We start from the raw sequence: 51,910 nt of genomic DNA on the forward strand, positions 1-51,910 counted from the left end.
GAACGCCTGCGCCGAATTCCCGAACTCAAGAATACCATTCACCCTACCGGCCCTGGGCATTTCGGCGTGGCGGACCGAGGAATCATGGCTATGGTCAACCCGGAGCGGCTGCGCCGGATCCTGTCGAAAATGCTTGATGAGAATGAGTTTCTGAGTTCCTACGGCATCCGCTCGCTCTCCAAGTTCCACGAGCAGCATCCGTATGTCTTCCACGTGAGCGGTCAGGAGTATCGCGTGGATTACCTGCCGGCGGAGTCGAACACGGGGATGTTCGGCGGCAATTCCAACTGGCGCGGCCCGATCTGGATGCCGGTGAACGTGATGATCATCCGGGCGCTGCTGAACTTCTATCTGTACTACGGCGATAACTTCAAAATCGAGTGCCCCACGGGATCGGGGAGAATGATGAACCTCTTCGAGGTTTCCAAGGAGATCGCCGATCGGCTCAGCCAGATCTTTTTGCGCGACGAACACGGCCAACGCCCTGTGTATGGCGGCAATGAGATGTTCCAGAACGACCCGCACTGGCGCGACTACATCCTGTTCTATGAATACTTCCACGGCGACAACGGTGCCGGATTGGGTGCGAGCCATCAGACCGGTTGGACTGGGTGTGTGGCAAAACTCATCCAACTGTTCGGCTTCCTGGATGCCAAGCGGGTTCTGGAAGGGGGTAAGCAGGTTGCGTTCACAAAGGCTGCCGAAGGAAGTAACGTATGAATACCTGGCCGAAGTACCCGCTGATCTATGAGATCAATACCTGGGTGTGGTTGAGTGAGTTGAGCAGGATACACGGGAAGCCCGTGACCCTGGCCACGGTTCCCGATCAAGAATGGGATGCGCTTGCCGCGTTCCACTTTGATGCGGTCTGGTTCATGGGCGTATGGGAGCGGAGTCCTGCCGGCATCGCCATTTCGATGCGAAACGAAGGGCTGCTTGCGGATTTCCGCCGGGCTCTTCCCGATTTTGCGCCAGAGGACAATGTCGGTTCACCTTATTGCGTGCGGCGCTACGTCGTGGATGCCCATCTGGGAGGCCCGGAGGGGCTTGCCGCTGCCAGAGAGAAGCTGGCCAAGAGGGGGGTGCGACTGATCCTGGATTTCGTCCCGAATCACGTGGCGCCGGATCATCCCTGGGTCATGGAGCATCCGGGTTATTTCATCCAGGGCAACAGTGATGATCTGGCACAGAAGCCGGGAGAATTTTTCGAGGCCGGCGGCAAGGTCCTGGCGCTGGGGAGAGATCCGTTCTTTGCGCCCTGGCCTGATGTGGTGCAGTTCAACGGCTTTCATCCGGGATTGCGCCAGGCGATCATCGAGACTGTGGGATCGATTGCCGGGCAATGCGACGGCATGCGCTGCGATATGGCGATGCTGCTTATGACGCCCATCTTCGAGCGCACCTGGGGCTCCCGCGCCGGGCCGCGTCCTGAGAAAGAATACTGGTCGGAGGTGATCCAAGGGGTGCGACAGCGTTACCCCGATGTCCTCTTCATGGCTGAAGCTTACTGGGACAAGGAATGGGAGCTTCAGCAACAAGGCTTCGACTATTGCTACGACAAACGTCTTTATGACCGCCTTGAGCATGGTTCGGCCGAGAGCGTGCGCCTGCATCTCTGTGCTGATCTGCCCTACCAGGAGAAGCTCGTTCGCTTCATCGAGAACCACGATGAACCGCGCGCCGCTGCGACGTTTACTGAACAGAAGGCGCAGGCGGCTGCGGTGACGTTTGCAACGCTACCCGGTGCCAGACTGTTTCACGAAGGGCAATTCGAGGGACGCCGCGTGAGACTCCCGGTGTTCCTGCGCCGCCGTCCCGATGAAACTCCGGACCAGAATCTTCAGCAGTTCTACCACTCTCTTCTTGAAACCCTTCGCAGCAAAGGCTTCAGGGACGGGGAGTGGAGACTGTGTGAGCGGATCGGTTGGCCGGACAATGACAGTTTTTCGAACGTGGTCGCCTGGTGCTGGCAGAAAGAGGCTGATCGCCACCTGATCGTCATCAATCTTTCAGCGAGCCGTTCCCAGGCGCAAGTTAGGCTGCCATGGGGTGATCTTGCGGGCTGTTTCTGGCGGTTGACTGATCTGCTACAGAAAACGGTGTTTGATCGGGCGGGTGATGAACTTCAAACATCGGGTCTGCACGTGGATCTGGAGCCGTGGGGTTGTCACGTTCTTCACTGCGAGAGCCGTTGATCAAACAGGATTCAGGTAACGGTGATAACGATAGGAGGTTTTGAGGGAATGGTATGAGCTGATTGGCAGTCACCTAAAACGGAGGTAAACATGGTTTCTCTTAAGAGTATTCGGTTGTTTTGTATCTTTTTCAGCACGTTCATGCTTGCGGGCTGTGGGGAATTAGCCATTCACGATGTGAATAGTCTATTATTCCCCGGTTTTTATAGGTCTGAAGTCGTCGGTTTTGTGGCGGGATTAGGCACGACCTTTGCCGCCCTGCCGGATTTGATCGGGATGCTCAGGCGGAGATCAAGCAAAGGCATAAATCCGAGGATGGCTGCCATTATGGGCACTTTCCAAATCCTGTGGGTTTACTACGGCTTGCTGATTCTTTCAAGGCCCGTGATTCTTTGGAATACCATCGCGGTGATAACCAATTTCTTCGTGGTGGGCGCCTATTTTTACTTTGCCCGCAGAGAAAATATGGGCCAAAGTGAATCAAGTTAGCGAATAAGATTGGATTGCGCGAGCGAAGCGGTGCCACAATTTGAACCGGTTGTTGGGCCAGCCCGGTTCCGTGGAGCCTTATTTTCAACTAACGGTAGAAATGGGGAGCCTGAAAGACGCAAAAGAATCAATCTGCTTGTGGTTCTGGTCTATTGAAAGCTAACAAACGGATAAAGTCCATTCATGGAATTACAACAATCTGCATTCATCCGTGCAGGAGGCATTGGTAATATGACTCACCCCTTTTTTTTGCGGACAGAGATCAGGGTAGCAGGACTTGTCCTTCTCATCCTTTTCATAACAGGGTGTGAAAGTCTTCAGCCCAGGTGGACGGTGCGCACCACGTCGACACTGTTTTCTTCTCCATCGGATCTGGCAAGCCTGGAACAGGAAGCGGTGGCACTGTTCACGCCCTTGGCACCGGCGCCCCTCCTTCGGGGGGATGAAGCAGGATTGGGCCTTTACCTTGCTGAATCCATCAAGAAAGTCGCCCCAGCTTGGAAGATTATAGACGAACAGCAAACGATCGGTCTGATCAACCGTCACGGCCTGAGAGAAGAATATACGCGCTTGCGCCAGGGTGCTGATCAGAGCCATATACTGGATCGAGAGCTGCTTCAAAAAATCGGAAAGAGTATCGGAGCACGGTACGTGCTTCAGCCCCGGGTGGCATATATTTCACAAACCATGACGAACCGTTTGGAAGCGCCGGTCGCGCCATTCCTGATCTTGCAGACTCGTTCTGCCGTCATGAGACTTTCCCTGCAACTGTGGGACACCGTGAGCGGCGAACCCATTTGGTCCTCTGCGGCTGAATCTGCCGTGCTAAACGAAACAGCGAGCCTGGATCCCATGTTTATTAAAGATGCTGCACGAGCCGCGTTCGGTAGTATGTTAACCGACTTGTTGACCAGAAAAACATCGTCGAAATATACTCGTCTGGATCAATTTCTGGACAATTTGACCCACGAGAAGAACGAATGAGATATGTAGGACGGGAGTGTATGGGGATCGGCTAGCATGGGGCGCGCATTGCGTGGTTTCTGCTGACGCATAACACGACCGCCACTCGATAGATGCGGAAGTCTCAAGCAACGGTTGAGGAGACGCCATGACACACGCTGGAAAGAAAATTCTTCTTGCCATGGTCTGGGTCACGGCGCTTTCGGTCCCTTCTCATGGGAAGGCGTTCTGCGATCTTGAATCGATGACATTCCAATCGAAGGTGTTTCAGGCTGGCCCCGTGACACTTGCGCAGGGTGAGTATCGCGCATCCGCCGCGCCAGAGTCTGCGTCCGAAGTGGTGGTGAAGCTTACCGATAAACGAGCCTTCGGAATGCTGAACGGCAAATCAGTGGGTGCAATCATGGTGGTAACGACCCTGGACGGAACGGGTACGTTCTATGAGCTGGCATTGTTAATTGAAAGCGCTCAAGGCTGGACGAATACTGACACAGTTCTTCTGGGTGACCGAGTCAAGGTGCATTCGGTGGCAATCGAACGTGACCGCGTTGCAGTTGCGATGACGACGCACGGCCCGCAAGATCCGATGTGCTGCCCGACGCTGGAGATAATAAAACACTTTGCCGTTCAGAATGACCGGCTAGTCGCACCTAGCCCGAATATTTCATAAATTGGCTTATAAAATATTCGGGCTAGACAGGGGGCAGGTTATGCAGACCTTGGTCCCATGCAGCTTTGCAAGCTTTTTAAAAAGAAACCTAAATTTACTCGTATCTAGTATAGTCTCGTAAATGCCGCTACATTAGCTCGTGCCTGTTTTTGCTATGTAGCCTGAATATTTCATAAATTGGCACGTGCCCTCACTTGTCTTTTGATTAATAAGAAAGATTTTGCTCAGTCGGATGTATGAATCACTACACCCCTCTTTCTCAAAACTTCCCTATTAATCAAAATCCTGCGTGATCATCACGCGAATTTATGAAATATTCGGGGTAGCGTGGCGTCCTTTTATCATATATGCAATGTGGATGCGGATTCATGTTCCGTTTGATGGAGGGAGGTATCGATTTCATTGAGTCAAGGCATTTGTGTGACGCTCCACTGGCATGATCGTATAGTGAGATCAAGATCATAGTGTGAGTGTACTTCCAATTAATTCGGATGCGCTATCTGGAGTTCAAGATATATGATTGTTCATATTTATTCGCTCTGCTGGAATGAGGAAAGAATGCTTCCTTATTACTTTCGGCACTATGACGCCATTGCCGATCGCTTTTTCATTTTTGACGACGCTTCTACGGATGCGTCCCTTGATATTTTAGGCAAGCAACCAAAGGTTGAAATCGACCGCTTTCACAAGCAATCTAATTCATTAGTGGCAAGCGCTACTGTCTTTAATGACAATATTTGGAAACGAAGCCGCAACAAAGCAGACTGGGTAATCCTTTGTAGTATGGATGAGCACCTTTATCATGCTAATTTACTCCGCTATCTCAAACAGTGCCAGGATGCTGGAATCACCGCTATTCCAGCAGAGGGTTATCAGATGGTTTCAGATTCCTTCCCGGACGCTGCCGGACGATTATGCGATCTGATTACTCGCGGCATGCGCTATAAGAAGATGGATAAACTTTGCATATTTAATCCTGATGCCATCGAAGAGACTAATTTTATTCCAGGTCGACATAGAGCCAGTCCAACCGGCCGGGTGGTGCTTCCTGAAAAAAGAGATCTCAAGTTACTCCACTACAAATATCTTGGACTTGATTATCTTGTTACACGCTATGCGGAACTCCGCACAGGATTGAGTCAGGTAGACATCGAAAAAAAGTGGGGGCATCAGTACCTTTTAGATAAGGAAAAAATTGAAAAAGAATTCCTGGCTGTTCAGGAGGCTTCTTCTGAAATACCGCTTTCAACAGTATCGTCCCAAGTAAAAGCGATGGGAAGAATTGAATTTCAACTCCGCAAATTCCTGGAAAGATATACAGAGCTTCGGCGTATTCTTAAAAAATCGAGCAAATAGAAATGAGCAAGCTTTTACTTATGTACAGTAATCTACGGCCTTCTCAGGAGCATATCGAGCGGTTAAAAGCGCTGCGCGAAGATATGGAAGTGGTTGTTGCTGATTCAGAAGAGATTGCCGTTCGCCATGCTGCCGATACTGAGATCATCCTGGGGCACCGTTATTTGCGCCAAACACTTCCTCATGTGCGATGCCTGAAATGGATTCAAAGTACTGCGGCCGGACCGCATCATTTGCTATCTTCTGACTTACGCAGGGTTAATCCCATACTAACCCGTTGTACTGCTTTCTCGGATATCGTTGCATGGCATGCCTTTACACTGGCGCTAACCATGGTGCGACGTATCCCCGAGGCGATTAAGGCCCAGCAACAAGGCATATGGGCGCATTCGCCTTTCAATATGCTGCCAATTCCTCAAACCGCTATGGTTTTCGGTGTGGGTTGTATCGGAAGAGAATTGGCCAGGATTCTCCGTAGAAATGGATTAACAGTCCTTGGTGTGACGAGAAAGTATTCTCCTGAAGCAAAGGCTGTCTGCGATGAATTATTTTGCGCCAATAACAACTGGCGTGAACATTTACGTCGTGCGGATCTCTGCTTTATTACGCTGCCATTGACCAAAGATACCCACCATCTTTTTGATGAAACTATTTTGCGAGCACTTCCCCAGCATGCTGTACTGATTAACATTGGCCGAGGTGGAGTGGTTGATACCGATGCGCTGGTTAGCATACTGCGGGAAGGGCGTCTGGGAGGTGCTGCACTTGATGTCATTGACCCTATTCCTTCTTCTTCGGCCGACCCAATCTGGGCTACACCCCACCTGCTTATTACGCCCAAGGTGGCAGTATTTCATCCGGAATACCAAAAGAAACTGGAAGCATTTATTGAAAATCAGGTTAGAAGCTATTTGAAAGGCGAAGCACTGCTGGATATGATTACTCTGGATGATTTGGCTGGAGGGGGCTGAGGATGAGTTACGGAAATGATTTTGTATTGACACTTTTTACCAATGATAGTGAATTGGCTAGCCGCGCTGATGCGGCAGGAATCAACCGCATTGGCCTTGATCTTGAAATGCTGGGTAAAGCTGAACGGCAGCAGCATTTGAATACCTGGATTTCTGATCATAAGGAAGAGCAGCTACTCGCTTTGCGGCAGACCCTGAAGAAAGCTAAACTTTTTGTGCGAACCAACCCACCCCATCCCGGCTTGCGTGATGAAATCGATCGTTACATTGAGGTTGGCGCAGAAGTGCTCATGCTCCCAATGTTCCGTACCGCTGAAGAAGCCGCAGATTTCATTAGCTATGTTGATGGTCGAGCAGAAGTTTCGCTACTGATCGAAACAGCCGCCGCCGCCGTGCGTATTGATGATATTGTGCGGCTTAAAGGAATTGATGAGATTCATATTGGACTGAACGATTTGCATCTTGATCTTGGTTTGAAGAGTCACTTCGAACTCCTGCGCTACCAATTTATGAATACCCTTTCAGACATCGTTCATAGCGCAGGTTTTCCTTTTGGTTTTGGTGGCATTGGTCGGGTAAAAGATGATCGCCTGCCTATTCCATCTGACCTCATCTACGCCCAATATCCACGTTTGAGGGCTGACCGGGCGCTCGTATCCAGAGTTTTTACCTCTCCAGACTATACTTGTCTTGATCTAACCCGAGAAGTTGCGGCTTTCCGCAACCGTATGGATGAGTGGTATGAACGCCCGCAGCAGGACCTGATGGAAGCATGGGACAAGCTTTGGGTAGCGGCAAGTACTATTCAAACTAATAAAAAATTAGGCAAAAAATTTTAATTGAGAGGTGACGTTGCTGATCGAGATGTTTCATGCAGGAAATAGCCTATACTGTGGCATTTTTCAAGCCCATAATAATCCGCGAAATTCTTCTGAAAAATGAAAAGACTCCGGACTGATTCCGGAGTGAATTTTCTACACTTAACACAATAAAGTCTATAAAAACACCATATTATGAAAATAGGAATTGTCCTGGCTTACCACAATTTTGTGAACAAATTCATATTGCCATGTTTAAATTCTATAGTTGATCACATTAAGTGTGAAAAATTCGTCTGTGTATTCGATAACGAATCCAGCCATAAAGACAATTTTAAAGTTGCAGATTTTTGTAATGCCAGAAATGACTTTCGCTATATTCGGATAGATGATCAAAATAAAAATGGTGGCTTGACGGGTGCCTGGAATAAAGGAGTCGATTTATGTATTCAAAACGACTGCGAAATTATTTTTATCATGAATGATGATATTTTAATTAATGAAACATGGGAGCACTTTGTTTCGTCCCTCATTGCTGATGATGTTATTTATGGACCTATCACAAATAATCCTGGTCATGCCTGGGTTAACAAGAGCAGGCGTTGGACATTCAATCATCTTTTTCATCAAAGTGAGAAAAAACAATATTCTCATGACGGCAGAAGTAGAAATGAAAATCCAATAAAAGTCGGGTTTGTTAATGGTTTTTGCTTTGGGTGTACGGCAAAAACATTTATCAACAATAGATATGACGATAAACATTACTTCAATCCAGCGTTTCCTTTTGAAGGGAATGAAACCGAATTTCAAATAAGGTTATTTAACCTAAAGCCAACTAACGACAATCAACAGAATAAGAGAATTTTAAATTCATTATCCGCTCATGACAGGGCAATAGTTGTCCCAAGATGTTATGTTGATCATTATAAAAATCACGCCTGGAGAACACAGGGAGGTGGCAGGTATGCCAAGGAGCAATTTACTTGATATTCAGCAGCGTGCTGTGACGCCATACCGGATTTTCAATTTTTCTGGAAATTGTATATTTTGAGTATAACGATGACGTGTTCTTGCAATAGCAATCACTTACTTGGTTATTTTGGTAAATTCACACCTTTCTTTAATAAGCGGGGATGTATTGGGATTGCCGATCCCATTGGCAATCAGTGCGACCACCCGTTCATCATTGGTATAGCCCACATGGGCTTCCAGCGGATTAGCAAGACCCTGAACATCAAACGCATTAATGATTTTGGCCACATTGATAGTGACATTGGTGATGCTCGGGCATAATCTGGAATCGAGATATTTCTCACTGAAACCCCTGGATATTCCATAACTTAATAGATCATTGGGATCACTAAAGGCGATAATGGATGTTTCACTAAGCATGCGCTGATTGTAATGCGCGCCTTCAGGTTCGCAATACGCTGCTTCCTGCCCAACCACCTCGGGAAGCTCTCTGCCTAATTGCAGTACCGGGAGCTGATTAGATAACATGAAAACAGGGATGTGTTTGTTTCGGAGTACTTCCATTGCTTTGGTAGAGGCTGCGGTCTTAAGTTTCTGCTGGTCTTCTGGTAGTAAACTAAAATACTTTTCCGGGTTTTCCAACATATCGGCAATACGCTGGAAACCATCAATCGTGATACGACTACCTAGGCTATGTGAGATAACAACATAATCATCATGGCTTAATTTGTCGATGTGCTCATCGCCCAAGCCTTGGCACACATGTTTTCCATCCTTAGGGAGATCCTGCCAATATTGTGTTGCCATCCAACAGAATGACTGGCCAAATGCCGCCAGGATAAGTTGCCTGCTTTTTCCTAAATAAATAATGGGATCTGGCGTGGTGTCATTGCTGAATTTTTTTAGCGCGCTGTTAATTCTGGCTCTCCGGAACTCGTGTTCTCCAGAATTATCGAAAGCTAGCAATGCTTTTTCTGGTCGGGAAATTTCCGACCAGGTGAGTTCGTAAAAGGTAAGTTTCTTACTCGCATCTTCATTCAGCAGGCGCGTTATGCGCAAATTACCAAGGCTTTGGTCGGGAAACAATGGAGCGGCCAAAGTGATATTCTTGGAATCTCCCGAACGACTGTTCAAGTTTAATGCCTTAGCTAATTTTTCCAAAAATTCAGTGGAATAACCTGGAATATGATCGCCTACACCATGTACCATCAGGACTTTGGTCTCTCCCTCTTTTTTGCCCAGCCCTGGTTCAATCCCTGCAAAAGGTTTACCTTGCACTTGACATATTCGGGTATCTTCACTTTCAGCTTTTTCCAGGAGGGCTTGCGTCACCCCTTTACTGATGCTGGCGCAACCTGATAAAAAAATGGCGATTGAGAGAAAGATAATTAACCCTATAATCTTTATGCTTGAATGGTAAGCGTTTATCATCATGGTTTTATGAGTTAAGCGGTGATTTCTGGACTCAGTGCGTTGCTGGAGCGCCATTTCTAAACTCCTCTCGAATACGACGTGAAAAATCCGCGGTATCATCAGCTGTCTGCGCGCGGGCATTGATATGAGACTTCTGTTGTAATTCAGAAAAAGATAAATCGCCGGCATCCAAGCGACCGTATTCATATAACAGTTCCGGTACATAACCACTTGTCAGAATTTTCCAGCTAAATGGCGGATGCGTCGGATTGACGCGAGTGTTCAGCCATATGCTCGTCGTGCAGTTGGTCGTCAGGGTGTTGTAAAACTCGGGTTGGGTCTTTAGTGCATTGATTTTGCGCATATACTCAAGGAACAACCGGCGACCATTCTCGATCGATCCGGAGATCCTGTAAATATAAACATCCTCCGGTGGATCATGACGATAGTTGGTGCGCAACCGTATTATGTCGCGTTCATCGGCCACTACGTAGATAAGTTCATATTGCCGGAAGAAACCCTTGATGGAGGAATAATCCTCGCCTTTCTCCTTGCGTGTTTCGATGGAAATGGCGAGGTTGCCGCCACCCGTAAAGGCGAAGCTCAAGAATATATGTGCAATGGCTGGCCCCATCCAATAGGAAGCGACCATATCTACTGCCTCCAGTTCGCGCAAGTCGAAGTGTTTGTCGTAGTAGGCGGGCGTGTAATCAGTTTCACTGCGGTAATCGAAGTTGCGAATGTTGTGCACGGTAATCAAGTTGCCTTCGATCGTAGCGTACGGCAGCACCGCGACGTCCATTTGCCAGTCTCGCTCATTGGATGGTTCAATGCTGAGCCACCATACTAATAGCACTGTGAATAGCGCGAAGTAACCGGCAATAGCTTGCCAGCGCCAACGGCGAGAGCCCAATGCAATCAACGCTGCGAGCGATACACCCGCAAATGCTGCGGCCAGAATATTGCGCACCATATCGCTGGATGGCCCTGAAAAAATGAGGGCGAGCACACCCCATCCGCCAGCCGTTATCGTCAGCAAACTGAGCAACACTAGGCCCGCAATGTGGGTAAATCGAATCCGCGGGCTCTTCATGAGGAGAAGCCTGCCGGCCTGATATTGCTTCCAAGGTCGCCGCTGCAAGCAGAGTGGAAGCAACATGACAAGTTTGTTCGTTGAGTGAAGACCACGTTCATATCTGAGCCTCCCTTATTGCAACATATCGTCGCCACTGGAATGATCAGGCGCCGAAAAGCGCTAGTGCTGCCGCCATAGTGTTCCCACAACGTCAGCGACTCGGCTCAGCGTGACCCGTTATTTTACCGTGTAACCCCGGCCTTCAAAGCAGGTAGCATAGGCACGTTGAAAGTGTTGTTGCTGCTGTGCTATAGCCTGCTGCTGTTGAGTTGCTGCCTGTTCATTACTCACTTGCTTGTGGCGTTGCCTTGCGCCGCCTAGCAGCGTTCCTCCTGCTGCGCCAATCGCGGCACCTTTTCCAGCGTCACCCGCAATCGCGCCAATCGCGGCGCCACCCAGCGCTCCGCGAGCAGCGCCGCCTACCCGTTCACCACCAACGCTTTGTTGTGCTGGCAGCGTGGCTTGCATTGGATCATAGCCCGACTGCTCCTTAGCCCAGGCATAGCACTCGGCCTCATCCTTCTGCTGTTGTTCTATTGACTGCTCCTTTGCAGGATAAACAGTCAGTTGCGCACTCGCCGGGGCGCTGACAAGGGCTGCAAACATCATGAGTGATAGGATGGATTTCGGAATCATTTTCCTTGCCTCTTGTATATATTCAAAAATACCTGAAGCCTGGTTACTCTGAGCGTCTTTGTCTTACTCCACCAATGGAATCAATTCCGCAAGCTCGTACCGTACGATGGCTCGAACCTTGTTCTCGATCTGAATGTAACGCGCCACTTTTGTGCCAGGAAGAACTTTGCTGAGTTTGGGCACATATAACCGTTTTAAATTAGCTTCGGCCATTTCGATGGCAATGGCTTCATCAATCAATTGGGTCGCTGTTTCATTTAACATCGCACCTTTATTGAAGGCTGTGGCATAGTCATTAATCACCTTATTCAGGCGCTGATCAATCTGCTGGAGGTCCTTCTGGTAGGCGTCGTAGACAGGCCAGAACGCCTTTGCTTCCGCTTCGGTCAGGTTCATATTGCTGGCAACCAGCAATTTTTTATCCGCGATGATTTTCTGACGTAAGATTTCCATATTGCTGGTTGCATTGCCTTCTTCTTCAGCGTAGGTGGGCAGCGTTAGCGTTGCAGCAAAAATCAATAAAGCAAGACACAGTATGTTCACCCAATATTGCCTTTTCATGTTTTTCTCCCCATCAGAAATGAAAGCCAGTGGTCCGATTGCCGAAATGTTTTCTTAATACCATGATCATTGTTTCTTATCTTCATCACCATCGCAATACGTGTAAACACCTAGCCCGAATATTTCATAAATTGGCACGTGCCCTCACTTGTCTTTTGATTAATAAGAAAGATTTTGCTCAGTCGGGTGTATGAGTCACTACACTCCTCTTTCTCAAAACTTCCCTATTAATCAAAATCCTGCGTGATCATCACGCGAATTTATGAAATATTCGGGCTAGCCGGGCTATTTCATCAGGCTGATCTATAATGTGATGCAAAGGCTGATATATACTCATCGTACTTCACGTTATTTCAACGGATTGCCAAAAATCGGCAAATATATCTGGTTTGGGTTCTGGGAATATAATGTCGAGTTTGGATAAAGACTTGTGGGTGCCATGAAAACCTTGCTGTCTCTCTATACATTTTTCAGTAAGATGGATAAACGAGGTGCAATTCATCAAAATTGATACAATGTATAGTGATTTATAATTTGTATACTTTCAAATATCAAATTGAGAAATGTTCATAGGCATAAAAACTTTTGATATGTCAGTCAAATTCATGTCCATTTTTTTATCCTCATATTTTCTAATGAAAAATCTGATTTTAATAATTCTTGGATAGACTTAGCTTTTAGCAGCATTGGGCTAAGTAGCATATTATTATCCCTGATTGCATTGATTACATTAATACAAGTCAAAATAGTTACTTTAGTTGAGAGGTCAAAAATGGAGTACTGCTCTAAGAATTCGCGCAAAAGTTCCGTCCGTGGGTTTACCCTGCTTGAGTTACTGGTGGTGATGGTCATCATAGGTTTGCTGGCTGCCTATGTCGGCCCCAAATATTTTTCGCAGGTAGGCAAGTCAGAAGTCAAAATGGCGCAGGCCCAGATTGATTCACTTGAAAAAGCCTTGCATCAATACCGTTTGGATGTAGGCAGTTATCCCACTACCGACCAAGGATTGAACGCGCTCGTGGCGCGACCTGGTAGCGAGCCAAAATGGCAGGGACCTTATCTTAGTAAAACACCTCCCTCTGATCCATGGGGAAAACCTTATCAATACAAGTATCCGGGTGAGCATGCAGAGTTTGATCTATTTTCATTAGGAAAAGATGGGCAGCCAGGCGGTACGGGTGAAGCTGCCGATATCGCCAACTGGTAGAAAGGGTCAATGCGTTACACTGTAAAAGCAGTTCTTGCTAAACAAGGCACAGTATCTCTCAAACTAGATGCGGCCAGCGAGCAGGAAGTCCGGCACCAGATTGCTGCTCAGGGTGGGATGGTGCTGAGTGTGCAACGGAGCTTGGTGGATTGGCTTCCCAAATCCGGAGCCAGAACGCGTTTTCCACTGACCCATTTCAGCCAGGAGCTCCTTTCTCTGTTAACGGCAGGTCTCAGTTTGGTAGAAAGCATCGAGACACTCATTGAGAAAGAAGAAGATAGTGGCATACGCAAGATTATCCAGGAAATTCTCGCGCGCTTGTATGAAGGCATGACCTTTTCGCATGCATTAGAGACCCACCCCCAGATATTTCCCGCATTGTATGTTGCAACAGTCAGGGCAAGCGAACGAACCGGTGATTTACCTGAAGCGTTGACGCGTTTTATCGCCTATCAGACGCAAATGGATTTGGCGCGTAAAAAACTGGTGGGCGCTTCAATTTATCCGGTTTTACTCTTAGTGCTTGGACTGCTCGTGGCCGTTTTTCTGCTGCTTGTTGTCGTGCCTAAATTCAGTGCCATCTATGAAGATATCGGTGCGGACTTGCCCTGGCTATCCGTTATGTTGATCAAATGGGGGCGTTTGGTGCACGAAAGTGGCTGGATGCTAGCGGGAATCGTGACCGCCATCCTCGCTTTGACCACTTATGGTTTCACGCGGCCCGCGTTTCGAGCACGCTTAATGCAGTTGTTATGGCGTATCCCAGCCATTGGTGAGCGTATGCGGGTTTATCAACTCGCCCGGTTTTATAAAACACTGGGAATGTTATTGCGAGGGGGTATTCCGATCACTAAAGCATTGGAAATGGTGAGCAATCTTTTGCAGCCTCATTTCCGGCCCAGGGTCATCGCAGCAGCAGCTCACATCCGTGAAGGCAAAACCATCTCCAGTGCGATGCAGATGGCAGAGTTAACGACTCCAGTAGGCAATCGGATGTTGCGCGTAGGCGAACGGACGGGTCTCATGGGAGACATGATGGAGCGTATTGGTGGTTTTCATGATGAAGAAATCGCGCGCTGGGTCGAGTGGGCAACCAAGTTGATTGAGCCGTTGCTGATGGCGGTTATCGGCACGGTGATCGGTGGTATCATTATTTTAATGTATATGCCTATTTTTGAATTGGCAGGAAGTATCAATTGATTGAAGCAAGTTTACAGTCTCTTGCAAGACCACCTATCGATCTGCATCAGCTTGGCCAAGCGCGCCAGCAGGCTTTAGTCCAGAAAACCCCTGTCATCAAAGTGCTGGAGGAAACGTGTGATTACTCATCCGGCGAGCTGATGGTCGAGTTGGGCCGGCTGCTGCGGATGCCAGTGCTCAGGATGGAGGATTTGCACGAATTGCATCCCGCTTTTGAAATTTTGCCTTTTGCCGAAGCCGTCAAACAGGAATGCGTGTTATTTCATAAAGATCAAGAGTACTTGCTTGCGATAGCTGACCCATTTTTACCTAATTTGCACGCCTGGGCGGATGAATACATTGCAGTCGGTGCGATCTGGTATTTAGTGCACCCGGCTGATCTGTCAGCCTTTTTCACCCGGCAAGAAAAGAATATGCGGGCGATGGATAACGTGCTGCCAGCGGAGCAACACGGCATGGCGCAGGCAGGAATCGAAGACCTGTCGTTAAAGACGATTCATGAAGGTACGAGCCAGGTGGTGAGATTGGTTCATTCCACTTTGTATGATGCGCATAAATCACAGGCAAGCGATATTCATCTTGAAACGACGCCGGGTGCATTGGCGATAAAATATCGGATTGACGGTGTATTGACCACGATCGGTGTGATGCAGGGTCATGATTTGGCGGAGCAGGTGATTTCGCGCATCAAAGTCATGTCTGATCTCGATATCGCAGAGCGCCGCATTCCTCAGGATGGCCGCTTCAAGGTTTCCATTCAGGGGCGGGAAATCGATTTTCGTGTATCGATCATGCCGAGTATTTTTGGTGAAGATGCAGTGTTGCGGATTCTGGACCGGCAGGCACTTACGGATCATGTCGAGGGATTGACATTGAACCAGCTGGGTTTCAATCAGGCCGCCATTACCAGTATCCGCCGGTTGAGTTCGGAACCTTACGGCATGTTGCTGGTAACCGGACCTACCGGAAGTGGCAAGACGACTTCACTTTATGCCGCAATCTCAGAAGTTAATCGTGGTGATGACAAAATTATTACAATTGAAGATCCCATCGAATATCAATTGCCTGGCGTTCTGCAAATACCTGTCAATGAAAAGAAGGGGCTTACTTTCGCGCGGGGATTACGCTCAATTTTGCGACATGATCCGGATAAAATCATGGTGGGTGAAATCCGTGATGCGGAAACAGCCCAAATTGCCATACAGGCTGCACTGACTGGTCACCTTGTTTTTACCACGGTGCATGCCAACAATGTATTCGACGTGATCGGAAGGTTTTCCCATATGGGGGTGGATCCCTATAGTTTTGTATCAGCCTTGAACGGTATTGTTGCGCAAAGATTGGTCCGTTTGTTGTGCCCTCACTGTATGGTCGAGGAGCGCCCCGAGGATCAATTGATTGCAGAATCGGGCATTCCTTCCGAACAAGTGGAGCACTATAAGTTTCGTGTCAGCAAAGGATGTGGTCAATGTCGCGGAAGTGGTTATCGGGGGCGGAGTGCGATTGCCGAGATATTGTTATTGAATGACGAGATTCGTGAGCTGATTATCGCGCAGGCTACCATTCGCCGCATCAAAGAAGCAGCCAGGCTGAATGGGACCCATTTTTTGCGGGAAGCTGCACTTGAGATGGTCAAAACAGGACAAACCAGTTTGCAGGAGGCTAATCGTGTCACGATTGTGGCGTGATCAGATTCAGATTTTTTTTGCTCCTGGACGCGTGGATATGGTGAGGACGTTCCGTGGTATGAAAGCCAGGCAGTCGCCCAGAATCTCGAGAGTCTATGACGATCAACAAGCTGCTGCCATGTGGAAACCCTCTTTGCAGCAGCTTGAACAAATGCTTGAGGAGGAGAATGCTTCCTCAGCTCTGAAGGGCGCTGAGCTGAGGATTACGCTTTCAAATCATTTCATGCGGTATGTTGTTGTTCCGCCGCAGCAAGAAATTACCGATCCTGCTGAGTTGTTGGCTTATGCCAATTTTCGCATGCGTGAAGTTTACGGGGAGCGAGTTGATGGCTGGGTCATGAGTATCAGTGAGTGGGACCCCTATCGTGGTACAGTGTGCGCCGCGATCGCGCGTGACTTATATCATGAGCTTGAAGCGCTGGCATTACGTTTTAGTATTAAGTTGAAACAGATAGAACCCTATTTGACTGCCGCTTTTGATCAATGGTGTAACGCATTTAATGATAAGCGATTTTGGTTCGTGGTAATTGAGCCCGGGCGACTGTGTATGCTTTTATTTGCTAACGGCGAGTGGCAGGGAATTCGCAATCAGCGGATAGTGCATTCAGTTGAAACTGAGTTACTTGCCGCACTTGAACAGGAGATCATTAATTCTGGTTATCGGGAACCCATTGAGCAGGTATATCTATTTTCACCAGAACATTCAGATTTGGATTTGCCAGCCGATAAAGGGTGGCAATTTGCTTATTTACCCAATGAAAAAATACCGGCACCAGTTTATTTTCCTTCTCCTACTATGGCTGGCAGTGAGGCGAAATCATGCGTAGTCTGAAACTGAGGTTTCCCTATGCAGGGCAGCAAGCACGTAGTATCGATTATATTTTGCTAGGAATAGGTTGTCTTGTTTTCGTTGTATGCTTTTATCAGTTGAGATTGATCATGGAAGAAATTGCGCATTGGGACGCACGTATCCATCGTCTTGAACAGCAACAGCAGCATAAAAAGACACCTAGAGCACCCATTGCACGAATTACTCAGGAAACGCAACAGGAACTTAAACAGGCAAGGGAAATCTTGCGACAGATCAATTTACCATGGGAAGCATTATTTGATTCTCTGGAGTATGCCGTCAGCAAAGAAATTGCATTATTATCCGTACAACCGAATGTGGCCAATCGAACGATACGAATCAGTGGTGAGGCAAGAAATCTGGTGGCGCTGACTGATTTTGTCGAAGCGATGGAACGCGAAGATGTTTTTGAAAATGCCCATTTGCTTAACTATAAAGTGAAGCAAGAGAATCCCTATCGACCCATTGCTTTTTCTCTGACCACCACATGGATCGACTTACCCTAGAAAGACTGCTGATCCAAATACGCTGGCAAACAACACGACTGAGCTTAATTGGAAAAATAGGCGTGGGTTTGCTTGTACTTTCAACCGTATTTTTTTGGGCAGCCGTTTTGCCGCAAAAAGAAGAGCTGCATAAATTTAAAGAACAAGCAGCATCCCTGCAACAGCAGACGCAGATTGAATCTGTCGAACGCGCCAAGTTGGATGATAGCCAGTCGTTACAGGTTTTTTATGATTTTTTTCCAAGCATCGACTCCTCGCCTTATTGGGTCAAGGAATTGGATCGGGTTGCTAAAAAGCGTGGCATTGAACTAAGTGGCAGTGAATATCGGTTAATGCAAGAGCAGGGATCAAAATTGGCGCGCTATGAGGTGGTTTTACCTATCCGCGGCAGTTATCCGCAAGTTCGCGCGTTCATCGCCGATGCGCTGGAAACCGTTCCAGCAATGGCGTTGGTTGATATGGTGATTAAACGTCAAGATATCAAATCGGGCAAACTGGATGTGCGCCTTAGCATGAATCTTTATCTGCATGGCTGAAATGGAAAAACAGACGTCCAATACCCGCAAGTTGATTCTAGGTGGCGCATTAGCGGCAACCCTGCTTGCAGTAGTATGGCTAGAAGAGAGTGATGTCGAAGTGGAAGAGACTGTACAGCCGATCTTGCCAGCCAGGCCTGCGTCCAGTAGTGCACGTAGCAAGAAAAGTGATATGGGTCATCTGCCAATTGATCAATTGGGGCAGCGTAAATTCAGCGCTGAAGCGGATGATATCTTTGCGTCTACGTCATGGGAACCGAAACGATCCCTTGCGGGTTCTTCCCAGTCACCATTCGGTCTCGGGCCGGATGGCAGACCTGCACTTCCCCCTCCCCCCGCTCCCGTTCTTGCGCCTCCACCACCGGTAGCGCCACCTTTGCAATTTAAATATGTGGGCAGAATTACGGAAGGAAAGATAACCAGCGTATTTCTTTCCATGGCAGAGAATAACTATATTGCAAAAGTAGGGGAGCGTATCGAGGCAAAGTATCGGGTCGATCGGATTAAGGATGACGCGATCGAGTTTACTTATCTACCGTTGGGTATCAAACAAACCCTTCTTATCAATAACAATAATCCTGGAAAGTTTCAATGAAATCAGGCGGATTTGTCTTTATTGCGTTACTGCTGATGTTATTAACGAGCTGTGCGCCATTAACCACCAGAAATCGGGCATTTACAGAAGGCCAGCAATTGATTGCTCAAGGTCAATTAGATGCCGGCTTGAAGAAACTGGAGCAAGCAGCCTATGAAGAGCCTGATAACAAGGAAATTCGCGCCGTACTGTCGCGCCAGCGTGATGCGATCATTGCTCAAAGAATCAATGAAGCAGAAAATGCTCGAATGGTAGGGAATCTTGATGTTGCTGAGCAGAAGTACCGCCATGTTCTAGAAATTAATGGTAATAATGAGCGTGCCAAAGCCGGATTAGAGGCGCTGAGTTTGGAGCGACATCAAGTTGCCATGATTAGGGAAGCCAGGGAACTGCTTGCCCAGAACGATGTGGAAGGTGCGGAAGCAGCCGCCCGTGCGGTGCTACAGGAAAATCCGATGCATCGAGATGGTCGTCAATTGATCAAGGAGATTAATGAGCGGATTAGCCGTACTGAAGATCCTGAGCTGAAATTAATCACTGCTTTTAACAAGCCCATTACGATGGAATTCCGTGATGCGACCTTGAAGTCCATTTTTGAGCTGATATCACGTACTGCAGGGATCAATTTCATTTTTGATAAAAATGTCCAGCAGGAATCGAAGACGTCTATTTTTGTGCGCGATAACAGAATTGAAGATGTTTTGAAATTGCTGCTGATGACCAATCAGCTTGCTTACAAGATTTTGAACGATAATTCATTGCTGATCTATCCGGATACGCCAGCTAAGCAGAAAGAATATCAGGAATTGGTCGTGCGCAGTTTCCATGTGATCAATACCGATGTCAAACAGATGGTTGCGATGATCAGGGGACTGGTCAAGGCTAAGGATATTTACGTCAATGAGAAACTCAATCTTTTTGTCATGCGCGATACCCTGGAAGCAATAAGGTTGGTAGAGCGCTTGGTTGCAGTCAATGATTTTCCTGATCCGGAAGTGATGCTTGATGTCGAGGTATTGGAAATCAACCGGAATAGCCTGACTAAACTTGGCCCTAATTTTCCAGGAAGCGTCACTTATACTCCGACACCTTCCCCATCCGGTAATCCTCTTGAAGCTGCCACCGCAACTACACTTGATCAATTTACCTTTGGTTTGCAGAATTTCGCGATCAGTAACAGAGTTGCGATAGATCTTAGAAAAGATCTGAGTTTTGGTGACTTGCTCGCTAATCCTCGTATTCGTGTGAAAAATCGCGAAAAGGCTAAAATTCTGATTGGCAGCAGGCAACCGATTATCACTTCCAATGTCACGGGTACCGCTGCTACCGTATCTCAATCGGTTACCTTCATTGATGTGGGGCTGAAGCTGGAAGTTGAACCCGTCATTGCTCCAAATGACGAAGTGTCCATCAAAGTTGCACTCGAAGTGAGTTCTATTACGGGTTTCGAAAGAGGTACCACAGAGGGTAGTAGATTTCCAGTGGTAGGGACGCGTACCGCAGAAACTTTACTTTCCTCAAGAGATGGTGAAACCCATATACTGGCAGGCTTGATTAACGATAATGACAAGCGAGATCTCGGGGGAATACCAGGCTTGATCGATACGCCGATACTGAACCGGTTATTTGGTAATCAACTTCTGAACCGGGAAAAGACGGAAGTTGTGCTGTTAATTACACCGCGCATTGTCCGTAACGTTACGCAACCGACCAAATTGGAGAGTGAGTTTCACTCCGGTACGGCCAATGCTGCAGGAAGATTGCCTACAACTATCCGGAAAACATTGCCACGATCGCTGGCTCTAGCTCCCTCCGGTCCCGCATCCAATGTCCGTTCTGTTTTTGGTGGAGCAGCCCAGCCAACGCCTACTGCGGATGGATCTGATGCTGCTCCTAATCCTTTTGCAGCAGCAGCGGCGGCGGCTGCGTCATCTACTCCCTCTTCCCCGACACTAACCTTACTGGCTCCAGCGACCGTAGCCATGGATCGGGAATTTACCGCTACGGTGAGACTCGTTACTCAGAATACCAACCTAGTGAGTGAGCTTAACCTGACATACGATAAGAATATGCTGGAAGTATTGGATGGCGGTGAGAAGACCGGAATGCGTACTATCAAGCTGGGTAGGGAAGAGCCAAATGGAATGACAACAGTTTTGCGTTTTAAAGCAGTGAGCACAAATCCGGGAACCACTGACATCACTATTCAGAGTTTGACCACACAAGATGAAAAGGGTAATCCGGTAGAAGTCAGCCTGCCGTCGGCGGTTAGCATCGAAATTCATTAGAGGTATGCTAAAACGAGGTTCTGGATTATTACTATCTGCTTATCGGGGATTTTCCCTGGTCGAATTGATGGTAGTGGTGGCTATTGTCGCTATATTGGCTTCTGCCGCGATGCCGTTGCGTGAGATTGCCATAAAACGTGAGAAGGAACAAGAATTGCGCCTTGCCTTGCGGCAGGTTCGTACAGCGATCGATGCTTATAAACAGGCTGCGGATGAGGGGATGGTGGAAAAGAAAGCAGACGAGTCGGGCTATCCTCGGAAGTTGGAAGACTTGGTAAAGGGGGTGCCAAATGTTAAGGATCCTAAAAAAAATATGATCTATTTTTTGCGACGATTACCGCGAGATCCGATGTTTGCAGATACCGATCTGGAGGTACCAGATGCTGACACATGGGGAAAGCGCAGCTACGAAAGTCCGCCCGATAATCCGGAAGAAGGCGATGATGTTTTTGATATCTATTCGCGTTCCGAGCGGATAGGGCTGAATGGGAAACCCTATAATCTGTGGTGAATGAGAATGCCTGATTTTTGCCGGCGTACCGGTTTTACTCTAATCGAGTTATTGGTTGTCATGGCGGTGATAGCTACTTTACTCAGTATCGTTGCGCCGAGATACTTTAATTCGGTCGATCGAGCAAAAGAAGCTGTGCTGCGACAAAATCTGAGCATCATGCGCGATGCGATCGATAAGTTCTACGCTGATAGAGGAGCTTATCCAGTTAACTTGGAGCAGTTAGTGGAAGAGCGCTATGTTCGCGCCATTCCAATGGATCCGATGACCGACAGCGCTTTGACTTGGATCGAAATCCCTTCCCCTGATGAAGAGGTTGAGGGAGTGTATGATATACACAGTAGCTCTGATAAACAGGCGTTAGACGGAACATTCTACGATAAATGGTAATAAACAATTACGCCAACTATTCCTCCGCAGAACAAGGTTATATCTATCTATGGACACTATTTGCGGTCGCACTCGCAGGTGTCGTGCTGGCGGGCGTGGGTCCAATGTGGCAAATTGAATCCCAGCAGGAGAAGGAAAGAGAACTCCTGTTTGTAGGCGATCAATTCCGGCGTGCAATCGAGTCGTATTACAATAACTCATCTGGGAAAGCAAAACGGTATCCAGAGTCACTTGAGCAATTGCTTGAAGATAGAAGTTCATTGGTAATCAGGCGTCATCTCAGAAAAGTTTTCCTGGATCCAATGACTAATGGTTTTGACTGGGGATTGATTAAGCAATCAGATACGGGAATTACCGGTGTATATAGCCAATCGACCGGAATTCCGATCAAACGAGCCAATTTTCCAGAACATTACTCCGCATTTTCAGAAGCAAAGAGTTATAAGGACTGGAAGTTTGTTCATGCTGGTGGTGCGGCGAGCGGAACGGGATCGCGGCAATCAAAAACTCCCAAGTCAGGTTCGTCAAATACCGCGCCTACCAATCCTTTTGCGAGCGGTCAAGCTCCAGCAGGCCCTAGTCCTTTTTCGCAAAACCAGCCAGCAAGTGGCGCTAGTCCATTTACACAAAATCCTGAGTGACAGAATGACTTATCTTCAAACGGCATTTTGTTCGATAGCTAAACGGGTCTTGGATGCATAAGTTGATATGCGCATCAAAAATGCATATATGTATTGCGATATCGTTAGCTATACTGGGAAGACTGTTAAATATGCCGTAGTATAAGAACTGGTTCAGTTTTTTTTAGTCTTAATGATTTTATTGGCTCGATTCAGATGAATTTTAGAATGCATTGGATATTGTTACTACTCGGGCTAGCTGGATGTACGCAGATCCCAAAAGTTGGAAGTTCTCAGGTAGATGAATTGGCTGGTCAAACCCAACAAGGACAGCCAAAATTACCCGGCCAAGAATTGACGAGCGAGCTGCTGTTTGATTTTTTGCTGGCTGAAACGGCATTGCAACGCGATAATCTTGATGTGGCGGCTGAGCGATATTCTAAACTTGCTAGAAATACCCGTGATCCGCGCCTTGCCGAGCGTGCTACTGACGTAGCGCTTCGTGCACGCCGACCTGTTGAAGCAGAAGACGCTGTTACCTTATGGGTTGAGCTGGAGCCAGATTCAATCAATGCCCGTCAAGCTGCAGCAGCATTGTTTGTGAGTATGGGAAAACTTGGCAAGGCACGCCCTCATCTTGAAAAACTGCTGTCGTCTGAAAAGGGATCCGTTGATAAGGCCTTTATGCACTTAAGCAAGCTGTTGTCACGTCACAGTGATAAAAAAGCAGCGCTGAAATTAATGCAACAGCTTACGACCCCTTACCCTGAGTTACCGGAAGCGCATTTTGCAGTTTCTCAGGCGGCATGGAATGCTAATCAGCTTGAACTCGCACTTAAGGAGATGAAGCGAGCATTGGTGTTACGTCCCGATTGGGAAATTGCCGCGATTCATCAGGGCCGGATTTTGCAGAAAATTGCTAATGCCGAAGCGATGGCTTTTTATGAGCATTATCTCGAGAAATATCCTAAAGCCAATGATATGCGGATTGCTTATGTGCGCATGCTGATGTCGGAAAAAAACTTCGTTTCGGCGCGTGATCAGTTCCAGAAATTGATGGCGGAGAATCCGTTTAATGCAGATATTGCGCTTGCAGTTGGTTTGTTATCTCTTGAGTTAAATGATTTCGATGGTGCTGAAGAAAATTTTAAGAAAGCTTTGGATCTGGGTTATGAGGATTCCAATAATATCCACTTTAATTTAGGGCGAATCTATGAAGTTACTCAACGAACTGATGCTGCCCTCGAATCATATCGGCAAGTAAATGGAGGTGAACGGTATTTTCCTGCTCAAATCCGTTATGCTGTTTTGCTACTCAAGAAAGAGGGAATTGATCGCGCACGTCAGCATTTGCATCAATTAATGCCAGAGAATGAGCTGCAGCGTACCCAATTAATACTGGCAGAGGCACAGTTATTACGAGAAGTTAATGCACATTATGAGGTCTTTAATTTACTAGACAGAAATCTGGAAAAGATTCCAGATCAGCCTGATTTACTTTACGACCGGGCCTTGGCGGCAGACAAGATTGGCAGATTTGACATCGCAGAAAAAGATTTGCGCAAGCTGATCGAGCTAAGGCCAGATAATGCGCATGTATATAATGCGCTGGGCTATAGTCTTGCAGAGCGAGGATTGCGCCTGCCTGAGGCATTGGCATTAATCAAGAAAGCGGTTGAGCTATCGCCTGACGATCCATACATTATGGATAGTTTGGGATGGGTGTATTATCGGATGGGTAATCTTAAGGAAGGTCTCAATTATCTGAATCTTGCCTTTTCCTCTCGCCCTGATCCAGAGATTGCTGCTCATTTAGGTGAGGTGCTCTGGGTTAAGGGAGCGAGAGAGGATGCTGAGAGAATTTGGCGTTCTGCTCTTGAAATAAATCCAGACAACGAAATGTTGCTGGATACCATGAAAAGATTGATGCAGTAGCTTTGGTTTTTAACGGAGTATTCTAAGAGCAGCTACACGCTGCTCGATTTTTTTTATCAATTGTTGATATCCGGGGGTATCGATACTACCAAAACGAGCGACAAACTCTGATTCGGGCATATGTTCTGGAAAATCAGACCAGGCTGGCATCAAATCAGTATCCTTTAGCTCAGTTGCCATTACCCTTTGTATTTTTAGTGCCGATGCTCGATTTGCAACAGCTTTTTCAGCGAATTTTATGCCTGCACGGTTGGCTGCAATGTCATTAAACGAAAAACCGCTTCCAGACCGTGAATCTTCAATCTCTTTATAGAGACCGATCGCATCGGAAAGCATCGTGTCCGCATAAGCGGTGATGGCGGCAGATACCATAAAATGTTTAGCAAAATCATCTCGCCCATCAAGGGTGACTTTAAGACCAATAGGTTTTGGCCAGTTACTTGCTTCCGGGAAAAACAATTTAAAGGGTAAGCCTAGTACATGGAATGTTGTTGCAAGAATGGCAGCGCGATTTTCTTCTAAAGGATTGCCATTAATTGAATGTTTGGAGGCAAGATGCATTGCTCGAGCCAGAAATTCTGAGAGAGGAATGGTTGCTCTATTTCTAAAGCTTTGATTATTAGCAAACATGAGGTGATAACGAAACACTCTTTCTTGCTCCTGTTTGCTCATGATAGGCGCACCAACGACCATATTGCTTGCTTTTCCAAATAAACCACCTTCCCAGCGATAGACGATATTGAGTCCATCCTGAGATATTTTTATCTGCTGGAGTGCATCCAAGCCTGCCCGAAATTCAGGATTATTATTTTGTAGCCAACGCAGAAATTGTTGAGCTAATAGATTGGTGAGGAACTCTGGTAACTGGAGATTTCCAATTCGGATTGATTGAGGCAGCGGAAGATGGCTGGTCTCAGTAAGCGTCGTTTCAAAATTTAGATAACCACTCAGTACGTTGCCGGGAATAGGATAGCTTAATCGAAGCAACACCTCGCCATCATCAAGCGCTGCCTGTGCCCGGCCATTGATGAAAAGATGCGCCAAATAATTTATTCCCATATCAAAGTCTTCCGGAAGAATTCTTGCGGTTGCTATTTCTCCTGGATAAACTTTGTGACGATGGGTATCGATGATGTGCTTAATGCGCTCAATATGCTTGGGAGCAATGGCGATAGCTCTATCAACCTGAGGCCCATTTTCAATGGCGAGATAAAGTATCGCTAGGGGTGAAAGAAAAAATATTAATAAGCCGGTTGCTATTACCCGAAAAAATATACCCAAAATTTTTTACCACCAGTAACGATAAGGTCCATAGTAACCCCTATAGAAATAGGGGTTGCCGTAATAGTAAGGATAATAATTGTATCGATAATCTTTGGGCCACAAGTAAATTGCCGTTGCAGAAATAAGCGGTACTCGTATAGTTTTATTGCCAATGGTGCGTTCAATGTCACCCTTGAGTATTCCTGCGACTGTTATCTCAGTATCTTTAGTGTAGACGGCGGGATCAAGAAAGTCACTGCTTTCAATGACAAAGCGACCTTCATTTTTCTTGCTCAGCTGTGGATATCCTTTGTAATCAATGGGGTAGAATAGAGCTTGTACTAGACTGAAGTCTTTTTCATTTTCTACATCGATGATAACGCCCCCCCAACGGACGGGTACGTCCTTATACGCGCTGATATCCTGATTGGCCGCTTGATAGGGTACCTGAATAAAGGGAAAATCCCTTATGGCAGGTGGCAGACTGGTGCAACCACTTACCAGAAGAAGTAAACTGATCATTGATAAAGACGATTTCATATTTACTCCTTTCCTAAATGGGTTTGTCTTCGATGTTTGGGGAATGGCTCATCAAACCTAGAAAGAATTGTATCCACCTTATTTGACCATTAATGAAATAAATAATTCTAGTTTAAGGGGTAGAGAAGGCCATTACGCTGAATGGATCGCAATGTTATTAGTCTCACATGCAATATGATAAAGGAAGGCTATCGAGGTTAAATTGTTCAAATACTGAGTAAAATTATTTGCTCCTTTCGATTGAAAGGTATAATGCATACTTGCTGTCGGTAAATAAATTGATATCGATATTATCTTCTACTATTGTGACCCGCTGACTTAACAGATGTCGATAGATCCTGAAAAAATGCACGATGTCCAACCGGTACTGGAAATTAGGAGTAGTACTTTTTTTGTGCCAGTTTTGGTTTTGTACAGTAATGATTTGGCTGTTATCGAGCAACGATTGCAGCAAAAAGTATCTCAAGCGCCGGATTTCTTCGAAAGCTCACCCATCGTGTTTGATTTGCATGAATTGAACAATAATAATGATGAAATAGATGTTGTGAGTTTAGTGGAACTTATTCGTAAGGTTGGCTTATTTCCTATAGGAATACGTGGCGGTAACGAATCTCAGAATGAGCGGGCAAGCTCGATATTTATTCCAGTAGATGCTATTCGAAGTAGCCAAAGTATGGCAACTGAAATACCCAAGGTATCTGCACCTGTTCCTGAGCGCCAAACGATTGTTAAGGAAGTGGTCGTGAATAATGCAGCGACACTCATTACTCAACCCGTTCGTTCGGGTCAGCGTATTTATGTATCTGGCGATTTGGTTATCTTGGCGCAGGTTAGCGCGGGTGCTGAGATCATGGCTGAAGGTAATATCCATGTTTACAATACATTGAGAGGCAGAGCGCTTGCAGGAGTACAAGGCAATACGGATGCAAGAATATTCTGTTTTGATTTACAAGCTGAACTTGTTTCAATAGCTGGAGATTATAAGACGAGTGAGGATCTTAAAGAGACAGTTCGAAAAAAACCAGTTCAAATCTATTTGCAGAACCATGCTTTGATAATAAAAGAATTAGTATAGGCTATTTCAGCGAAGGAGAATCAAGTGGCAAGAATCATTGTCGTAACGTCGGGCAAAGGGGGAGTTGGTAAGACTACCACAAGCGCTGCTATTGCCATGGGATTGGCAAAAAGAGGGCATAAAACAGTGGTGATTGATTTTGATGTGGGATTACGCAATCTTGATCTTATCATGGGTTGCGAGCGGCGAGTTGTATACGATTTCGTCAATGTGATCAATGGAGAGGCAAATCTCAATCAAGCATTAATCCGTGATAAGAACTGCAATCTGCTCTATATTTTGCCTGCCTCACAAACGCGTGATAAAGATGCTTTAAGTCTGGAGGGGGTGGGAAGAATACTGGAAGAGCTCTCTAAAGATTTTAAATATATTGTGTGCGACTCACCTGCTGGCATTGAAAAGGGCGCTCATTTGGCGATGTACTATGCGGATGATGCTTTTGTCGTGACCAATCCAGAAGTATCTTCTGTCAGAGATTCGGATCGCATGCTTGGCATTATGGCAAGCAAATCGCGAAGAGCAGAGTTAGCAATGGAGCCCATCAAAGAGTACTTGTTATTGACTCGCTATGATCCCAAGAGAGTTGAGTCAGGAGAGATGCTAAGTCTGGATGATGTGCAGGAAATATTATCTCTGCATTTACTGGGGATTATTCCAGAGTCAAAATCAGTTCTGAATGCCTCTAATTCAGGCATTCCAGTGATCCTGGATGAGAAAAGTGATGCGGGCCAAGCTTATGCTGATGTGGTGGCGCGTTATCTTGGGGAAAAAAGACCCCATCGTTTTATTGAAAGTAAAAAAGGGTTTCTTAGGAAGCTTTTTGGAGGAAAATAATGAGCCTGCTGGATTATTTTAGATCATCTAAATCTAAATCTAAAACAGCTTCTGTTGCTAAAGAAAGATTGCAAATTCTCGTGGCACACGAACGTTATTATCGTAATAAACCTTCTTACCTTCCACAATTGCAAGAAGAATTACTGGCAGTCATTCGTAAATATGTCAAAGTGGATCAAGACGCTATTTCGGTTAAATTTGAACAAGATGAAAATCAAGAAACGCTTGAGCTGAATATTGTGTTGCCTGACACTCAAAGCAGCAAAAGTACACCGGAAGTTTCCAAGGGTGATCTTTGTTAATCTCTACTTTACTGTGAAGCAATGACGTATAAATTGAAGTAGAAACAAAGCAATAGCAGTAAGCTGAGTGCTTCGCTGCTGTGTATGTAGAAAAACAAAGCGTAGGTTAGATATCCATTGGTCAATAGCATCAGAAATAATGAGCTTTTTGTATGGAAGTTACTACTGTGCTTACTTCCGATGTTTGCAGGCTGTGCAGTATTTGAAAGCCGGGAAGTAGTCGTTACTACAATTGTTACTCAACCCAGTGAAGGGACAGTAAAGGAGACAGCTACTGATTTTGGTCTGATTGGTAGAGTTTTAGTCAAAGCAGATAAACATGGATTCTCAGGCGGTGTGCATTGGCAACATACAGACATCAGTGACGAGTTACTGCTATTTTCACCATTGGGGCAGACTGTTGCTCAGATTGATCGGGGTCCAGAAGGTGTGTACCTGATTACCTCAGAGCAAAAAACTTATTATGCAAATAGTGTGGAAGATTTAACAGAAGATGTATTGGGATGGCGTTTACCTCTTTCCGGATTACAGTTTTGGGTGCTAGGTACTCATTTTCCGTTCACAATGTCTGAAAAGGATTTGGACTCAAATGGTCGTACAGTGGCGATCAGGCAAGATGGTTGGAAAATTACTTATTTAGATTATTTTTCGCAGCCTGTTCCAGCATATAATATCCTTCCAAGGGTATTAGAGCTTAGTCGTGTGGACTTGAAACTGAGATTGGTCATCGATAATTGGAAAATCAAAGATTGATGGTATTCATTTTTAGAAGATATCTTATGAAACGCAAAGAATATGCAATTTTTTCCAGCGCCTGCCAAACTTAATTTGTTTCTGCATGTCGTTGGGCGTCGGGAGGATGGGTATCATCTGTTGCAGACAGTTTTTAGATTTTTGGATTTCTCTGATCAACTAAGATTTGTTTTAAGAGATGACTCCGTCATCAAGTTGCATACGCCTACTCCCGGCGTGCCCGAAGAAAATGACTTATGTGTTCGGGCAGCAAAATTATTGCAGCAAAGAAGTCACAAAAATATTGGGGTGGAAATTTTTCTGGAGAAACGCATTCCCATGGGCGGTGGATTAGGAGGCGGGAGTTCCGATGCGGCAACTACCTTGCTTGCGCTAAATCGTTTATGGGGGCTGAATTGGAAAAGAGCCCAGTTAATGGAATTAGGTTTGGAGCTAGGTGCTGATGTTCCCATATTTATCTATGGTGAGAATGCTTTTGCAGAGGGGATAGGCGAGAAGCTTTCAGCTATCGCACTACCACCAGCCTGGTATTTAGTATTAACACCATCAGTGCATGTTTCAACAGAACAGATTTTTTCAAGCAAGGAATTGACACGAAATACAAATCCTATCACAATACCGCCCTTTTCCATCTGGCAGGGACGTAATGATCTTGAGTCAGTGGTTTGCCAGATATACCCTGTTGTGGCAAGATGTCTGGAATGGCTGAAGAAATTGAATAATACGACATTGGTAGCAATGAGTGGCTCAGGTGCTTGTGTATTTGCCGAATTTGCAAATGAGCGGGCAGCAAGGCATGCATTTCAGCAATTGCCTAATGAGATGAGTGGTTTCGTAGCAGAGGGATTAGCCTTTCACCCATTGCAAAGTTTTTTAGAAAAGTAATGAATTTGGGGAGTCGCCAAGCGGTAAGGCACCGGATTTTGATTCCGGCATTCGTAGGTTCGATCCCTACCTCCCCAGCCAGTCATCTGTAATGATCAGAATCGATTTTAAGTAACTGGTTTTCTGGTTCGAATCAGAGCATATAAATTAAAAGTATGTGGCGAGCTTTGTATTACCAGGAGGGGTCTATGTTTTTCAGTTTCCAGTTAGTAGCAGGAAAGCATTAACCATGTCTTACGATAGCTTGATGGTTTTTACTGGCACAGCTAATCCACAACTGGCCCAGGATGTGGTCAAGTATCTCAATATTCATTTAGGACGAGCGACGGTTTCTCGTTTCAGCGATGGTGAGATCATGGTAGAACTGCTTGAGAATGTGCGTGGCAAGGATGTGTTCGTATTGCAATCCACTTGCGCGCCTACCAATGATAGCCTCATGGAAATATTGGTGATTGTGGATGCTTTGAAGCGTGCTTCAGCAGGCCGCATTACCGCAGCGATTCCATACTTTGGTTATGCGCGTCAAGATAGAAGGCCGCGGTCGGCGCGTGTTCCGATTACAGCCAAGGTGGTAGCCAATATGCTTGCTACCGTTGGAGTGGATCGACTTTTGACGATGGATTTACATTCGGATCAGATCCAAGGCTTCTTCGATATACCTGTGGATAACATTTACGGAATGCCCATATTGCTCGGTGATATATGGAAGCATAATTATCAGGATTTGATCGTAGTATCCCCTGATGTGGGCGGTGTTGTAAGGGCGAGACATTTGGCCAAGCGTTTAGAATGTGATCTTGCCATCATCGATAAGCGTCGCCCTAAACCGAATGAATCTAAAGTAATGAATATCATCGGCGAAGTTAAGGGGCGTACTTGCGTCATCATAGACGACATGGTGGATACAGCCAATACGCTATGCGAAGCTGCCAGGGCTTTAAAAGAGGAAGGCGCTGAGAGGGTCGTTGCCTATTCTACGCATGCGGTATTGTCTGGAAAGGCAGCGGAGCGAATTGCAAATTCTAAACTGGATAAAGTAGTTGTTACTGATACGATACCATTACGTGGAGATGCCAAGGCATGTGATCGAATTTGTCAGTTGAGTGTAGCGAATTTACTGGGTGAAACCATGCTCCGAATAAGCAATGAGAGTTCATTAAGCTCATTGTTTATGGAGTAAATGGAGATATTTTTATTTTTTGGTTTATCTGGTCGCGGATAAATCTTGTTTTGGAGAATTGAAATGCAAATTGAAATTGATGCTAATAAACGTGAATTGCAGGGTAAAGGTGCGAGCCGCCGTCTGCGTACAGCTGGTAAAGTTCCTGGTGTGGTTTATGGTGGAGAGGGGACTGCACAATCTATAGAATTAGACCATAATAATTTATTTCACAAGCTTAGACAGGAAGCGTTTCATGCATCTGTTTTATCATTAAATGTTGAAGGTGTTAAAGAGCAGGTATTGTTACGTGATGTACAAATGCATCCATACAAGCCGCAGGTACTTCATGTGGACTTTCAGCGTATTGATAGGAATAAAAAGATGCACATGAAGGTTCCGCTACATTTCATTAATGCTGAGCTTTCGCCTGGAGTAAAACTATCGGGTGGCATGATAAGTCATGTGCTTACCGAAGTGGATATATTATGCCTGCCTAAAGATTTGCCCGAGTATATTACGGTAGATTTATCGGAAATGACTGTAGGGGGTAGTACGTTACACTTGAGTGATCTCAAATTGCCAGAAAATGTGGAAGCTTCTGCGCTGATTAGGGGGGATGATTTACCCGTGGCTACTCTCATTGTTCAGCGAGGAGGTGAATCTGAAGAAGGTGGTGCGGGTGCTTAAATAGACCAGATCCTTATCCCATAAGTTGGAAATACAGAATGGACCGCCCTTGTGTATTTCGATTCCCATAATTAAGCAATTGCACATGAACATACCCAGCCTTGATGGAATGCTGCTGTTGCGGTCAAACTAAGTAATCAATGAAGCTCATTGTGGGACTCGGTAATCCCGGGGAGAGATATGCTGCTACTCGTCACAATGTTGGATTCCACTGGCTGTGCCGACTGGCCGGAGAATTACGGATCCCATTCAAATCAGAAGCTAAGTTTCATGGTTTATGTGCAAATATTATGCAAGGTGATGAGCCGTTATGGCTGCTTAAGCCGGAGACGTACATGAATGCCAGTGGGATGGCCGTGGCAGCATTATCTCGTTTTTATAAGATCTCTCCTGACCAAGTACTGATCGTTCATGATGAACTGGATTTGCCGCCCGGCACCGCCAAATTAAAACTAGGTGGTGGGGCAGGGGGGCATAATGGTCTTAAGGATATCATTTCACGTCTTGCTACCAAGGATTTCTGGCGTCTGAGAATTGGTATAGGTCATCCGGGAAATAAAAATGAGGTGGCGGATTATGTATTGCATCCACCCCGAAAAGAAGAAGCTTTATTGATCGATGACGCTATCCAGCGAAGCCTGGTTATCTGGCCACTCATTGCAAGCGGCGATTACTCTGCTGCGATGCATAAATTGCACACAAAACAAAAAGAGACCTAAAGCGGCACTTTTTATTTTGTGTATTTTCCCGTTTACTAGAAATTCAATAAGAATCAGATTATGAGCCTGAAGTGTGGCATCGTTGGCCTGCCTAATGTGGGTAAATCAACACTTTTCAATGCACTAACCAAAGCGGGTATTGCTGCTGAGAATTACCCTTTTTGTACGATTGATCCTAATGTGGGCGTGGTCGAGGTGCCTGATCAGCGCCTCAAGAAGCTCAGTAAAATTGTTAATCCCCAGAAAGTACAGCCTGCTATTGTCGAATTTGTCGATATTGCGGGTCTTGTGGCAGGCGCGTCCAAAGGCGAGGGACTAGGCAATAAATTTCTGGCAAACATCCGTGAAACAGATGGGATTGTTCATATGGTACGCTGCTTTGCTGATGACAATGTGGTGCATGTGGCGGGCAAGGTGGATCCCATTTCGGATATCGAAGTAATTCATACTGAACTCGCGCTGGCTGATTTGGCCACAGTGGAAAAGGCATTGCAACGAGAAGCCAAACTGGCCAAATCGGGCAATAAGGAGAGTATCCGATGTGTGAGCATGCTGGAGAAATTACACGCTCATCTTGATCACGGCCGGCCAGCGCGGAGCCTGGCGTTAGAGAAAGAGCAGCAACCACTTCTGAAATCATTGTGTCTGTTGACATCAAAGCCCACCATTTATGTGGCCAATGTTGCGGATAGTGGTTTTGGGAGCAATCCACTGCTGCAAAGCGTTCAGGAGTATGCGGCAGGCGAGGGAGCGCCGGTTGTTGCTATCTGTGCTTCGCTCGAAGCAGAAATTGCGGATCTATCTGATGAAGACAAGCAAGTATTTCTAGCAGATATTGATCTGGAAGAGCCCGGCTTAAACCGCCTGATTCGCGCTGCTTATCAAATACTCGGACTGCAAACGTATTTTACCGCGGGTGTCAAGGAAGTGCGCGCATGGACGATTCACAAAGGGGATACTGCTCCGCAAGCAGCGGGGGTGATCCATACTGATTTTGAAAGAGGTTTTATCCGCGCCGAAGTCATTGCCTATGATGACTTTGTCGCTTATAGCGGCGAGCAAGGTGCCAAAGAGGCTGGAAAAATGCGTCTAGAAGGTAAGGAATATGTTGTAAACGATGGCGACGTGATCCACTTCCGCTTCAATGTGTAGATTATTGCTGTACGCTATCGGCGTATGAAAATTACTTGATATGGTCTGCCCCTATGTCTGAATGATTGAGATATAAGGGCAGATGTTTTAGTGATTAGAAATTCAGAAACAAGTTGACGCCCACAATATGCATCATTTGATCCGGGCGGGGGTTATGTGGCCTATTGATATATTGGTTCATATAACCGATTTCACCGGTGGCCATTTGATTGAACTTCCAACCTAGCCCAACAAAACCCCTGTTCTGATCAAGACCGTTGGTAATCCAGCCTTTCTGAGGCGTATTCATGGCAATAAACAATTCATCCTGTACTATAAAGCTAAGATTCGGAGAGATAAAAGGCATGGGTATGGCTAGTTTTATTAATTGGCGGAACCGATAGGCCACATCGTTTTTACCGGGATCAGGAACATCATGATCAAAAAAGCGTTGCTCAAAGCGGCTGCGCCATTGGAATCTACCAAACGAGAAATTATCGGTATAGATTAATTGTTGCCAGATCCGGTGCTCATCATAGGGGCCCTGTGCGCCTGAGATTGGCTCAGCGGTTGGTGCCCAGGCATAACCTGCCCAAATCGTAATTTTGTCATTAATGGCATAACCTATGCCTGGACGTATCAGGGATTGAGTAAATTGGGTGGAATCATTGCCAAAACGCCCCTGTCCTTCGAGCCAGAGTCTCCAGTTTTTCAAATTTTCATTACCGGTTACATTGCCTAAATTTACATTCGCCATAATTTGACCCCAGGTTTGGAAGTCAGTGTCAACATCTTCAGCTAAGGCGGGAACCGACAGCAAACTAAACGCAGTGAATACTGTAAAAAGTTTTAGTTTTTTAAACATATGTTTTTCCTTTGGTTGATAGAAGTCCTTAACTTTCTTCTTATGTATGTATTTAAAAAAAGAAAATCTACTTAAAAACTTATTACGTTGAGCAATTAGAAGAAAGATTAGGTAGCTTTTACTTGTCTTTAAGTGGGCTAATGTTACAAAGCGAAACGCTGCGGGGGCGTAGCGTACCATAAGAAATGTTAAGAAAGTGTTAAGAAAATATTAAGAAAGTGTTGAGAGAAGGTATTTTGGAGCAAAAAAAATGCCTTGACAAGCATCTTATATTGCTGACAAAAACCACTGTCAGGGTCGTATTTTTGATCGGAAGAGTTACTTTATAGCACGTAACATCTGCTTCTTTCTTAGACTGAGTAAACTGGTGAGAGGATGGGGAAAGCAAAATCAAGCTAACCGACTAGTAGACCGTTCCAGCATAACGGTTACAGAAAACGCCGTTCGGCCTGAGCCTGTCGAGGGCCGATGTCAGTTGCTTAGCGGTTTGACAGGCTCACCGCGAACGGTAATGGTTTTACTGGAACGATCCACTAGCCCGAATATTTCATAAATTCGCGTGATGATCACGCAGGATTTTGATTAATAGGGAAGTTTTGAGAGGGCGTGGTGTAGTGATTCATACACCCGGCTGAGCAAAATCTTTTTTATTAATCAAAAGACAAGTGAGGGCACGTGCCAATTTATGAAATATTCGGGTTAAGTACTATGTTACTTAAATGATTCCATCATCCAATCATCGAGGTCATCAATAAAGTTTGCTCGAGAGAGTCGCTGCTGATCTTTCAGCCAGCGTTTGAAGAACTTGTCGTCTTGGATCTGCTGCAAATCCTGCCGCATGGCGTTCAAATCCTGTTTGAGGGATGTTTCCTCCCTCTTCAGGTTGCGCTTTAGATTGGCTGTACTCAGGGTTTCGTAAGGACTGAGACCGAATTCATTGCGCACAGCGTGACGCCGATGGTGCAGTTCGTCTTCGAGTTCCTGGGCTTGTTGCTTGAGTAACAGCGTCAGTGAGGCGATTTTTTCTTCTGCCATTTTGGCGATGGATGCCGTGTCAGTAAGTTCGGTGCGCAGTTGGATCTGCAGGAGTGCAACTAAATCACGGCGATCATAAGCGGCGTTGGCTTCGCTCATTAAAGCCGTTTTGCGAGCATGTTCATCGGGGTCGTTCTCGCGATCGGGGTGCAATGCGCTGGCGAGCTGACGAAATACCTTGCGCAGAGTAATTTCTGCTTCCTGTTGCTCTGCTGCAGCTTTAAGCTGGGCAGCAGTGGGTTTTCTTTTACGTTCCCGGGTTTGCTGGCGTGTTTCTTCTCCGGCTTCAGCCTCGCGCAACCGCGCCATGCCGGCGCTAAACACATCATGCATGGTATCCAGCGGCTCATCGCCGGCCAGCGGTTCACCTAGCATGTCTTCCATCATCGCACGCATTTCCCTAATGCTGGCTTGTTCTTTTTGTGCCAGGCTTTCGGTGCTGTGCTTGTCATGCAGGATTTGCATTTCCTCGTCACCTTGAGCCGCAAGCTGTTCACAGAGATTGCACAAAATCGTGATGGCAATACTTTTTTGGGTGGGACTCAATCCTTTGCGTTGCAATCGTTCATCTAGCCACAGCACCATTTCCCGTGTGAGCGTTCGATGACGCTCATGAAGTGGCGCCAGCGTCTGGTGGTATAGCGGGCGATGCGCATCGCTGATGGTTTGTACCTCGACCAGCTGATGCTTGAGTTTTTCGATACGCTCGAGTAAGCGGTTGAAGCGCTGTTGACCCGAAGTTGGCCGGGAATTTTGTGCGGTCAGTTTTAGTGCAGTAGCTGAGTTATTTGCAGTTTGCTGAGAAGTAGCTGTTTCATCAGCAAATAAATCGGATTGGTGGGACATAGTTCTCCAATATAGTCGATTAGTGGGTGAAGGGGGTTAGAGTTCCAATCACTCCTCAGAGTGCCCGCGCAGTAGAGACACTGAAAAGATGATATGTTTCTAAGCTGCAGGAAGTCATAGAACTTCCTATCCTTTCTGAGGTCAATATATGCTTAATTTTGAGAGAGATAGAGTGCTTCCAAGCCGTTTGCAGGAGTGTCGATGATGGAATCACCGGTTCTTCCGTTATATACTTACCAGGCTTTGCAAAATAATCCATTCAATTTCCAGTTAACCTACTTGTAATATTCCGTGAGTAATAAATTATATATCAAGACTTTTGGCTGCCAGATGAACGAGTATGACTCGGATAAAATGGCGGATGTGCTTCATGCGGCAAGGGGTATGGAACTGACTGATAATCCCGATGAAGCCGATGTAATTCTGTTCAATACCTGCTCAGTCCGTGAAAAAGCTCAGGAGAAGGTTTTTCATGATCTTGGACGGGTCCGGCACCTGAAAAACACCAATCCCAATTTATTAATTGGTGTTGGTGGCTGTGTGGCCAGCCAGGAAGGGGCGGAAATTGTCAAACGCGCACCCTTTGTGGATCTGGTGTTTGGGCCGCAAACCCTGCATCGTCTACCGGAATTGATTGAGGAACGTGAATCGACAGGACGGCCGCAAGTTGATATTTCTTTTCCGGAAATCGAGAAATTCGATCATTTGCCGCCGGCACGCACCGAAGGCGTGACTGCTTTTGTTTCTATCATGGAAGGCTGCAGCAAGTACTGCAGTTTTTGTGTGGTGCCCTATACGCGCGGCGAGGAAGTGTCGCGCCCGCTCAATGATGTGCTGGTGGAAGTGGCCGGACTGGTGGTACAGGGCATCAAGGAAATCACCTTGCTTGGGCAAAACGTCAATGCCTATCGGGGTGAAATGGATGATGATGAAATCGCCGATTTTGCGCTGCTGCTCGAGTATATTCATGAGATCCCCGGCATTGAGCGTATCCGTTATACCACCTCTCATCCGAGGGAATTTACCACCCGTTTGATCGAAGCCTATGCGAAACTGCCCAAAGTGGTCAGTCATTTGCACTTACCCGTTCAATCAGGTGCGGACAGGGTTTTAGCGGCGATGAAGCGTGGTTATAGTGTGCTCGAATATAAATCGATCATACGCAGAATACGGGGGATACGTCCCGATATTTCGATCAGTTCCGATTTTATTATTGGATTTCCGGGCGAGACGGATGCGGATTTTGAAGCAACCATGAAGCTAATTGAGGACGTGAATTTTGATGAATCATTCAGTTTTATCTATAGCCCGCGGCCAGGCACGCCCGCTGCCGATCTGCCTGATGACACGCCGCATGAAATGAAATTGGCACGGCTCTATCGCCTGCAGCAAAGAATTGCTCAGCAGGCGCAGGCCATTAGTCAAGGTATGGTGGGGACAACCCAGCGTATTCTGGTAGAGGGACCATCTAAAAAGAATCCAGACGAACTCTGCGGCAGAACCGATAACAATCGCGTGGTCAACTTTGCAGGGACGCCTGATCTGGTCGGTCATTTTGCACATATCAAGATTACGGCGGCGCTGTCTCATACATTACGTGGGGAAATCATTACTGAATAGTAGCCGGTAACGGTTCATTATCACTTGCAATCTCTCGTAACCCCTGCGAGAATCAGCAGGTCGCATTTATTTAAAATAGTTTTGAAACCTAAACCTGTCGAGATCTCTTTTTCTCCGGCTGATAATCGGCGTCTTGCCAATCTCTGTGGCGCGTTAGATGAAAACCTTAAACAGATTGAAAATGCGTTGGATGTCGTGATTGCCCGCCGTGGCGAACATTTCAGTCTACGCGGTCAAGCCAATCAGACGCAGCTTGCTGCACAAGCTCTGAAGAATTTTTATAACCAGTCACAACATCATCTCAGTGTAGAACAAGTACAGCTCGGTTTGATCGAGATAGCCAATTCACATTATTCCTCGCATGCTGCTGCGGATGAAACGGCGGGTGCTGAAGTTGCCGTGCCGAAACTGCTCACGCGTCGTAGCAATTTACATGGCCGCACGCCACGTCAGGGGCAATATCTGCAGCAAATTCAGGAGCATGATATTACCTTTGGCATTGGTCCGGCGGGCACTGGAAAAACCTATTTGGCGGTCGCCAGCGCAGTCGATGCATTGGAGCGGGAGACCGTCTCGCGCATTATCTTGGTGCGCCCAGCGGTCGAAGCGGGCGAACGCCTGGGCTTCTTGCCGGGCGATATCGTGCAGAAAGTCGATCCCTATTTACGCCCACTTTATGATGCGCTGTATGATCTCATGGGGTTTGACAAAACCGGTAAGCAGTTTGAACGCAATGCTATTGAGGTCGCCCCTTTGGCCTTCATGCGCGGACGTACCTTGAATCAGTCATTCATTATTCTGGATGAAGCGCAGAATACCACGCCAGAACAAATGAAAATGTTCCTGACGCGAATTGGCTTTGGTTCCAAAGCAGTTATTACAGGCGATATTACCCAGATTGATTTACCCAAGAATCAGAAAAGTGGTCTGGTCGATGCAGACCGTGTCTTGGGAAAGATACGCGGGATTGCCTTTACCCATTTCAAAACCGAAGACGTCGTGCGCCACCCGCTGGTACAGCGCATCGTCGACGCTTACGAGCGACATGAGAAACGCCAGTAAGGCTCCCAAGCCTCCTCCCGTTACAAGTCATAAAAAAATCAAACTAGTGCTGCAATATGCCGCCGATTTTTCCGGAACACCCACCCGACCGCAGTTCCGTAAGTGGGTGAATGCTGCGTTGACGCAAAATGCGGAGATCGTATTGCGTATTGTTGATGAACATGAGGGGAAGGAGCTGAATCGCCATTTCCGTGGTAAAGACAAAGCGACCAACGTACTGACGTTCGTATACGATGAACTGCAGCCCTTGTCAGGGGATATTGTGCTGTGCGCGCCGGTTATAATCAGCGAAGCGCAACAACAACAAAAAGATCTGACTGCACATTACGCCCATCTGACAGTGCATGGCGTGTTGCACTTGCAAGGCTATGATCACGAGCATGACGCAGACGCAGCGATCATGGAGCAGCTCGAAACAGACATTGTCACTCGGCTAGGTTACGCTGATCCTTATCATGAACGATAAGATTGCAAGCGCTTTCATTCCAAATCCAGGTTTTTTAACAGCGCTATCTTGCGCATACATCTATCGATGATGAAATTTATCATGAGTAATTCCTCACCTAAGGTCAGCTGGTTTGAACATATCGGTGCCCTTCTTTTGCGCCAACCTGAAGATCGGGAACAGTTGGTGACATTGTTGCATTCTGCATATGAGCGTAATTTGCTCGATGCCGACGCACTGGCCATGATCGAAGGAGTGATGCACGTATCCGAAATGCAGGTGCGCGACATCATGGTGCCGCGCTCACAGATGGATACCATTGACATCAGTGAAAGACCTGATGAATTCATTCCGTATGTCATTGAAAAGGGGCATTCGCGTTTTCCGGTAACGGATGGCAGTAAAGATCAGGTGATTGGCATTCTGCTAGCAAAAGATTTGCTGCGCTACTATGCAGGAGAAGAGGAATTCAATGTCCGTGACATGCTCCGTCCGGCGGTATTTATTCCTGAATCCAAGCGGCTCAATATTTTGCTTAAGGATTTCCGCAGCAACCGCAATCATATCGCGATCGTGGTGGATGAGTATGGCGGCGTGGCCGGCCTGGTCACCATTGAGGATGTGCTGGAGCAAATTGTTGGAGAGATTGAAGATGAGTATGACTTTGATGAAGAGGAAGCGAATATCGTAGCCGATGCGGATGGTTATTATCGTGTCAAAGCGATTACTGAAGTCGCCAGCTTCAATGAGGCGCTGAATGCCACCTTCAGTGACGAGGATTTCGACACCATCGGCGGACTTGTTACCAGCAAATTTGGCCGGCTTCCCAAGAATGAGGAAGCAATCGTGATAGAAAATTTCAGGTTTACGGTATTGCGCGCTGATAGCCGCCGCTTGCATTTGTTAAAGGTTGAACGGGTTAAATCAGATAGTTAAGTATTTTCCAGGATGCATTTTTCAGGATGACTGGCTCGCAGTGTGATTAGCCAGGTTGGTGGGAAATACTTATCCTATTATCCGGACTTAACCTTTACGGATGCCAGATGATAAAATAGCGGGCAAATGCCCAACATCACGACCCGCTGTTTTTCTCAAGACGCTTTTGATTCGCTCAATCAATACGGTTTACCCCCCGTTTTAGCGCGTATTTATGCTGCGCGAGGCATTGAGCAACCCCGCCAGCTTGAGACTGAATTATCACTGTTGCTTCCCTTTGAGCAGTTAAACCATATTGCGCATATGGCTGCACTGCTTGCCGACGCCATCGCTAGGCAGAAACGCTTACTCGTCGTGGCGGACTATGATTCAGATGGGGCGACTGCCTGTGCCGTGGCGATCCGTGCGCTGAAAAAATTTGGTGCCATCGTGGATTATCTCGTGCCCAACCGTTTTGAATATGGCTATGGTCTGACGCCGGAAATCGTGCATCTTGCGGCCTCACGCTACGACGAGCAGCCGGATATCCTGATCACCGTAGACAATGGTATTGCAAGCGTGGAAGGTGTGCGGGAGGCCAATCATCTGGGTATGCAAGTGTTTATCACCGATCACCACCTGCCTGGAGACCAGCTGCCTGATGCGGCGGTGATCGTCAATCCCAATCAGCCTGGCTGTAATTTTCCCAGCAAGCATCTTGCTGGCGTTGGGGTTGTTTTCTACGTGATGCTTGCATTGCGGGCGGAGCTACGTAAACAGGGCGCATTCATTGCCCAAGGCAAAGAGCCTAACCTGGCGAGTCTACTCGATCTGGTTGCATTAGGGACGGTAGCGGATGTCGTCAGGCTCGATAGCAACAACCGCATTCTGGTACAGCAAGGTCTGCAGCGCATTCGTAAGGGGCGAGGATGTGCCGGCATTAATGCTTTGCTGCAAGTGGCCAAGCGTGACTATCGGCAGGTATCCACTTATGAGCTGGGTTTCATCATTGGGCCAAGACTCAATGCAGCTGGCCGACTCGATGATATGACCCTGGGAATTGAGTGCCTTATCACGGATGATGAAAGCAAGGCGAATCAACTTGCCGCTCAACTGGATGAGTTGAATCGTCAGCGGCGTGAGATCGAGACGGATATGCAACAGGATGCGCTGAGCAAGCTGGCGACCGTTATCGAGATTCAGAAATCGGCAGTCGACCCCTCTTATAGTTTATGTTTGTATGATTCGAGCTGGCACCAAGGTGTGATTGGTTTGCTTGCTTCACGGATCAAGGAAAAATTTCATCGTCCGGTGATTACTTTCGCACCAGGCAATGAAGGTGAAATCAAAGGCTCAGGGCGCTCGATTCAGGGTTTTCATTTGCGGGACGCCCTAGATCTGGTTTCTAAGCGCCATCCTGGTTTGATCCTGAAATTTGGGGGTCATGCAGCCGCTGCCGGGCTGACTGTGCATGAGCAAAATTTTGAAGATTTCCGGGCTGCTTTCGAGCAAGTTACGCAAGCACTGCTGACGCCTGCGGATTTGACCCGGGTCATAGAGACCGATGGGGAGCTGGATGATGCTGAATTAAATCTGGATCTCGCGCGCTGTCTAGCTGACTGTGTCTGGGGACAAGGTTTCCCTGAGCCCAATTTTAACGCCTGCTTTCATGTGGAGAACCAGCGTGTCGTAGGTGAAAAACATTTAAAATTAAGACTGAAGAAATTTAATTCACACCGCAGCTATGATGCGATACTGTTTTTCCAGGCGGAGTCACTGCCACCACTCATTAACGCGGTCTTTCGCGTGCAAGCCAATGAATATAAAGGAAATACTACTTTGCAATTGCTGCTTGAACATTGGTCCCCAATTGATTCGATGACGATATGAATGACGTATTCCTACCGAACGGCGAGCTCGAGCATCTCGCTGCATTTGCTACCAGTCTCGCCATTGGTCTGCTGATTGGTCTGGAGCGTCAGCGTAGCCCGGCAGCAAGAGCGGGATTACGGACATTTGCCCTGGTGGCGTTGTTTGGCACGCTCAGCGCTATGCTGTCACAAAAAGCCAGCTCACCGTGGTTGCTAGTGGGTGGGCTGCTCCTGGTGGGAATAATGACGATTGCTGCCTATTTTCGTAAGCAGGATGAATCAATTGATATCGATCCTGGCACAACCACTGTTGCGGCCATCCTGATGTGTTATGGATTGGGTGCAACTGTTTGGTTCGAAGAATCCACACTGGCGGTGATGCTCGCGATTATCACCACCATTTTGCTGTATTTTAAAACTGAGCTGCATGGTCTAACGCACAATCTTGATCGACGTGATCTGATTTCGATGCTGCAATTCGCAGTGCTTACTTTTATCGTTTTGCCGATCTTGCCCGATCAGAATTACGGTCCATATGATGCGCTCAATCCTTATCAAATCTGGCTGATGATCGTATTGATCTCCGGTATCAGCCTGACTGGCTATATCGCATTGCGCTTTATCGGTCAGCGTTATGGTGCCGTCCTGCTGGGTACATTGGGTGGCCTGGTATCCAGTACCGCAACCACCATGGTGTTTACGCGTCGTAGCCAAGATAATCCGGGTCTGGTGAAATTGGCGGTGGTCGTGATTTTGCTCGCCAATCTGACGGTTTTAATAAGGCTCGCTGTCATCAGTGCGGTCATTTCTCCGGCCATATTGCCGGAATTGTTACCGATATTAGGGACGGGCCTTTTTCTTGGACTGCTTGCTGCTGCTTTCTGGTGGCGTGACTTAAACCAGCAGGCAAAACTTTCCATACCCGAAACCAAGAACCCGGCTGAACTGACCACTGCGGCAGCCTTTGGGATACTTTACGGAATTGTGCTGCTCATGAGCGCTTGGTTATCAGATATTGCTGGGAGTAGCGGGCTTTATATTGTCGCTATCATTTCTGGTTTGACAGATGTCGATGCGATCACGCTCAGTAGTCTGCGCCTGCTTGATATGGGTAAGCTGCAGGCAATGGAAGCGGTAACCGCCATTACCCTAGCCATTATTTCAAATATTATCTTTAAGCTGGGGTTAATACTGGTTATCGGTAGTTCGTTGCTGGCCAAACATACCGCTTTAGGCATGATCATCATGGTGATCGGTTTGGGCGGCGCGCTGCTATTTTTTGGAAAATAAAGTGGTAGACCATGCATTTTAAATTTGCTTTACCTGCGCCTGGCATGTTGACGCGCCATGCTGGCTTTGACGGTTCCAGCGATACATTTGCTCTTGCGGAGCTTGCGCGCATGGTGCAATTGGCCAAGCCATTGACGATCATTACCGCCAATGCGCTGGATGCGCAAAGATTACTCGAAGAGTTGCCTTTTTTTGCACCTGAACTGAACGTACATTTGCTGCCAGATTGGGAAACGTTACCTTATGATACCTTCTCGCCTCACTTTGATCTGATATCAGAACGACTGGCGACACTCTATCAAGTCATGAATGGGAGTTGCGATGTATTAATCGTGCCTGTGACCACTGCACTGTATCGCATGCTCCCCAGGGAATTTCTGGCAGCCCACACTTTCTTTGTCAAGCAGGGCAGTACGCTCGATCTACCCGTATTCCGCGGTCAGATGACCTTGGCCGGTTATACGCATGTGGCTCAGGTATTGTCACCTGGAGAATACAGTGTGCGCGGCGGATTGGTTGATTTGTTTCCCATGGGCAGTCCGTTACCTTATCGCATGGATTTGCTCGATAACGAAATTGAATCGATCCGCACGTTCGATGTGGATACCCAACGCAGTATTTATCCAGTTAAAGAGATCAGACTGCTGCCTGCGCGTGAATTTCCATTGGATGAAGCCGGGCGCACACGTTTTCGTATTAACTTTCGCGAAAAATTTGAAGGCGACCCCTCACGCAGCCGGATTTATAAAGAAATCAGCAAAGGCGCTACCCCCGCAGGAATTGAGTATTATCTGCCGCTTTTTTTTGAGCAAACGGCCACCTTGTTCGATTACTTGCCAGAGAACAGCCTGCTATGCCTGCATCAAGACATTTATCCGGTAGTCGATAATTTCTGGCGCGAAACCCAGTCGCGCTATCAATTATTGCGCGGCGATACCGAGCGCCCGCTGCTGCCGCCCGTCGACTTGTTCCTGACCACTGATGGTTTCTTTGGCAAACTGAAGCCTTATGCGCGTATTCAAATTCAAACCAGCAAAGACCTGGCCACAGAACCCTTTACCCAACCTTTGCCAGCCGTGCGAGTGGACCGTCATGCAGGCAATCCCCTTGAGAAGCTGGCGGCATTTATCGCTGATTTTACGCTATCGGGCGGGCGCGTCCTCCTGCTCGCTGAAAGTATGGGGCGGCGCGAATTGATCGCCGAATATCTGCACGAATATGGTTTATCCCCCAAGCTCTGTAAAGATTATGCGGCGTTTCAGTCAGATACCGAACCCTTTATGCTGAGCGTCGCACCGCTGCATAACGGCTATATCCTCAATGCCAGTCGCTATGCACTGATTACTGAGAGTGAGCTTTACGCAACCCATGTGCAGGGGCGGCGTGAACGCGAGACGCGCAAGGCTTCCTCGACGGATGTCATGCTGCGCGATTTATCGGAAATCAAGCCCGGTGATCCAGTGGTGCATGAACAGCACGGCATCGGCCGCTATCTCGGGCTGGTCAATATGGATCTGGGCGAAGGGGAGCCTGGTCAAACCAGCGAGTTCCTTGCATTGGAATATGAAGGCGGCGATAAGCTGTATGTTCCTGTCTCGCAGCTGCATGTGATCGGACGCTACAGCGGGGTATCGCCTGAAGCAGCGCCCTTGCATAAACTCGGCAGTGGACAATGGGAAAAAGCCAAGCGCAAGGCGATGCAGCAGGTGCGCGATACCGCCGCTGAATTGCTGAATTTGTATGCGCAGCGTGCCGCGCGCGAAGGGCATGTTTTCAGGCTTAAACAGCACGATTATGAAGCATTTGCGGAGGGATTTGGCTTTGAAGAAACCACTGATCAGGCGGCAGCGATTCAGGCGGTCATTAACGATCTGACTTCTGGCAAGCCGATGGATCGGCTGATTTGTGGTGATGTCGGCTTTGGTAAAACCGAGGTTGCCTTGCGCGCGGCGTTCATTGCGGTGGCGGATGGTAGACAGGTGGCGGTGCTGGTTCCTACCACCTTGCTGGCGGAACAGCATTTTCAGAATTTCTCGGATCGTTTCGGCTTGATTGCCGATCAGTGGCCGGTGAAAATCGCTGAGCTATCGCGCTTTCGCTCTGCCAAGGAGCAAACCCAAGCCCTGGAAGGATTGGCCAAAGGGCAGATTGATATCATCATCGGCACACACAAGCTGATTCAGGAAAAAGTCAAATTCAAGAATCTCGGACTGGTGATCATCGATGAAGAGCACCGCTTTGGTGTGCGCCAAAAAGAGCAGCTAAAGAAACTGCGCGCTGAAGTGGATGTGCTGACACTGACGGCTACGCCGATTCCACGCACGCTCGCCATGTCACTGGAAGGGTTGCGCGATTTTTCCATCATTGCCACCGCCCCGCAAAGGCGGCTGGCGATCAAAACCTTTGTTCATCCGTTCTCAGAAGGGATTATCCGCGAAGCGTGTTTGCGGGAATTGAAACGCGGTGGCCAGATTTATTTCCTTTATAACGAGGTTAGCACTATTCAGCGCATGTATGACAAGCTGGCGCAACTTCTGCCGGAAGCGCGTATCCACATCGCCCATGGGCAGATGCGGGAAAGCGAGTTGGAGCATGTCATGCGGGATTTTTATCAGCAGCGCTTCAATCTGCTGCTTTGTACCACCATCATCGAAACCGGGATCGATATTCCCAGCGCCAACACCATTATCATGCACCGCGCGGATAAGTTCGGCTTAGCGCAACTGCACCAGTTACGTGGCAGGGTGGGGCGTTCTCACCATCAGGCCTATGCCTACCTGCTGACACCGGATGAAGAAGCGCTGGGGGCGCAAGCCAAAAAAAGACTGGAAGCAATTCAATCGATGGAGGAGCTCGGCTCAGGTTTCTACCTGGCAATGCATGATCTGGAAATCCGAGGAGCAGGGGCCGTATTGAGCGAATCACAAAGCGGTGAAATGCAGGAAGTCGGCTTCAATCTCTACAGCACCATGCTGGAGAACGCGATTAAATCGCTCAAGGCGGGGTGTGAACCCGATATACAGCATCCGCTCGGCATTGCCACCGAAATCAAGCTATATGTCCCCACTTTGCTGCCAGAAGATTACTGCAATGATATTCACGAACGCCTGGTGCTCTATAAACGCCTGGCGAATTGCACTGACGATGCGCAGCTGGATGACATGCACCGCGAATTGATCGATCGCTTCGGCTTGCTGCCCGATCCGGCCCGGGCGCTATTGGATTGCCATCGCTTGCGCATTGCCGCCAAACCGCTGGGCATCATGCGTATCGATGCCAGTGCTGACGGCATACTTATTCAATTTGCCCCCAACCCGCCTGTCGAAGCGGGCAACATCATCGCGCTTATCCAGAGTGGCCGGGAGTACAGCCTGGCCGGCCCAGACCGCCTGAAAGTCCAGGTAAAAATTCCAGATGCGGCAGAGCGTGTTAAACGCGTAAGGAAGCTGATGGATAGGCTGACGTAGGAGTAGCTTCTTCTCTCAGGAATGAATGAAAACAGCAATGGATTACTACGACAGTGTTTCCCCAAGAATATGAAATTGACTGATATTACCGAAGAACAAGTACAATGGGCGGTCGTTCGTACCAATCACCGACCTCGCAAAGTACTTGGATTTAGAACTCCTCATGAGGTATTCTTCGGATTATCGATTAGCTATACTAATCAGCCATCAAAAGTTGCGCTTCGAATTTGAATCTACGGGATTTGAGAGTGACCGCACTTTACTTTTTACTACCGATCTCCCGCGTTGGCTTTGGGAAAATTAATCCGCATTTTGAGTCTGCTCGAGCAGGAGCAGCCCACTTATTGGCTCAACCCATACTAGCCCGAATATTTCACAAATTGGCACGTGCCCTCACTTGTCTTTTGATTAATAAGCAAGATTTTGCTCAGTCGGGTGTATGAGTCACTACACCCCTCTTTCTCAAAACTTCCCTATTAATCAAAATCCTGCGTGATCATCACGCGAATTTATGGAATATTCGGGCTAGAAGCCTGCAAGTATTGGCGATTGGTTTATTCCGGAACATTCCAATCGCCAATATTTCAGTATCATGTGTGCAACCTGCAACAGTCATTATTTCGGCTACCTTCGGCTACACACTTAGTATTTACAGCATATTATGTCTGCTTAATTCTGGGAAGACTCCGATTTCCCCTGCTTTCTTTCCTGACTCTTTTCACACCACTTTTCATGACGGCGCTGTTTCATTTCTTTGAATTGGGTATTTTGCTCAGGCGTCAATATCTTTTGTAATCGCGATTCGGTTTCCTCATGAATCGCTTTGTATTTCTCGCCTTGCTCCTTGAAAAGGGCTTCGATTTTGACTTTCTGATCCTCGCTCAACTTTAGCTCCTTATCGAGCCGTTCTATTTTCTTGGCGCGATATTGCTCATGATCACCCTTTTCGCCTGAATACGCGGCTACAGTCAGAGGAAATGCCAAGGCGACTACCATACCTATAAGTTTAGCGTTCATCGTTTAGTTCTCCTGATTAAAGATTGACAATCAAGCAGCATTTCTGCTGCTCTTGGGAATAACTATAAGTAACAAATATGTAAGCAGTTTGCAGCGATTGTGGAAAAAATGTGAAAGCTAAGAGTATGACTAAATCTCAAAGCGATCGTTGCACTAGCCCGAATATTTCATAAATTCACGTGATGATCACGCAGGATTTTGATTAATAGGGAAGTTTTGAGAAAGAGGGGTGTAGTGACTCATACACCCGACTGAGCAAAATCTTGCTTATTAATCAAAAGACAAGTGAGGGCACGTGCCAATTTGTGAAATATTCGGGCTAGCTCCTTTAGGAAGTGCTGATCAATTAGTCAAACAAGATGAAGTGCAAGGCGGACGGAACACATGAAACGAGTCCTATCAGATAGACAGACAAGTTTCAGAGCATCACCTAAACAACAATCTACTCGCGCGGATGATTAATCCGCGCTCCCCTAATCGGGGTTTTGTGGATCATAACGGTATCCTGCTCCATAGACCGAATGAATCACTTCTTTTTCCGGAATCAGTTCAGCCAGTTTTTTCCTCAACTTTTTAATATGACTGTCTATCGTTCTGTCTGAAACAATCCGCTGATCCTGATAAATCAAATCCATCAACCTGGAGCGCGAAAAAATATGCCCTGGCTGCTGATACAACACATAGAGCAGTTGAAATTCAACCGCTGTTAATTCGATTTCCTGATTACCGTACTGCACTTTGAAACTTTGCGAGTAGAGCTTGAGCGCCTGCTCCGCTGAATTGATGGTTGGTGGCTGCAGCCGGCGTAATACTGCCTTGACTCGTGCGACCATTTCCCTTGGGCTGAACGGTTTACATATATAGTCATCAGCACCCATTTCCAGACCCAGCAAACGATCAATCTCTTCAATCCGTGCAGTCACGATGATGATCGGCACTTGGCTAAAACTGCGAATATCGCGACAGATATCAAGCCCATCCCTGCCCGGCACCATCAAATCCAGCAGCACCAGCTCAACCGCGTTGTCTTTCAGCCAGGGCACCACCTCCAAACCCTGGCTCAAGCAATGTGTCTGAAAGCCAGCGTGATGCAAATAATCAGCCTCCAGGCTGGCGAGTTTGGGCTCGTCTTCGACGATCAGGATACAGTTCATGGCGTAACCGGAAATGCAATACGCATCGCAAGGCCACCCAGTGGGGAGTGAGACGCTACCAGGGTTCCTTCGTGTGCCTTTACGATGTTACTGCAAATAGCCAGGCCCAGGCCTGCACCACCCAAATGCCGGTTACGCGAACCATCGACACGGTAGAATCGATCAAACAGATGCGTAATATCCTGCTCCGAAACGCCGGGGCTGCTGTCAGCCAGCTCAATCACCAGATTATCCTCAAGGCGCTCAATCATGATTTCCAGCTGGCCGCCCTGATCAGTATGATTCAGGCTATTCGTCAGTAAATTGCGGAATAATTGCGATAGTCGATCTGGATCGGCATTGATCAGCAATGGTTTGGGCAATCGATTGGTTGATATGACGCTGATCTGCTTGTTATTGAACTCAGGTATAAAGGCTGCGAGATCTTCCTGCAATAGCGGTACCGGATCGAGTAAAACTTTCCGATAACTCAAAGCACCCTGATCAGCCAAAGCCAGTTGGTAAAGATCTTCAGTTAAGCGGTTAAGTCGCATCACATCGCCCGACAACGACTTGATCGTTTCCGATGTCAGCGGACGTATCCCATCCATGATCGCTTCCAGCTCGCCGCGTAAAACAGCTAGCGGTGTGCGCAATTCATGAGAAATATCCGCCACCCACCGTCTGCGACTTTGCTCTGCCTGCTCCAGCGCTGCGGCCATATCATTGAAATTGCGCGCAAGTTGACCCATCTCATCGTTTGACTCAACCGGGAGTCTAGCCTGGTAATTACCAACCGCAAGCCTTTGCGCTGCCGCTGCGATACGTTTCAGCGGCCGCCCGAGATGATAAGCTAAAAACCAGGCGATCAACGCAGAAAGCAGAATCATCACCAAGGCAATCCAGAAAAACAAATTGGCTTGCCGTTCCATAAAATAAATATCGCTCGCCTGATTAACCGGATTTCCCGGCAAAAGCCCAAGAAAGCCCACGGTTTGATTAGCATGCTGAATCGCATGCAGGTGTAATTGGGAAAGCAACTCCTCCCGTCCAAACAGTATCGATTTGTCTGCGCTTAGCAGCATTACGCGTAATCCGAATGGAGGCCACCTTGAGTTTATTTTTTCAGGTAATGTTCTGGGCGGCCACCACTGTTCAGGTTCTTGCTGCGCCTGCTTGATGACCCATTTTGGCGGATGATGCCGATGCGGATCAGCACGCCAGAGCAATGAAATCCATTTAAGTTTATTGCCTGTCAGGGCGTCCCAACTGCGATTCTCGGCGTAGTACTCTTCCAGTACGTCGATAATTTTATCCACCCGCTCCTGCTGCCTTTTTTCAACAAATTCAGTAAATCCTTTTTCGAGCGACCAGCGGGTAAAGAAATGCATACCCAGGACCACCAATAAAGTCGTCAGCAAGAAGGTTAAAAATAATTTGATTCTGATTGACATGGATCGCTGCTCACTTTTCAAGCGTGAACAAGAAAAACTCAAAAGATGCAGAATGAAGTCATTTGGGTTAATGCTAACTTATCAAGCTAAATAGCTTTTCATTAGATCAACTCAGGTATGACATTATACGGGGATGATTGTCCCGACTGATTGTGCAAAAAATATGAATTTCCCTAACTTGCGCACTTGGCAGCTGTTTGGAAATTCAGCGCGCTGTCGATAATGTGGTACTTTTATGTTGTTAACATATACTATTTTATGAATCAACAAAGAGCGTAAGAAGCGTTATCCGAGTAATCCAAGCGCTGGGGCGGGGCATTACTTGAAACCACACTTGCCTGTATCGGCAGTGGGAAGACCGAGAAAAATGCGGACGCCACAAGCACCCGGCGGCAAGTTGTCTGAACAGTCAAAGCGTCAAATGGACTGCGGTTCCTGGGCAACGTGGTTATGATGCTGGCAAGAGGGTTAACCCGAATATTGCATAAATTCACGTGATGATCACGCAGGATTTTGATTAACAGGGAAGTTTTGAGAAAGAGGGGTGTAGTGACTCATACACCCGACTGAGCAAAATCTTTCTTATTAATCAAAAGACAAGTGAGGGCACGTGCCAATTTATGAAATATTCGGGTTAATGGTCGTAAACCCTATTCTGGTAGACACACCGGGTTACTGTTGACGGTTGTAGTAACCATTGCCAGCGTGCGAGGCCGTGATGGTGCTTGCTTACTGTTGCGTCATCTGCCGGTTAGGTTAGCCTGGGTTTACATCGCCATGCCCCGTGTTATGTTGAGGCACTAGTACTCAGTCATTCTTGAAATGTCGGCTAAAGCTCCCCATACTCTCGAGCTTCAACGTAGAATGGAAGTGGGCCAATGGCAAAGAAATACATGGTGAGGCTAACCGAAGAAGAACAAGCTTATTTAGAAAGTTTGGTGCACAAAGGAAAAGTGGCGGCGTACAAAAGGCTTCATGCCCAGATCTTGCTTAAGGCGGATGAGAACGCTTTAGGTGAATCGTGGCAAGATAGC

48 protein-coding genes, 1 tRNA gene and 1 pseudogene (1 of these 50 running past the window's edge) are annotated in these 51,910 nt (G+C 47.1%); 39 read left to right on the forward strand and 11 right to left on the reverse strand.

Annotated elements, in window-relative coordinates; all coding sequences use genetic code 11:
* The 9 genes from BLP80_RS04410 to BLP80_RS04450 form a co-directional block, all read left to right on the forward strand.
* Nucleotides 1–720 carry the 3' end of an MGH1-like glycoside hydrolase domain-containing protein gene (locus BLP80_RS04410; RefSeq protein ID WP_090540528.1) on the forward strand. Its footprint begins 2,052 nt before the window's first position, so the window shows 720 of its 2,772 coding nt (coding positions 2,053–2,772); its start codon lies off the left edge, out of view; it ends in the stop codon at nucleotides 718–720.
* Nucleotides 717–2,195, forward strand: coding sequence for an alpha-amylase family protein (locus BLP80_RS04415; protein WP_090540529.1), 1,479 nt, complete (start codon nucleotides 717–719; stop codon nucleotides 2,193–2,195). The genes BLP80_RS04410 and BLP80_RS04415 overlap by 4 nt, the downstream gene beginning before the upstream one ends.
* 90 nt (nucleotides 2,196–2,285) lie before the next feature.
* Nucleotides 2,286–2,684 carry a SemiSWEET family sugar transporter gene (locus BLP80_RS04420; protein WP_090540531.1) on the forward strand — a complete coding sequence of 133 codons (399 nt, stop codon included), beginning with the start codon at nucleotides 2,286–2,288 and terminating at the stop codon, nucleotides 2,682–2,684.
* A 333-nt stretch (nucleotides 2,685–3,017) separates the two neighbouring features.
* Nucleotides 3,018–3,668 (forward strand): hypothetical protein, encoded by a 651-nt coding sequence (locus BLP80_RS04425; protein WP_143002227.1) that lies wholly within the window; start codon nucleotides 3,018–3,020, stop codon nucleotides 3,666–3,668.
* A gap of 127 nt (nucleotides 3,669–3,795) precedes the next feature.
* Nucleotides 3,796–4,317, forward strand: coding sequence for a hypothetical protein (locus BLP80_RS04430; protein ID WP_090540535.1), 522 nt, complete (start codon nucleotides 3,796–3,798; stop codon nucleotides 4,315–4,317).
* Between the two features lie 516 nt (nucleotides 4,318–4,833).
* A complete protein-coding gene (locus BLP80_RS04435) occupies nucleotides 4,834–5,673 on the forward strand; it encodes a glycosyltransferase family 2 protein (RefSeq protein ID WP_090540537.1) in 840 nt (279 codons plus the stop codon).
* Nucleotides 5,674–5,675: 2 nt separating this feature from the next.
* A complete protein-coding gene (locus BLP80_RS04440) occupies nucleotides 5,676–6,644 on the forward strand; it encodes an NAD(P)-dependent oxidoreductase (protein WP_090540538.1) in 969 nt (322 codons plus the stop codon).
* Nucleotides 6,645–6,646: 2 nt separating this feature from the next.
* A complete protein-coding gene (locus BLP80_RS04445; RefSeq protein WP_090540539.1) occupies nucleotides 6,647–7,483 on the forward strand; it encodes an aldolase/citrate lyase family protein in 837 nt (278 codons plus the stop codon).
* 174 nt (nucleotides 7,484–7,657) lie between these two features.
* The gene (locus BLP80_RS04450; RefSeq protein WP_090540541.1) at nucleotides 7,658–8,449 is read left to right on the forward strand and encodes a glycosyltransferase family 2 protein; all 792 of its coding nucleotides are present in this window, start codon (nucleotides 7,658–7,660) and stop codon (nucleotides 8,447–8,449) included.
* Between the two features lie 99 nt (nucleotides 8,450–8,548).
* On the opposite strand, the gene BLP80_RS04455 is transcribed toward BLP80_RS04450, so the two are convergent.
* The 4 genes from BLP80_RS04455 to BLP80_RS04470 all read right to left on the reverse strand — a co-directional run bounded on the left by BLP80_RS04455 (nucleotide 8,549) and on the right by BLP80_RS04470 (nucleotide 12,179).
* Nucleotides 8,549–9,922 carry a hypothetical protein gene (locus tag BLP80_RS04455; protein ID WP_218120381.1) on the reverse strand — a complete coding sequence of 458 codons (1,374 nt, stop codon included), beginning with the start codon at nucleotides 9,920–9,922 and terminating at the stop codon, nucleotides 8,549–8,551.
* Complete coding sequence (locus tag BLP80_RS04460; protein WP_218120382.1) at nucleotides 9,900–11,006, reverse strand: Lnb N-terminal periplasmic domain-containing protein; 1,107 nt, start codon at nucleotides 11,004–11,006, stop codon at nucleotides 9,900–9,902. The genes BLP80_RS04455 and BLP80_RS04460 overlap by 23 nt, the downstream gene beginning before the upstream one ends.
* 153 nt (nucleotides 11,007–11,159) lie before the next feature.
* The gene (locus BLP80_RS04465) at nucleotides 11,160–11,618 is read right to left on the reverse strand and encodes a YMGG-like glycine zipper-containing protein (RefSeq protein WP_218120383.1); all 459 of its coding nucleotides are present in this window, start codon (nucleotides 11,616–11,618) and stop codon (nucleotides 11,160–11,162) included.
* A 63-nt stretch (nucleotides 11,619–11,681) separates the two neighbouring features.
* Nucleotides 11,682–12,179 (reverse strand): hypothetical protein, encoded by a 498-nt coding sequence (locus BLP80_RS04470; protein ID WP_090540547.1) that lies wholly within the window; start codon nucleotides 12,177–12,179, stop codon nucleotides 11,682–11,684.
* A gap of 772 nt (nucleotides 12,180–12,951) precedes the next feature.
* Between BLP80_RS04470 and gspG the strand changes: the two genes are divergently transcribed.
* The 12 genes from gspG (at nucleotide 12,952) to BLP80_RS04530 (ending at nucleotide 24,505) form a co-directional block, all read left to right on the forward strand.
* Nucleotides 12,952–13,386, forward strand: a complete 435-nt coding sequence (gene gspG, locus BLP80_RS04475; RefSeq protein WP_090540549.1) for a type II secretion system major pseudopilin GspG — start codon at nucleotides 12,952–12,954, stop codon at nucleotides 13,384–13,386.
* Nucleotides 13,387–13,395: 9 nt separating this feature from the next.
* On the forward strand, nucleotides 13,396–14,586 hold the full coding sequence (locus tag BLP80_RS04480; RefSeq protein WP_090540551.1) for a type II secretion system F family protein: 1,191 nt from the start codon (nucleotides 13,396–13,398) through the stop codon (nucleotides 14,584–14,586).
* Complete coding sequence (locus tag BLP80_RS04485) at nucleotides 14,583–16,274, forward strand: GspE/PulE family protein (protein ID WP_090540552.1); 1,692 nt, start codon at nucleotides 14,583–14,585, stop codon at nucleotides 16,272–16,274. The genes BLP80_RS04480 and BLP80_RS04485 overlap by 4 nt, the downstream gene beginning before the upstream one ends.
* Nucleotides 16,255–17,106 (forward strand): hypothetical protein, encoded by an 852-nt coding sequence (locus BLP80_RS04490; protein WP_090540554.1) that lies wholly within the window; start codon nucleotides 16,255–16,257, stop codon nucleotides 17,104–17,106. Before BLP80_RS04485 ends, BLP80_RS04490 begins: the two co-directional genes overlap by 20 nt.
* The gene (locus tag BLP80_RS04495; protein WP_090540625.1) at nucleotides 17,094–17,630 is read left to right on the forward strand and encodes a PilN domain-containing protein; all 537 of its coding nucleotides are present in this window, start codon (nucleotides 17,094–17,096) and stop codon (nucleotides 17,628–17,630) included. The genes BLP80_RS04490 and BLP80_RS04495 overlap by 13 nt, the downstream gene beginning before the upstream one ends.
* The gene (locus BLP80_RS04500; protein WP_090540556.1) at nucleotides 17,612–18,166 is read left to right on the forward strand and encodes a hypothetical protein; all 555 of its coding nucleotides are present in this window, start codon (nucleotides 17,612–17,614) and stop codon (nucleotides 18,164–18,166) included. Before BLP80_RS04495 ends, BLP80_RS04500 begins: the two co-directional genes overlap by 19 nt.
* A 1-nt stretch (nucleotide 18,167) precedes the next feature.
* Entirely contained in the window at nucleotides 18,168–18,761 is a 594-nt protein-coding gene (locus BLP80_RS04505) for a hypothetical protein (RefSeq protein WP_090540627.1), read from the forward strand.
* The gene (locus BLP80_RS04510; protein ID WP_090540558.1) at nucleotides 18,758–21,049 is read left to right on the forward strand and encodes a FecR domain-containing protein; all 2,292 of its coding nucleotides are present in this window, start codon (nucleotides 18,758–18,760) and stop codon (nucleotides 21,047–21,049) included. The genes BLP80_RS04505 and BLP80_RS04510 overlap by 4 nt, the downstream gene beginning before the upstream one ends.
* A gap of 4 nt (nucleotides 21,050–21,053) precedes the next feature.
* Nucleotides 21,054–21,560 (forward strand): type II secretion system protein, encoded by a 507-nt coding sequence (locus tag BLP80_RS04515; RefSeq protein WP_090540560.1) that lies wholly within the window; start codon nucleotides 21,054–21,056, stop codon nucleotides 21,558–21,560.
* 6 nt (nucleotides 21,561–21,566) lie between these two features.
* The gene (locus tag BLP80_RS04520; RefSeq protein ID WP_090540629.1) at nucleotides 21,567–21,950 is read left to right on the forward strand and encodes a type II secretion system protein; all 384 of its coding nucleotides are present in this window, start codon (nucleotides 21,567–21,569) and stop codon (nucleotides 21,948–21,950) included.
* Nucleotides 21,944–22,591 carry a hypothetical protein gene (locus BLP80_RS04525; protein ID WP_090540562.1) on the forward strand — a complete coding sequence of 216 codons (648 nt, stop codon included), beginning with the start codon at nucleotides 21,944–21,946 and terminating at the stop codon, nucleotides 22,589–22,591. The genes BLP80_RS04520 and BLP80_RS04525 overlap by 7 nt, the downstream gene beginning before the upstream one ends.
* A gap of 207 nt (nucleotides 22,592–22,798) precedes the next feature.
* A complete protein-coding gene (locus tag BLP80_RS04530) occupies nucleotides 22,799–24,505 on the forward strand; it encodes a tetratricopeptide repeat protein (protein ID WP_256324948.1) in 1,707 nt (568 codons plus the stop codon).
* A 9-nt stretch (nucleotides 24,506–24,514) separates the two neighbouring features.
* Here the strand turns inward: BLP80_RS04530 and BLP80_RS04535 are convergent, their stop codons facing one another.
* Nucleotides 24,515–25,786 (reverse strand): YfiM family lipoprotein, encoded by a 1,272-nt coding sequence (locus BLP80_RS04535; protein WP_090540565.1) that lies wholly within the window; start codon nucleotides 25,784–25,786, stop codon nucleotides 24,515–24,517.
* 6 nt (nucleotides 25,787–25,792) lie between these two features.
* A complete protein-coding gene (locus BLP80_RS04540; protein WP_090540567.1) occupies nucleotides 25,793–26,308 on the reverse strand; it encodes a Slp family lipoprotein in 516 nt (171 codons plus the stop codon).
* A 325-nt stretch (nucleotides 26,309–26,633) separates the two neighbouring features.
* Between BLP80_RS04540 and minC the strand changes: the two genes are divergently transcribed.
* The 10 genes from minC (at nucleotide 26,634) to ychF (ending at nucleotide 33,877) form a co-directional block, all read left to right on the forward strand.
* Nucleotides 26,634–27,383, forward strand: a complete 750-nt coding sequence (gene minC / locus BLP80_RS04545; RefSeq protein WP_256324949.1) for a septum site-determining protein MinC — start codon at nucleotides 26,634–26,636, stop codon at nucleotides 27,381–27,383.
* A gap of 24 nt (nucleotides 27,384–27,407) precedes the next feature.
* Entirely contained in the window at nucleotides 27,408–28,217 is an 810-nt protein-coding gene (gene minD, locus BLP80_RS04550) for a septum site-determining protein MinD (protein ID WP_090540569.1), read from the forward strand.
* A complete protein-coding gene (gene minE / locus BLP80_RS04555) occupies nucleotides 28,217–28,519 on the forward strand; it encodes a cell division topological specificity factor MinE (RefSeq protein ID WP_090540571.1) in 303 nt (100 codons plus the stop codon). Before minD ends, minE begins: the two co-directional genes overlap by 1 nt.
* Before the next feature lie 117 nt (nucleotides 28,520–28,636).
* Entirely contained in the window at nucleotides 28,637–29,272 is a 636-nt protein-coding gene (gene lolB / locus BLP80_RS04560; RefSeq protein ID WP_256324950.1) for a lipoprotein insertase outer membrane protein LolB, read from the forward strand.
* A 42-nt stretch (nucleotides 29,273–29,314) separates the two neighbouring features.
* The gene (gene ispE / locus BLP80_RS04565; protein ID WP_090540575.1) at nucleotides 29,315–30,157 is read left to right on the forward strand and encodes a 4-(cytidine 5'-diphospho)-2-C-methyl-D-erythritol kinase; all 843 of its coding nucleotides are present in this window, start codon (nucleotides 29,315–29,317) and stop codon (nucleotides 30,155–30,157) included.
* A gap of 6 nt (nucleotides 30,158–30,163) precedes the next feature.
* Nucleotides 30,164–30,238 (forward strand) — tRNA-Gln (locus BLP80_RS04570).
* A gap of 148 nt (nucleotides 30,239–30,386) precedes the next feature.
* Nucleotides 30,387–31,337: a ribose-phosphate pyrophosphokinase gene (locus BLP80_RS04575; protein ID WP_090540578.1), complete on the forward strand. Its 951-nt coding sequence runs from the start codon at nucleotides 30,387–30,389 to the stop codon at nucleotides 31,335–31,337.
* A 63-nt stretch (nucleotides 31,338–31,400) separates the two neighbouring features.
* Nucleotides 31,401–32,006 carry a 50S ribosomal protein L25/general stress protein Ctc gene (locus BLP80_RS04580; RefSeq protein WP_090540580.1) on the forward strand — a complete coding sequence of 202 codons (606 nt, stop codon included), beginning with the start codon at nucleotides 31,401–31,403 and terminating at the stop codon, nucleotides 32,004–32,006.
* Between the two features lie 140 nt (nucleotides 32,007–32,146).
* On the forward strand, nucleotides 32,147–32,725 hold the full coding sequence (gene pth / locus BLP80_RS04585) for an aminoacyl-tRNA hydrolase (protein ID WP_090540582.1): 579 nt from the start codon (nucleotides 32,147–32,149) through the stop codon (nucleotides 32,723–32,725).
* A 60-nt stretch (nucleotides 32,726–32,785) separates the two neighbouring features.
* Entirely contained in the window at nucleotides 32,786–33,877 is a 1,092-nt protein-coding gene (ychF, locus tag BLP80_RS04590; protein ID WP_090540584.1) for a redox-regulated ATPase YchF, read from the forward strand.
* Between the two features lie 94 nt (nucleotides 33,878–33,971).
* On the opposite strand, the gene BLP80_RS04595 is transcribed toward ychF, so the two are convergent.
* Both BLP80_RS04595 and BLP80_RS04600 read right to left on the reverse strand, forming a co-directional pair.
* The gene (locus BLP80_RS04595) at nucleotides 33,972–34,901 is read right to left on the reverse strand and encodes a DUF2490 domain-containing protein (protein WP_256324951.1); all 930 of its coding nucleotides are present in this window, start codon (nucleotides 34,899–34,901) and stop codon (nucleotides 33,972–33,974) included.
* Nucleotides 34,902–35,432: 531 nt separating this feature from the next.
* Nucleotides 35,433–36,602, reverse strand: coding sequence for a J domain-containing protein (locus tag BLP80_RS04600; RefSeq protein WP_090540588.1), 1,170 nt, complete (start codon nucleotides 36,600–36,602; stop codon nucleotides 35,433–35,435).
* Nucleotides 36,603–36,893: 291 nt separating this feature from the next.
* On the opposite strand from BLP80_RS04600, the gene miaB reads away from it, so the two are divergent.
* The 7 genes from miaB (at nucleotide 36,894) to mfd (ending at nucleotide 47,272) form a co-directional block, all read left to right on the forward strand.
* A complete protein-coding gene (gene miaB, locus BLP80_RS04605; protein ID WP_090540590.1) occupies nucleotides 36,894–38,222 on the forward strand; it encodes a tRNA (N6-isopentenyl adenosine(37)-C2)-methylthiotransferase MiaB in 1,329 nt (442 codons plus the stop codon).
* Nucleotides 38,223–38,303: 81 nt separating this feature from the next.
* Nucleotides 38,304–39,284, forward strand: coding sequence for a PhoH family protein (locus BLP80_RS04610; protein WP_090540592.1), 981 nt, complete (start codon nucleotides 38,304–38,306; stop codon nucleotides 39,282–39,284).
* Entirely contained in the window at nucleotides 39,268–39,750 is a 483-nt protein-coding gene (gene ybeY / locus BLP80_RS04615; protein ID WP_090540594.1) for an rRNA maturation RNase YbeY, read from the forward strand. Before BLP80_RS04610 ends, ybeY begins: the two co-directional genes overlap by 17 nt.
* A gap of 81 nt (nucleotides 39,751–39,831) precedes the next feature.
* Entirely contained in the window at nucleotides 39,832–40,665 is an 834-nt protein-coding gene (locus BLP80_RS04620; RefSeq protein WP_090540596.1) for an HlyC/CorC family transporter, read from the forward strand.
* Nucleotides 40,666–40,791: 126 nt separating this feature from the next.
* The gene (recJ, locus tag BLP80_RS04625; protein WP_090540598.1) at nucleotides 40,792–42,534 is read left to right on the forward strand and encodes a single-stranded-DNA-specific exonuclease RecJ; all 1,743 of its coding nucleotides are present in this window, start codon (nucleotides 40,792–40,794) and stop codon (nucleotides 42,532–42,534) included.
* Nucleotides 42,531–43,805, forward strand: a complete 1,275-nt coding sequence (locus tag BLP80_RS04630) for an MgtC/SapB family protein (protein WP_090540600.1) — start codon at nucleotides 42,531–42,533, stop codon at nucleotides 43,803–43,805. Before recJ ends, BLP80_RS04630 begins: the two co-directional genes overlap by 4 nt.
* 11 nt (nucleotides 43,806–43,816) lie before the next feature.
* Nucleotides 43,817–47,272, forward strand: coding sequence for a transcription-repair coupling factor (gene mfd, locus BLP80_RS04635; RefSeq protein ID WP_090540602.1), 3,456 nt, complete (start codon nucleotides 43,817–43,819; stop codon nucleotides 47,270–47,272).
* A 669-nt stretch (nucleotides 47,273–47,941) separates the two neighbouring features.
* Here mfd and BLP80_RS04645 read toward each other — a convergent pair.
* From BLP80_RS04645 to BLP80_RS04655, 3 genes are all read right to left on the reverse strand, one after another.
* The gene (locus BLP80_RS04645; protein WP_218120384.1) at nucleotides 47,942–48,289 is read right to left on the reverse strand and encodes a hypothetical protein; all 348 of its coding nucleotides are present in this window, start codon (nucleotides 48,287–48,289) and stop codon (nucleotides 47,942–47,944) included.
* A gap of 473 nt (nucleotides 48,290–48,762) precedes the next feature.
* Entirely contained in the window at nucleotides 48,763–49,443 is a 681-nt protein-coding gene (locus BLP80_RS04650) for a response regulator (RefSeq protein ID WP_090540609.1), read from the reverse strand.
* Entirely contained in the window at nucleotides 49,440–50,876 is a 1,437-nt protein-coding gene (locus tag BLP80_RS04655) for an ATP-binding protein (protein ID WP_090540611.1), read from the reverse strand. Before BLP80_RS04655 ends, BLP80_RS04650 begins: the two co-directional genes overlap by 4 nt.
* Before the next feature lie 371 nt (nucleotides 50,877–51,247).
* On the opposite strand from BLP80_RS04655, the pseudogene BLP80_RS16580 reads away from it, so the two are divergent.
* Nucleotides 51,248–51,346: pseudogene (locus tag BLP80_RS16580) on the forward strand (IS5/IS1182 family transposase); the annotation flags it as partial.
* Nucleotides 51,347–51,910: the final 564 nt, after the last annotated feature.

It is taken from the genome of Nitrosomonas sp. Nm132 (assembly GCF_900100485.1).
GTDB lineage: Bacteria > Pseudomonadota > Gammaproteobacteria > Burkholderiales > Nitrosomonadaceae > Nitrosomonas.

Bases quoted from the DNA above. Each gene is read 5' to 3' on its own strand.
- BLP80_RS04415 (WP_090540529.1), top strand. From the start codon at position 717: ATGAATACCTGGCCGAAGTACCCGCTGATCTATGAGATCAATACCTGG.
- BLP80_RS04420 (WP_090540531.1), top strand. From the start codon at position 2,286: ATGGTTTCTCTTAAGAGTATTCGGTTGTTTTGTATCTTTTTCAGCACG.
- BLP80_RS04430 (WP_090540535.1), top strand. From the start codon at position 3,796: ATGACACACGCTGGAAAGAAAATTCTTCTTGCCATGGTCTGGGTCACG.
- BLP80_RS04435 (WP_090540537.1), top strand. From the start codon at position 4,834: ATGATTGTTCATATTTATTCGCTCTGCTGGAATGAGGAAAGAATGCTT.
- BLP80_RS04440 (WP_090540538.1), top strand. From the start codon at position 5,676: ATGAGCAAGCTTTTACTTATGTACAGTAATCTACGGCCTTCTCAGGAG.
- BLP80_RS04445 (WP_090540539.1), top strand. From the start codon at position 6,647: ATGAGTTACGGAAATGATTTTGTATTGACACTTTTTACCAATGATAGT.
- BLP80_RS04450 (WP_090540541.1), top strand. From the start codon at position 7,658: ATGAAAATAGGAATTGTCCTGGCTTACCACAATTTTGTGAACAAATTC.
- BLP80_RS04455 (WP_218120381.1), bottom strand. From the start codon at position 9,922: ATGGCGCTCCAGCAACGCACTGAGTCCAGAAATCACCGCTTAACTCAT.
- BLP80_RS04460 (WP_218120382.1), bottom strand. From the start codon at position 11,006: ATGTTGCTTCCACTCTGCTTGCAGCGGCGACCTTGGAAGCAATATCAG.
- BLP80_RS04465 (WP_218120383.1), bottom strand. From the start codon at position 11,618: ATGATTCCGAAATCCATCCTATCACTCATGATGTTTGCAGCCCTTGTC.
- BLP80_RS04470 (WP_090540547.1), bottom strand. From the start codon at position 12,179: ATGAAAAGGCAATATTGGGTGAACATACTGTGTCTTGCTTTATTGATT.
- gspG (WP_090540549.1), top strand. From the start codon at position 12,952: ATGGAGTACTGCTCTAAGAATTCGCGCAAAAGTTCCGTCCGTGGGTTT.
- BLP80_RS04480 (WP_090540551.1), top strand. From the start codon at position 13,396: ATGCGTTACACTGTAAAAGCAGTTCTTGCTAAACAAGGCACAGTATCT.
- BLP80_RS04495 (WP_090540625.1), top strand. From the start codon at position 17,094: ATGCGTAGTCTGAAACTGAGGTTTCCCTATGCAGGGCAGCAAGCACGT.
- BLP80_RS04500 (WP_090540556.1), top strand. From the start codon at position 17,612: ATGGATCGACTTACCCTAGAAAGACTGCTGATCCAAATACGCTGGCAA.
- BLP80_RS04505 (WP_090540627.1), top strand. From the start codon at position 18,168: ATGGAAAAACAGACGTCCAATACCCGCAAGTTGATTCTAGGTGGCGCA.
- BLP80_RS04510 (WP_090540558.1), top strand. From the start codon at position 18,758: ATGAAATCAGGCGGATTTGTCTTTATTGCGTTACTGCTGATGTTATTA.
- BLP80_RS04515 (WP_090540560.1), top strand. From the start codon at position 21,054: ATGCTAAAACGAGGTTCTGGATTATTACTATCTGCTTATCGGGGATTT.
- BLP80_RS04520 (WP_090540629.1), top strand. From the start codon at position 21,567: ATGCCTGATTTTTGCCGGCGTACCGGTTTTACTCTAATCGAGTTATTG.
- BLP80_RS04525 (WP_090540562.1), top strand. From the start codon at position 21,944: ATGGTAATAAACAATTACGCCAACTATTCCTCCGCAGAACAAGGTTAT.
- BLP80_RS04530 (WP_256324948.1), top strand. From the start codon at position 22,799: ATGCATTGGATATTGTTACTACTCGGGCTAGCTGGATGTACGCAGATC.
- BLP80_RS04540 (WP_090540567.1), bottom strand. From the start codon at position 26,308: ATGAAATCGTCTTTATCAATGATCAGTTTACTTCTTCTGGTAAGTGGT.
- minC (WP_256324949.1), top strand. From the start codon at position 26,634: ATGTCGATAGATCCTGAAAAAATGCACGATGTCCAACCGGTACTGGAA.
- minE (WP_090540571.1), top strand. From the start codon at position 28,217: ATGAGCCTGCTGGATTATTTTAGATCATCTAAATCTAAATCTAAAACA.
- ispE (WP_090540575.1), top strand. From the start codon at position 29,315: ATGCAATTTTTTCCAGCGCCTGCCAAACTTAATTTGTTTCTGCATGTC.
- BLP80_RS04575 (WP_090540578.1), top strand. From the start codon at position 30,387: ATGTCTTACGATAGCTTGATGGTTTTTACTGGCACAGCTAATCCACAA.
- BLP80_RS04580 (WP_090540580.1), top strand. From the start codon at position 31,401: ATGCAAATTGAAATTGATGCTAATAAACGTGAATTGCAGGGTAAAGGT.
- pth (WP_090540582.1), top strand. From the start codon at position 32,147: ATGAAGCTCATTGTGGGACTCGGTAATCCCGGGGAGAGATATGCTGCT.
- ychF (WP_090540584.1), top strand. From the start codon at position 32,786: ATGAGCCTGAAGTGTGGCATCGTTGGCCTGCCTAATGTGGGTAAATCA.
- BLP80_RS04595 (WP_256324951.1), bottom strand. From the start codon at position 34,901: ATGGTACGCTACGCCCCCGCAGCGTTTCGCTTTGTAACATTAGCCCAC.
- BLP80_RS04600 (WP_090540588.1), bottom strand. From the start codon at position 36,602: ATGTCCCACCAATCCGATTTATTTGCTGATGAAACAGCTACTTCTCAG.
- ybeY (WP_090540594.1), top strand. From the start codon at position 39,268: ATGAGAAACGCCAGTAAGGCTCCCAAGCCTCCTCCCGTTACAAGTCAT.
- BLP80_RS04620 (WP_090540596.1), top strand. From the start codon at position 39,832: ATGAGTAATTCCTCACCTAAGGTCAGCTGGTTTGAACATATCGGTGCC.
- recJ (WP_090540598.1), top strand. From the start codon at position 40,792: ATGCCCAACATCACGACCCGCTGTTTTTCTCAAGACGCTTTTGATTCG.
- BLP80_RS04630 (WP_090540600.1), top strand. From the start codon at position 42,531: ATGAATGACGTATTCCTACCGAACGGCGAGCTCGAGCATCTCGCTGCA.
- mfd (WP_090540602.1), top strand. From the start codon at position 43,817: ATGCATTTTAAATTTGCTTTACCTGCGCCTGGCATGTTGACGCGCCAT.
- BLP80_RS04645 (WP_218120384.1), bottom strand. From the start codon at position 48,289: ATGAACGCTAAACTTATAGGTATGGTAGTCGCCTTGGCATTTCCTCTG.
- BLP80_RS04650 (WP_090540609.1), bottom strand. From the start codon at position 49,443: ATGAACTGTATCCTGATCGTCGAAGACGAGCCCAAACTCGCCAGCCTG.
- BLP80_RS04655 (WP_090540611.1), bottom strand. From the start codon at position 50,876: ATGTCAATCAGAATCAAATTATTTTTAACCTTCTTGCTGACGACTTTA.